Below are 56896 nucleotides of genomic sequence, written 5' to 3'. Positions count from 1 at the left end.
ATCGATGGTGTCGAGCAGCCGCCTGCTGAAATCGCTTTCTTCCGCGATCTTCTGCGCGGCGTGGTCGAGGAGCAACGCGCCATCGATCCTCAATTGGACAAGGCCCTGTCCAGCGGCTGGCCTCTGAAACGCATCGAGGCGGTCTTGCGCGCCATTCTGCGTGCCGGAGCCTACGAGCTCATGTTCCGCAAGGACGTGCCGGCACGTGCCGCGATCTCGGAATATGTCGACGTGGCTCACAGCTTCTATGCCGGCGATGAGCCAGGCATGGTCAATGCCGTCCTCGACAAGGTCGCCCGCGAGGTTCGGGGTTCGGAATTCGCTGGGCTTCCTGGTTCCGGGCGCGCTTGAAGACCAATCCCCCCGCCGCCCGCCCGACGGAGGACGGGCTGATCGCGCGCTACTTCGCGCCGTTGGCGGGGTATGGCGCGGATGGGTTGCGGGACGATGCCGCCACGCTGAGGCCGAGTCCCGGCTGCGATCTCGTCCTGACCGCCGACGCGATCGTTGAAGGCGTCCACTACCTGCCCGATGATCCCCCTGCCTCCATCGCGCGCAAGGCGCTCGGGGTGAACCTGTCCGACATCGCGGCGAAGGGGGCGATACCGCGCGGGTTCCTGCTGACTCTCGCCTTGCCCGACGACTGGACCGAAGCCTGGCTCGCCGGATTTGCCAATGGCCTCAGTGAGGCGGCGACGGCGTTCGGCTGCCCACTTCTCGGAGGCGATACCGTCCGCTCGGCCGGTCCCGCCCTCATCGGCGTGACGGCTTTCGGCGAGGTGCCGCACGGCGGTATGGTCCGGCGGATGACGGCCGAGATCGGCGATATCCTCTGCGTCAGCGGTACGATCGGCGACGCGGCCCTCGGTTTACCGCTCCTCGACGGCTCCCAGCCGAAATGGGGCGACCACCTCGGATCGGCAGCGCGCGGCGTTCTCATCGATCGCTACCACCACCCCAGGCCGCGCGTTTCCCTCGCGCCGATCCTACGCCGCCATGCACGGGCTGCGATGGACGTGTCCGATGGACTGGTCGGCGATCTAACGAAGATGCTGGCGGGCGGTGGCCGTAGCGCCGAGATTATCCTCTCCGACGTACCGCTGTCCGATTCCGCACGGGCCGCGCTCGCTCTCGATCCGGGGCTGATCCGCACCATCGTCACCGGGGGCGACGATTATGAGATCCTCTGTGCCGTGGCGCCGAACTACGTCGATGGCTTCATCGCCGAGAGCCTTGCCGTCGGCATTCCGATCGCACGGATAGGGACGGTCGTGGCCGGCGATCGAGCGCCCGTCTTCCGTCGGCCGGACGGCAGCGAACATGCCTTCACGACACGGTCGTTCAGCCACTTCTGATCGCTTGCACGCTGCTGGCGAGAGCGCTCACGAACCGGCAAAACACCTGCGTCGTCGCGTCGACCTTGCCAGCGTCTCGAAAAGAACGCCACACTCAGTCCCAAAGTGGCCGTCAGGCTAGATGCATGTGCTGCTCTGGTCCGGTCTATCGGCGAAGCGGCAAACCGGGATCGAACGCATGACTTCAGGCTCCACATCGGCCCCGGCCACCTCCCTCGACGACGGCATCGTCGCCACAGCGGAGGCGTGTCTCGGTCAGGTGGGACAGGCCCGTGACGCCATTCACAAGGTCATCTTCGGCCAGGAGAAGGTGGTCGACCTCGCCCTCATCACCATCCTGGCCGGTGGCCACGGCCTCCTCGTCGGCCTGCCGGGCCTCGCCAAGACCAAGCTGGTGGAGACGCTCGGCACCGTGCTCGGGCTCGACGCCCGGCGCGTGCAGTTCACCCCCGACCTGATGCCCTCCGACATCCTCGGTACCGAGATCCTCGACGAGGACCAGGATCGCCGCCGCTCCTTCCGCTTCGTGCGCGGCCCGGTCTTCACGCAATTGCTGATGGCCGACGAGATCAACCGGGCCAGCCCACGCACCCAATCCGCGTTGCTGCAGGCGATGCAGGAGAATTTCGTCTCGGTGGCCGGTGAGCGCCACGACCTGCCGCGCCCGTTCCACGTGCTGGCGACGCAGAACCCCATCGAGCAGGAGGGCACCTATCCGCTCCCCGAGGCGCAGCTCGACCGTTTCCTGCTCGAGATCGATGTCGGCTATCCCGACCGCGCCGCCGAACGCCGGATCCTCATCGAGACCACGGGCGTCGGAGACCATAGCCCGCAGGCGGTGATGTCCACGGAGGCGCTTCTCACGGCGCAGCGCCTCGTGCGCCGTCTGCCCGTGGGCGATGCGGTGGTCGATGCGATCCTCGACCTCGTCCGCTCGGCCCGTCCGGAGGGAGGGGATCCCTCCCTGAAGGGCAAGCTTCTGTGGGGCCCGGGGCCGCGCGCCAGTCAGGCGCTGACACTGGCCGTGCGCGCTCGCGCCTTGATCGAAGGCCGTGTCGCACCCTCGGTGGCTGACGTGAAGGCGCTGGCGGAGCCCGTGCTCAAACACCGGATGGCCTTGAGCTTTGCGGCACGCGCCGATGGCGAGACGGTGCCGGGGCTCATCGCCCAGCTGGCCGCGAAGCTCTAGCCGCATGATCGCGACCCGGGTTCTCGACGCGGCCCAGCGCGCTCCTGGGCGACACGAGACCGAAGGCGCGCTCTCCCTTGCCGAGCGGATGCCGCGTCTGATCCTCGAATCGCGCCGCGTATCCTCGACACTCGCGCACGGCCTGCACGGCCGACGCCGGGCGGGGCAGGGGGAGAGCTTCTGGCAGTTCCGGCCCTTCGTGGCGGGCGAAGCGGCGGCGCGGGTGGATTGGCGCCGCTCCGCCCGCGACGACCGGCTCTACGTGCGCGAGCGCGAATGGGAGGCGACCCACAACATCTGGTTCTGGATCGACCGTTCCGCCTCGATGGGGTTCTCGTCGAGCCTCGGGCAGGGGCCGAAAGTCGAGCGCGCCCTCGTGCTCGGCCTCGCCGTCGCCGATGCCCTGGTCGAGGGGGGCGAGCGGGCGGGGCTGCTCGGTCTCACCAGAGCCACCGCCTCACGCCGCATCGTCGAGACGATGGCGCAGGCTTTGGTGGCCGAAAAGGCCGGACTCGTGCAGGACATGCCGCCGCGCGCCACGCTGGGCCGCTTCGACGAGGCGATCCTCGTCAGCGATTTTCTCTCGCCGCTTGAACAGGTTAGAGAGGCGGTGGGCTCCCTGGCGGGCTCCGGTACGCGCGGTCATCTCGTCATGGTGGTCGACCCGGTGGAGGAGACCTTTCCCTTCGCCGGCCAGGCGGTGCTGCACGACCCCGAGACCGGGTCGAGCCTCGATATCGGTGACGCGGCGGCCTGGGGCACGGCCTATCGCACCCGCATCGCCGCGCACCGGGATGGCCTCGGCGAGATTGCACGCGCCCAGGGCTGGACCCTGACGATCCACCGCACCGACCGGCCGGCGAGCGAGGCGGCCCTGCGTCTCCTCACGCTGGTCGCCTCCGCGCGCGGGACGGGGTGAGGAGCAGCGCATGTTCGGATTGCCCCTGACCTTCGCCGCGCCACTGGCCCTCGCGGCGCTTATCACCTTGCCGGCATTGTGGTATTTGCTGCGGGTGACGCCGCCGCGACCGCAGCGGATCGAATTCCCGCCCCTGCGGATCATGGCCGATCTCGTGGCCAAGCGCGAGACGCCGGCGCGGACCCCGCCCTGGCTGCTGATCCTTCGGATGATCGCCGCGGCCTGCCTGATCCTTGCGGTGTCGGGGCCGGTCTGGAACCCGTCGGGCACCGGCGCGACCTCGGGCCGGACGCCGCTCATCGTCATGATCGATAACGGCTTTTCCGCCGCGCATGATTGGCGCGCGCGGATGCGGGCCGCCACCGACGAGATCGAGGCCGCCTCTCGGGACGGACGCCCCGTGGCGGTGATCGCCCTGGCCGACGCCCCGGCGGCTGTTGAGGCGAAGACGCCCGCCGCCGCCCTCGACCGGCTCCGGGCCGTTGCGCCGCGCTCCCATCTACCGCAACGCGACGGCCATTTGACCGCCATCGGAGCGTTCTTCGACCGCCATCCGACGGCCGCTCTGGTCTGGATCACCGATGGCGTAGCGGGCGCCGCATCCGACGCGTTCGGCAAGGGCCTGTCCGAGGTGCTGAACAAGGCCGGCGCCCGTCTGACCATCCTGCGTGCCGACCAGCCCTCGGCTCTGGCGCTCGCCGCGGCCGAGAGCGGCGGCAAGCTCACCGCCCATGTCCTGCGCGCCTCGGCCAATGGCCGCAATGCCGGCCTCGTCCGTGCCCTGGACCAGAAGGGCCTGCCCCTGGCCGAGCACGATTTCCGCTTCTCCGAGGGGGCCACCGAAACGGAGGTCACGTTCGAGCTCCCCGTAGAGCTCCGCAACGGCATCAGCCGTCTCGAGATCGCCGCCGAGCGCTCGGCCGGTGCGGTCACGCTGATGGACGAACGAGGCAAGCGCCGCCGGGTCGGCCTGGTCTTCGGCGGTACCAACGATCAGGCCCAGCCGCTCCTGGCCCCGACCTACTATCTCTCCCGCGCGCTGACCCCCTTCGCCGGCGTCCAGGAGGCACGCGGGGCCAAGGGGGTCGCCGAATCCGTCGGGCAGCTCCTCGACAATCAGGTTTCGGTTCTGGTGCTCGCCGATGTGGGCGCCCTCGACGAGGCGACCATGCGCCGGGTGGCGAGTTTCGTGGACGAGGGCGGCCTGCTGCTGCGCTTCGCCGGGCCGCGCCTGGCGGCCGGCAACGACCCCCTGGTCCCCGTGCGCCTGCGCCGGGGCGGCCGGACCCTCGGCGGCACCCTGTCCTGGGACAGCCCCAGGACGCTCGCCACCTTCGCACCGGAGAGCCCGTTTGCCGGACTGGTCCCGCCGGCGGATATCGGGGTGCGCCGCCAGATCCTCGCGGAGCCGGATGGCGACCTGCCGGGCCGGACCTGGGCCTCGCTTCAGGACGGGACGCCCATCGTCACCGCCGAGAAGCGCGGCAAGGGGCAGGTGGTCCTGTTCCACGTCACCGCCGATACGACCTGGTCGAACCTGCCGCTCTCCGGCCTCTTCATCGACATGCTGCGCCGGGTCGTCGCCCTGTCGGGCAGTGCTTCGCCGAACGGAGGGGAGGGGTCGACGCGGCCCGCCGCGGCCGTCCTGGCGCCGCGTCTCACCCTCGACGGTTTCGGGGCGCTGGGCAGCCCGCCTGCCGGTGCCACGGCGGTGCCGGACGATTACGGCGAGCGCGCCAGCCTCGAACACCCGGCCGGATTCTACGGCCCCACGGACGGTGGCGTCGCGGTGAACGCGCTCAGGCCCGACGACCGCCTGAAACCCCTCGACCTGACGGCCTTCACCGATGCCCGTACCGGGTCTCTCACCGGCGGAGACACCCTCGACTTGCGCGCCACGCTGTTTACCCTGGCGCTGATGCTCCTAATCCTCGACACCCTCGCCGGCCTCTGGCTCGGCGGCTTCTTCAACCGGTCGCGCGGGGGGCTGTTCGGCCGCTCCGCCGGACGCGCGGCGGCGGTGCTCATCGTCGCCGCCATCGGCATCGCTGGTGCGCCGAGCGGCACGCATGCGCAGGAGGCCGCGCGGCCGAACGCCTTCGACTCGGCCCTCGCCACCCGCCTCGCCTACGTCGTCACTGGCGACGAGGCGACGGATACGGCGAGCCGCGCCGGGCTCACCGGCCTGACCCAGATGCTCGCCAGCCGGACGGCCCTGGAGCCAGGCGACCCGATCGGCATCGATCCGGGCAAGGACGAGCTCGCCTTCTATCCGATCATCTACTGGCCCATCGTCGCCAGCCGCCCGCAGCCGAGCGAAGCCGCGATCCGCCGGATCGATGCGTTCATGCGCAATGGCGGGACGGTCCTGTTCGACACCCGCGACGCGCTCACCGCGCGGCCGGGCGGCCCGCCCTCGCCGGAGGGGGCATATCTGCGCAAGATGCTCTCCACGCTGGAAGTCCCGGAATTGGAGCCCGTTCCGGCCGACCACGTGCTCACCAAGGCATTCTACCTCGTGGACAATTTTCCCGGCCGCTACGCCACCGGCCAGACCTGGGTCGAGACCCTGCCGCCCGCCGGCGACGGGGCCGAACGCCGTCCCGCCCGGGCCGGCGACGGCGTCTCCCCCATCGTCATCACCGGCAACGACCTCGCCGCCGCCTGGGCAGTGGGCAAGCGCGGCGAGGCGCTCTACCCCATCGTCGGCGGCGACCAGCGCCAGCGCGAGATGTCGTTCCGCGGCGGCATCAACCTCGTCATCTACACGCTCACCGGCAACTACAAGGCGGATCAGGTCCACGTCCCGGCCCTGCTGGAGCGGTTGGGACAGTGATGATTTTTGAGACTGGCTGTTGGCTCAATGGGTTCGTCCCTACCCCCTCTGCGTGGGATGGGGTTCACACCGGCCGCACGAAGCGCGGGTCCCCTCTCCTGGAAGGAGAGGGACAGGGTGAGGTGTGTGACCTTTCCGGAGAGACCTCTCACCTCACCCCAACCCTCTTCTTCCAGGAGAGGGGGCCTGGCGCGCCTCGTATCGACGTCTCGGCGGACCTGCTCCGCGGCTTCATCCCTTCGCCCGCTGCTGGCTCCCGTTGTCAGGCAGGTCGTGGGAAGCGCGGGTTCCCTCTCCTGGAAGGAGAGGGACAGGGTGAGGTGTGTGACCTTTTCGGAGAGACCTCTCACCTCACCCCAACCCTCTCCTTCCAGGAGAGGGGGCCTGGCGCGCCTCGTATCGACGCCTCGGCGGATCTACTTCGCGGTCTCATCCCTTCCCCCGCTGCTGGCTCCCGTTCTCAGGCAGGTCGTGGGAAGCGCGGGTTCCCTCTCCTGGAAGGAGAGGGACAGGGTGAGGTGTGTGACCTTTTCGGAGAGACCTCTCACCTCACCCCAACCCTCTCCTTCCAGGAGAGGGGGCCTGGCGCGCCTCGTATCGACGCCTCGGCGGATCTACTTCGCGGTCTCATCCCTTCCCCCGCTGCTGGCTCCCGTTCTCAGGCAGGTCGTGGGAAGCGCGGGTTCCCTCTCCTGGAAGGAGAGGGACAGGGTGAGGTGTGTGACCTTTTCGGAGAGACCTCTCACCTCACCCCAACCCTCTCCTTCCAGGAGAGGGGGCCTGGCGCGCCTCGTATCGACGCCTCGGCGGATCTACTTCGCGGTCTCATCCCTTCCCCCGCTGCTGGCTCCCGTTCTCAGGCAGGTCATGGGAAGCGCGGGTTTCCTCTCCTGGAAGGAGAGGGACAGGGTGCGGTGTGCGATCTTTCCGGAGATGGACCACACCTCACCCCGACCCGCCCTTTCCAAGCGACCATGAGTGATATCCTTCCCTCCGACCTCATCCTGAGGCGCCGGAGCGCAGCGGAGGCCTCGAAGGAGACTTCCCGTCCGCTCGGCGCGTGCTGGAAGGCTCCTTCGAGGCCCGCCATGCGGGCACCTCAGGATGAGGTGGTCTGGCGGGAGAGCACTAGAATTCAAAACCTGGAGGCCGCTAGCCCATGCTGAGCCTCAGCTTCACGCCGCTCATCCCGTGGCCAGTCATCGCGGGCTTCGGTGTGCTGGTGGCGGTCTTCGTCGTTCTCGCCTTCGTGGCGCGGGGGCGCACGGCGATCCTGCGGGCGCTGGCCCTCGGGCTGGTGCTGCTGGCCATCGCCAACCCGTCCCTGGTGCGCGAGGACCGCGAGCCGGTGAAGGACATCGCGGCCGTCGTCGTCGACCGGTCGGGGTCGCAATCCCTCGGCGACCGCCCGGCCGTGACCGACACGGTCCGGGCCGAATTGCAGCGGCGCTTCGGGGCGCTCACCAACATCGAGCCGCGCTTCATCGACGTGCCCGACGCCAAGGACGGCGATGACGGCACCAAGCTGTTCACGGCGCTGTCCCAGGGCCTCGCCGACGTCCCGCCGGACCGCCTCGCCGGTGTGGTGATGCTGACGGACGGCGTGGTCCACGACATCCCGGCCTCCGTCGCGGCGCTCGGCATCAAGGCGCCGCTCCATGTCCTCGTCACCGGCCATCCCGACGAGCGCGACCGGCAGATCAAGCTGATCGAGGCGCCACGCTTCGGCATCGTCGGCCGCGATCTCACCATCCGCGCCGAGGTGATGGAGCGGGGCGGCACCGGCAGCGCCACCGTCACCGTGCGCCGCGACGGCGAGGAGATCGGGCGCCGCACCTTCCCCACCGGCCAGCCGTTCTCGCTCACCACCAAGATCGAGCATGGCGGTCCCAACGTCGTGGAGATCGAGGTCGAGCCGCTGCCCGGCGAATTGACCACGATCAACAACCGCGCCGTGCTGCCCATCGAGGGCATCCGCGAGAAGCTGCGCGTGCTCCTCGTCTCCGGCGAGCCGCACCAGGGCGAGCGCACCTGGCGCAACCTGCTGAAGTCGGACGCCAACGTCGATCTCGTCCATTTCACCATCCTTCGGCCTCCGGAGAAGCAGGACGGCACGCCGATCTCCGAACTTTCGCTCATCGCCTTCCCGACGCGCGAGCTGTTCGTCCAGAAGATCAAAGATTTCGACCTCATCATCTTCGATCGCTACGCCAACCAGAGCGTGCTGCCCTCGGCCTATTTCGACAACATCGTTCGCTATGTCCGCGACGGCGGCGCGCTCCTCATCGCGGCGGGGCCGGAATTCGCCTCGTCCGCCAGCCTCGCGCGCACCCGGCTCTCCCAGATCCTGCCGGGCGAACCCAACGGCCGTGTGGTCGAGCAGCCCTACAAGGCGACGCTGACGGGCACCGGCACCCGCCACCCGGTCACCCGTGCCCTCCCGGGATCGGAGGCATCGCCCCCCGCCTGGGGTGACTGGCTGCGCATCGTCTCGGCCCAGACCAAGGCGGGGGTGCAGCCGATCCTGCAGGGGCCGAACGCCCTGCCGCTCCTTGCTCTCTCGCGGGAGGACAAGGGGCGTGTCGCCCTGCTCCTGTCCGACCATGCCTGGCTCTGGGCGCGCGGCTACCAGGAGGGCGGTCCCTATCTCGATCTGCTGCGCCGCCTCGGCCATTGGCTGATGAAGGAGCCGGCCCTCGAAGAGGAGGCCCTGCGGGCCCAGACCACGGGCCATGGCCGCGAGGTCCGCGTCGAGCGCCAGACCATGGCCGAGACCACCGACCCCGTCACCGTGAAGGGGCCGACCGGACCGGAGCGGACGCTCACTCTCACGGCCGGGGAGCCCGGCCTGTTCAGCACGACGTTCGAAGCGGCGGAGCTCGGGCTGCATACCTTGCGCTCCGGCTCGCTCATCGCCTTCGTCAGCGTCGGGCCGCCGAACCCGCGCGAACTCACCGACGTGTTCAGCGATACCGAACGTCTGAAGGCCATGGCCGAGGGGACGGGCGGCTCGATTCGACGGATCGCGGATGCCGGCGGCGGCACGGTGGTGCCGCGCCTGCAGGCCGTGCGCAGCGGGCGGCTCGCCGGCGCCGACTGGATCGGCTTCCGTCCGAGCGACAGCGCCGTCATTCGCGGCGTCGAGGTCTATCCCCTGGCGCTGGGCCTGTGGGCGTTGGTGGCGCTGGCCGGAGCGGTGCTGGCGATGTGGCTGGTGGAAGGTCGGCGCGGGCGGGCGGCGTAACCGCCGGACGGTTTTTTCAGCCGCAGGACGCGTCCCTCATCCCCTTGTGGGCCTACCGGATTCACCCATCCGCTCGACGGCTGTTACCTCCACTAAGGTTGGACGAAAGGAGCGACGCGCTCCCTCTCCTGGAAGGAGAGGGCTGGGGTGAGGTGTGGTCCATCTCCGGAAAACTCACACACCTCACCCTGTCCCTCTCCTTTCAGGAGAGGGGACCCGTGGTGCCCGCGGGATGTGTGGATATCGTAGCCCTCACGGCGGAAGTTAAGAGTGGGGGGCCACTGGCCTTCGCACCCTGAGGGGGCACCCAACCACCCCCACCTCCAACTCCTCCCCACAGGGGAGGAGGGCCGCGTCGTGAACCGTTTGCGAACTTTACCCCACTAACCGCCCGAAAAACCGCGCGATCTCCGCTGCCGCCGCATCCGGCGCCTCCCGGTGCGGGAAATGGCCGACGCCCTCGAACGGGGCGAGGTCGAGATCCGAGAAGGTTTCGCCGAGACGATCCGTCCAGGCATAAGGGAAGAGCGGGTCGCGCGTACCCCAGCGGATGCAGGTCGGTACGGTGATCGGCGGCAGCGACGGCGCTTCGCCGCGGATCATGGCGAGCCGCCCCTCCTGTGCGCTGACGTACCAGTTGAAGCCGCCCTGCAGGTTGCCGGGGGCCATGAAGTTATCGACGAACGCCTCCAGCACGTCATCGAACGCGGCCGGGTTTCCGCCGGCCCAGTGGCGCAGGAAGTGGCCGATATAGAGCCGGCAGGCCTCGCGCGACGTGCCGATCGTGGCGGCGGCGAACGGGTTGACGTGGAAGGACTGGTACCAGATCTCGGCGAGCATCTCCGGGGCCGCGAGGCGCGGGCCGATGCCGGGATAGGGGCAATTGAAGAAGAACAAGCCCGTGAGGCGCTCCGGCACACGGCGCCCCAGCGCCTGCCCGACATAGGCGCCGACATCGTGGCCGACGAACCCGGCGCGCTCGATCCCCAGAGCGTCGAGAAGCCCGGCCACATCCGCCGCGTGGACCTCCGCCCCGGCCTTGTCCGAGGGTTCGGCATCCGGCTTCTCGCTGTCGCCGAAGCCTCTCAGATCGGGAACGATCAGCTCGAACCGGTCGGCGAGGCGCTGCATCACCGGCTCCCAGGTGAGCCAGAATTCCGGCCAGCCATGGAGCAGGACCAGGGGCGGTCCCTTGCCGGCGGAGGCCACATGCAGGCTGACGCCGTTCACCCCGATCGTCCGGTGTGTGATGGAGTGGTTCGATCCCGTCATTCGTCGCTCCCGCTGAGGCGCTCGATGCCCAACGGGTCAACGCGGACGGACGGCGCTCACGTTCCCCGACACGGTGTCGAGGGCGCCCGGTCTGAGTTCGAGCCAGAGGAAGCGCGCGGGGTCGACCGGTCCCGGGGGCAAGAGGCGGCCGGGCGGCACGGGCGTGAAGCCGAAGCGGCGGTAATAGGGCGCGTCGCCCACCAGGACCACGACCCCGTGTCCGCCGGCCCGCGCGGCGTCGAGGCTCGCCCGCATCAGCGATCCGCCGATGCCGCGCTTCTCGAAGCTCGGATCGACCGTGAGCGGTCCGAGCACCAGGAGCGGCCCGCCGGCTTCCGCCGGGCCGACGCGGACCGAGCCGACGAGGTAGGTGCCGACCAACGCGGTAAAGCAGAGATCCGCCATCGGCACGGTGCCTTCGCGCAGGCGATAGGCAGTGCGGGCGAAGCGTCCCGGCCCGAAGGCGCGGGCATGCAGGCGGTCGATGGCCTCGGCATCGCCCGGCCGCTCGGGCCGGATGACCAAGGGCAGGCTGGTCATGTCGCCCGCGCCGAGAAATCGATGCGCGGGTCGATCCAGGTGTAGATCAGGTCGGAGAGCAGGTTCACCGCCAGCCCCATCAGCGAGAAGATGTAGAGCGTGGCAAAGACGATCGGGTAGTCGCGCCCGACGATGGCGGTGAAGGACAGGAGCCCCAGCCCGTCGAGGGAGAAGATCGTTTCGATCAGCAGGGAACCGGCGAAGAAGGCCGAGATGAAGGCGCCGGGAAAGCCCGCCACCACGATCAGCATGGCGTTGCGAAAGACGTGGCCATAGAGAACGCGCCGCTCGGTGAGGCCCTTCATCCGCGCCGTCATCACGTATTGCTTGCGGATCTCGTCGAGGAACGAGTTCTTGGTGAGCAGGGTCGAGGTGGCGAAGGCGCCGAGCACCAGGGCGGTGAGCGGCAGCGTCATGTGCCAGGCGTAATCGACGATCTTGCCCCAGAGGGTGAAGCTCTCCCAGCCCTCGCTGGTGAGACCGCGGATCGGGAAGACCTGCAGGAACGAGCCGCCGGCGAACAGGATGATGAGGGCGATGCCGAACAGGAAGCTCGGGATGGCGTAGCCGACGATCACGATGCTGGAGGTCCACAGGTCGAAGCGCGAGCCGTCCTTCACCGCCTTGCGGATGCCGAGCGGGATCGAGATCGCGTAGGACAGGAGCGTCATCCACAGGCCGAGGGAGATCGAGACCGGCAGGCGCTCGCGGATCAGCTGCAGCACCGAGACATCGCGAAAATAGCTCTTGCCGAAATCGAAGGTGGCGTAGTCCCACAGCATCTTGGCGAAGCGCTCGGGCGCCGGCTTGTCGAAGCCGAATTGCTGTTCGAGTTTCTTGATGAAGGCCGGGTCGAGCCCCTGCGCGCCGCGATAGCGCGAGCTCGCCTCCGAGCCGCCGCCGGCCGAGCGCCCGCCGCCGCCGAGATCGCCGGCCCCGCCGGTGACGCGGGACAGGCTGCCCTCGTTCTGGCCCTGCAGCTGCGCCAGCACGCGCTCCACCGGGCCGCCGGGGGCGAACTGGACGATGACGAAGGTGATGAGCATGATCCCGAAGATCGTCGGGACCATAAGGGCGATGCGGCGCAGGATGTAGGCGAGCACGTGTGGTCCTCAATTCCTGCCGATGCGTCGGGCCTTGTCGGCCTCGTGCCACCAGATCGCCGGCGCGCCGAGATCGTAGGCCGGCCCAGGCGACGGGTGGCCGTAGACGTCCCACAGGGCGAGCCGGTGATCCGCCTTGTACCACATCGGGATCCAGTAGCGGCCCGCGCGCAGCACCCGGTCGAGGGCGCGGGCGGCGACCGTGAGATCGGTCCGCGTCGCGGCATCGAGCACCCGGCCAATCAGACTATCCACGGAGGGGCTCGATACCCCGGCGAGGTTGTCCGAACCCGGCGTCGCCGCACTGGCCGAGCCGTAGACCTGCCGCAATTCGGGGCCCGGCGTCGGGCCGTTGCTGTAGCGGCGCGAGGTGATGTCGAAGTCGAAATCCTTCAGCCGCGCCTGGTACTGGGAGGTATCCACCCGCCGGATCGTGGCCTTGATCCCGATCAGGCCGAGATTGCGGATGAAGGATTGGGTATGCGGTTCGAGGGCCGGGTCGGCGTCGAGGAATTCGATCTCCAAGGGCTTACCGTTCGGCAGTCTGATGGTGGCGCCGTCGCGGGTGCAGCCCGCCTCGCGCAGGAGCGCCACGGCGCGGCTGAGGAGCGCCCGGTCCTGGCCCGACCCGTCCGATTGATCCGGCTGCCAGGCCTCCCCGAAGACCTCGTCGGGCAGGTCGGCGCGCATCGGGTCGAGGAGCGCGAGTTCCTCGCGCGAGGGCTTGCCGGTGGCCTTGAGGTCGGAATTCTCGAAGAACGAGGCGGTGCGGAGATAGGCGCCGAACATCAGGTTCTTGTTGGCCCAGGGGAAGTCGAAGCACAGGCCGATCGCCTCGCGCACCCGGCGATCCTTGAAGGCTTCGCGGCGGGTGTTGATCCACCAGCCCTGCGTGCCGGAGGGGCGCGCATCGGGCACGACCTCTTTGCGGACACGTCCCTCGCGAAAGGCGGGGAAATCGTAGCCGGTCGCCCAGACGCGGGCGGTGAACTCCTCGCGGAAGGTGAAGATACCGCTCTTAAACGCCTCGAACGCCACCTGGCGATCGCGAAAATACTCGTAGCGGATCTGGTCGAAATTGTTGTGACCAACCATCACCGGCAGGTCGGCGGCCCAGTAATCGGTCACCCGCTCCAGTTCGATGAAGCGGCCTGCCTCCAGGCGCCCGACCTTGTAGGGGCCGGACCCCATCGGCGGCTCCAGGGTGGAGGCCTCGAAGTCGCGGCCGGCGTAATAGGCCTTCGAAAAGATCGGCAGGGTGGCGACGAAGAGCGGCAGGTCACGACTGCGGCCCTTCTCGAATCGCACGACCACTGCTTCGTCGCCCTCCGGCATGGCGTCAGCCATGTCGCGGATCACCTGCGAGATCTCGGGATGCCCCTTCTGCTTCAGCAGGTTCAGCGAGAAGGCGACATCTGCTGCAGTCAGACGTGAACCATCGTGGAACCGCGCCTGCGGGCGCAGGGCGAAGCGGTAGGTAAGGCCGTCCTCGCTCGCCTCGACGCCGCGGGCGACGAGGCCGTAGAGCGCGTCCGGCTCGTCCAGCGCCCGCACCATCAGCGAATCGAAAGTCAGGTTCATGCCGGCGGCGCCGTCGCCGCGCAGGACGTAGACGTTGAGGGTGTTGAACGTGTCGCCGGCCTGATTGCCGAGGGTGGAGGACAGTTGCGCCGAGAACCGACCGCCGCGCGGGGCCGCCGGGTTGACGTAAGCGAAATGCGGGAAGTCGGCCGGGTAGTTCAACTCGCCGAAACTCGACATGCCATGGCTCGCCCCGGTGGGGGCGGCCCCCGCCGGCTTCGTCAGGGCGGTGGCAATGCCGAGGGCGCCGGCCCCGGCGACGAAGTCCCGGCGGCTCGGCGCGACCCTCACCGGGGCGCCCCGGTCTTGGCGGCCAGTGCCTCGTCGTACCACCACGTGGTCGGGAAGCCGGAGGAGCCGTAGAGCGGGAGGGTGGCCGGGTGCCCGAACCGGTTCCAGCGCAGGGTCCGCGACACGTTCGAGGCCCATTGCGGCACGACGAAGTTGTGGGCGAGGAGCACCCGGTCGAGGGCATGGGTGGCGGCGAGCACGCCCGGCCGGTCCTTGGCGAAGATCACCGCCTCGATCAGCGTGTCGATGGCCGGGTCCTTGATCCCGATCAGGTTGCGCGAGCCCTGCTTGTCGGCGGCGGCCGAGCCCCAATATTCGCGCTGCTCGTTGCCGGGCGAGAGCGACTGGCCCCAGGAACTCGTGGTCACGTCGAAGTCGAAGGCGCGCAGCCGGTTCTGGTACTGCGCCTGGTCGATGACGCGCAGCGAGGTCTGGATCCCGATGAGCTTCAGCTGAGCCGAGAAGGGCAGGACCACCCGCTCGAACACGCTCTGGAACTCCAGGAACTCGACCGTGAGCGGCTCAGCCGTCTTCACGTTGGTCATGCGCCCGTCGCGCAACTCGTAGCCGGCCTCCTTGAGGAGACGCACCGCCTCGCGCAGGTTGCCGCGCACGGCATCGGGCGTGCCGTTCACCGGGTTGGTATAGGGCGTCGTGAAGACGGAGGGCGGGACCTTGTCCTTCACGCCGTCGAGGATCGCCAGTTCGGCGCCCTGCGGCAGGCCGGAGGAGGCGAGTTCCGAGCCAAAATAATAGGAATCGATGCGCTTGTAGAGGCCGAAGAACAGCGCCCGGTTCATCTCCTCGAAATTCATGGCGAGGTTGAAGGCGCGCCGCACCCGCTCGTCCGCGAACTTGGCCTTGCGGGTGTTGAAGACGAAGGCCTGCATGATGCCGTTGCCGCGGTCGGGGAATTCCTCCTTGATCAGGCGGCCCTCCTTCACGGCGGGGAATTCGTCATAGGCAGTCGCCCAGTTGCGGGCGACGTTCTCGGCGCGGAAGTCGAACAGGTCGCCCTTCAGCGCCTCGATCAGCACGGTGGCGTCGCGAAAATACTCGTTGCGCATCGTGCCGAAATTGTTGCGGCCGACATTCACCGGCAGGTCGGCGCCCCAATAATCGGGCACACGCTCGTAGGTGACGCTGCGGCCGGCCTCGAACTTGGCGATGCGGTAGGGGCCGGAGCCGAGGGGGATCTCGAGGGTGGTCTGGGTGGCGTCGCGCTGCCGCCCCTCCGCGTCCTTGCCCGTCCACCAGTGCTTGGGCAGCACGCGGAGCTGGCCGAGCACCTGCGGTAATTCGCGGTTGCCCTTCTCGGTGAAGGTGAAGGTGACCTCGCGCGGGCCGGTGACCTCGCCCTTCGCCACGGTCTGGTAATAGGCCGCGTAGAACGGGCTGTTGGCCTTCAACGTCTCGTAGGACCAGACCACGTCCTCGGGGGTGATCGGCTTCCCGTCGTGCCAGCGGGCGTTCTCGCGCAGGCGGTAGCTGACGGAGGAGAGGTCGTCGGCGATGCGGACCCCCTCGGCGAGGAGCCCGTAGGAGGTGAACGGCTCGTCGAGCGACTCCGTCATCAGCGTATCGTAGATCTGCGCGACCCCGCCTTCGAGATCGCCCTTCAGGCCGGCCACGACGAGGTTGAAATTGTCGAAGCCGCCCTGGGCGCCGAGGCGCACGAGCCCGCCCTTCGGGGCTTTCGGGTCGGCATAGTCGAACTGCTTGAACCCGGCCGGGTATTTCGGCTCGCCCATCAGCGTGAAGGCGTGGGCCCATTGGCCGCCGTCGGGGGCGGCCCTGGCACCGCCGACGAAGGCGACGACCGCGAGGGAGGCGGCGAGAAGGCGTCCGATCAGGGCTGTTCGCATCACGAGGCGGCTGTCTCCCGAATTCCGTTGCCCGAGCCGTCGAGGGCGCGGGCGGGATGTCCTTCTAGGACGTCGGGACAGGCCACGCCAAGCGGGCACGTCTCCGGCGCGTCGGTCCAACGCGCCGGAGGAACGGCGATGCGAGGGGCGTCAGACGATCTGAACGCTCTTCGGCGTGATCTCGGAGAGCTTGGTGGCGCCGACCTGGCGCATGATCGTTTCGAACTCGCGCTGCATCAGGGTGAGCACCATCTCGACGCCGGGCTGGCCGAAGGCGGCGAGGCCCCAGACATAGGGGCGGCCGACGCAGACGGCGGTGGCGCCGAGCGCCAGGGCCTTCAGCACGTCGGTGCCGCGACGGAAGCCGCCATCGATGAGGACCGGCACCTTGCCGTTCACGGCGGCGACCACTTCCGGCAGGGCGCCGATGGTCGATTGCAGGCTCTCCTCGGCGCGGCCGCCGTGGTTGGAGACGATGATCGCGTCGACGCCGTGGGTCAGGGCGATCTTGGCATCCTCCTGGGTCACGATGCCCTTGAGGACGAGCTTGCCCTTCACGATGCCGCGCAGACGCTTCACGTAGTCCCAGGTCATGCCGGTGCCGTAGAGGTTGGTCACCTTCGACACGTCGATCTCGTCGAACATCGGCTTGCGGCTGACTTCGTTCTTGAAGCCCGGCGTGTGGCAATCGGTGCAGGTACGGGTGTCGGCGCGGCGCTCGCGGAACAGCGTCTCGGTGTTGCGGCCGCCCTGGCGGTCGACGGTGAGCACGATGGCCGGGGCGCCGGCCGCCTCGGCGCGCTTCACCAGCTTCTCGGTCACGGACCAATCGTCGGTGGGGTAGAGCATGTACCAGACGGGGGCACCGCGCTCCTTGATGACGTCCTCGATCGAGGTGCTGCCCACCGTCGACAGGATCATCTGGTGACCCTTCACCTTGCAGGCGCGGGCGGCGGCCGCCTCGGCCTCGGGGTGGAAGGCACCCACGCTGCTGACGGGCGCCAGCGCGATCGGGCTCGCCCAGGTCTCTCCGAAGATCTTCACGGTCGTGTCGATCTTGCGCACGTCGATCAGGCGGCGGACGCGGATATGGATCTTGTCGAAATCGTCGCGGTTGGCCTTCAGCGTCTTGTCGGCATCGACGCCGCTGGCGAGGTAGCCGTAATGCGCCGGGGGCAATTCCTTCTTCGCCACGGGCTCGAAATCGAACACGTTGAGGGCCTGCGCCGGATTGGCGATGAGGTCGCCGTTCATCACGGGCGCGGCGCGCAGCACATCGTAGCTCTGAGCCACCGCTTCCGTCGTTCCAAGGGCGGCGATTCCCGCCAGGGCGCGGGCGGCGCTCGGCGCGAAGAGGGGGCTGGAGGAGAAGTAGGCCAACAGTTTCCGGCGGTGGATCGATGCGCTCTCACCCATGGCAGACTGTCCCTCGACACCGTTCGACATCCGTCTCGCTCTCGCTTGCTTCGTTTTGCCGGACCTTCCTGCACCAGTTCTATTGTGCAACGCAATAACTGATATAATTCTAAATTGTAGCGCGCAGACCTGCAGCCGCCTACGCGGCTGGGTAGTCCGATGCAGTATTTTGATGGAATTTCGGCTCAGAATCCTCGATCGGCGACGTTTCCGGGCGATTCCCGCCCTACGCGACGCCTTCACGATGGCGCGATCCGTTCGATTTCCGAACCAATTCGGCGACGTGATTCGCGGGATGCTACCGCACTGCAACAGGAGAATGGGCCGATCGACGGGTCGTTCGGAACAGGAAAGGCGCGGACATGCCGCGCCTTTTCGTCGTGCCGATGAAGAGAGTGTCGCCGAAGAATGACGCTTACTGAGCCGGCTTCTCCTCCGGCGCCTTCGGATCCGCCGGCTTGTCCTCGGCGGCGGCCTTCTCCACGGCGGGGAGGGGCGCCGGGGTGTCGGCGAGCGAGCGCAGATAGGCGATCACGTCGGCACGCTCCTGCGGGGCCTGAATGCCGGCAAAGGCCATCTTGGTGCCCGGAACGTAGGTCTTCGGGTTGGCGAGGAAGTGGTCGAGCTCGTCATAGGTCCAGGTGCCGCCCTTCTCCTTCAGCGCGGCGGAATACTCGAAGCCACCTTCATGGGCGCGCTGGCGGTCGACCACGCCCCAGAGATGCGGACCGACCTTGTTCGGGCCGCCCTTCTCGAAGCTGTGGCAGGCCGCGCATTTCTTGGCGGCGCCGGTGCCCTTCTCGACGCTGGCGCTGGCGAGGCGGACCGGAAGGGGCTCGGCCTTGACTGCGGCCGCGGCGGCACCGCCACCGGCCGCCTCGGGCTGAGGCTCGGGCAGAGCGTAGCCGGCGCTCCCCGCAGGCTTGGCGGTGTAGATCAATTCGGCGACGAAACCGGAGCCCATGGCGAGAAGGAGAGTGCCGAGTACGGCGCCCGCGACCTTGTTCAGCTCGAAAGAGTCCATTCTCGACAACTCCGGGGGCGTCCGCCGGTTGCGGCGGCAGGCGTGGCCCGGTGAGCGGATGCCCCGGACTCTGGAAATGTTCGAGGGTGAATAGCGGTTAAGGGCCGACCTTGACAATGGCGCAGAGCACGGCCGTGTAGTCGCAGAGCGCCGGATGTCATTCCGGGGGCGTCGTGACCGCGCGCCGATGACAACGCGCCGATGACAACGCGCCGATGACAACGCGCCGATGACAACGCGCCGATGACAATGCGCACCGCCCCTGCTACTCCCCCGGCTCGCTGCAGAGATACGCCGGTCGATGTCGGATCCCCTCGTTCTCATTCCCGCCCGCATGGCCGCCACCCGGCTGCCGAACAAGCCGATGGCCGATATCGCCGGTGAGCCGATGATCGTCCATGTCTGGCGCCGCGCCGTGGAGGCCGGGATCGGGCCGGTGGTGGTGGCCACGGATGCCGTCGAGATCGTCGAGGCGATCGAGCGGGTCGGCGGCCTCGCGACCCTCACCCGGGCCGATCATCCCTCCGGCTCGGACCGGCTCGCCGAGGCCCTCGACATCATCGATCCGCAGGGACACCACGACGTGGTGGTCAACGTGCAGGGCGACCTGCCGACGATCGACCCGGCGGTCATCGGCGCGGCGATCCTACCGCTGGCGGACCGCGCCGTGGACATCGCCACCCTTTGCGCGATCATCACCCGCGACGAGGAGCGGCACGATCCCAACGTGGTGAAGCTCGTCGGCCACCATGTGGGGCCGAACCGGCTGCGCGCGCTCTATTTCACGAGGGCGCAGGCGCCCTGGGGGGAGGGGCCGCTGTTCCACCATATCGGCCTCTACGCCTATCGCCGCCGGGCGCTCACGCGCTTCATGGCCATACCCCCCGGCGAACTCGAGACCCGCGAGAAACTGGAGCAGTTGCGGGCGCTGGAGGCGGGCATGCGCATCGACGCCACCATCGTCGACGACCTGCCGCTGGGCGTCGACACCCCCGCCGATCTCGAACGGGCGCGGGCGGTGCTCCTGGCCCGGCGCCTCAACTGACGAACCGAGTCATCACCTCCATGTCCGATACGACCGAATCCCGCACCACGATCTCCTACCAGGGCGAGCCGGGCGCGAATTCGCATATCATCTGCGCCCAGGCCTATCCCGACTGGACGCCGCTGCCCTGCGCCTCGTTCGAGGAGGCCTTCGCGGCGGTGAATGACGGCCGCGCCGCCCTGGCGATGATCCCCATCGAGAATTCCATCGCCGGTCGTGTCGCCGACATCCACCACCTGATCCCGAGCTCGAACCTGCACATCGTGGCCGAGCACTTCCTGCCGATCCATTTTCAGCTGATGGCGCTTCCCGGAACGCCAATCGAGGCGATCCGGACGGTGCACAGCCACGTCCATGCCCTGGGACAGTGCCGCAAGATCATCCGGCGGCTCGGACTGAAGGCCATCGTCGCCGGCGACACGGCGGGCGCGGCGCGGGAGGTCGCCGAAGCCGGCGATCCGAGCCGCGGCGCGCTGGCCCCGGCCATGGCGGCCGGCGTCTACGGGCTCGACATCCTCGCCCGCGACGTGGAGGACGAGAGCCACAACACCACACGCTTCGTGGTGTTCTCGCCCGAGGCGGTGGAGGTGCCGGCCGCATCGGGGCCGACGGTGACGAGCTTCATCTTCCGCGTCCGCAACATTCCGGCGGCGCTCTACAAGGCGCTCGGGGGATTTGCCACCAACGGCGTCAACATGTCGAAGCTCGAGAGCTACATGGTCGAGGGCCAGTTCTCGGCAACGCAGTTCTATGCCGAGGTGGACGGCCATCCGGAAGATCCGGGCCTCGCCCGCGCGCTCGACGAACTCGCCTATTTCTCGCGGGAATTGCGCATCATTGGGACCTACCCGGCCCATCCGTTCCGCGAGACCACGCGCCTGGCGGCGGAGTAGCGCGCGGAACGCGCACTATTCCCGCTTGATCACCCGGTCGACCACGAGGTCGGACCAGAAGCCCGGCCGGAACTCGCGCTTCAGGGCCTCGGGGTCGTAGACGGTCTCGACCCAGGTCAGGAAATCCAGTCCCTTCGCTTCGCCCTCGCGCAGGTAGAGGTCGAAGAACGCGTCGAGGATCCCGGTCTTGGCGAAGCGGAAATGGCCGTACCGGGCCGAGAGCTGCCCCATCGCCTCCGAGACCGGCACGCCTTCGTGCAGGATGAGGAACAGGGCGGCGCCGAGACCGGCCCGGTCCGCCCCGGACTTGCAATGCATCACGGCGGGATACTGGACCCCGTCGAAAAAGGCTTTCGCGCCGAGGATTGTCTCCTTCGACGGTGCCTCGCGCGAGCGCAGGACGAACTCGACGAGGTCCAGCCCCTGCTGCGCGCAGGCCTCGCGCTGGAGCGGCCAGGAGCCGTGCTCGCGGCCGCCGCGCAGGGAGATCACCGTCCGCACGCCCTGCCGCCGGAACCAGGCGAGCTGGTGCGGCGTCGGCTGGGCCGAGCGCCAGACCTTCCCGGTGCCGATCTTGTGGCGGTTGAGATAGGCCAGCCGGAAGACGCCGTGATCCACGAGCAGCATGTTGGCCCAGGCCCGCATGCGCGCCCCCCGGCCGGCGATCGGCTGCTCGAAGCGGGCGATCCGCGCCATGCGCCGGGCATAGCGGATCTCGGGCTTGATGAATCTGTTGAACACGGGTGGCGGCGGGCACCTGTCGAGAGGAACGTCTGGCGGCTCTAACAGCCGGGGCAGCGTCCGGCAAACGGATGTCGTCGAATCGCGCCATCCGAGCCTCAAGTAGCGCGCTTTTCGGAACTCGGCATCCGGCTTGCCTTCATCATGCCCGTATCGTGGATTTCGATGCGCGATCGTTCCCGTTTCCACCAAGCGTAGGGACAGTCATGAAGACGAGCACCACCAGCATCCGCCGCGCCCGTCCGGGAGACGCCGATCGGTTGAGCGACGTCTTCGACGAAACCTGGCGGGAGGCCTATCGCGGCATCATCCCCGGCGTGTCCCTGGAGCGGATGATCTCCCAGCGCCCCTCCCAATGGTGGCTCGGCGCGGCCCAGCGGAATCGGCCCTTGGTGGTGGTCGAGATCGGCGACGAGGTCGTCGGATACGCGATCTACGGGCAGGCGCGGGGCGGCGCCCTCAAGGCCTCGGGGGAGGTGGACGAACTCTACATCCTGCCGGCCTATCAGGGTCTGGGCCTCGGCCGGCGCCTGTTCCGCGCTATCCGCAACGACCTCGCCGACCATGGGCTGACGCGGATCGGGGTCTGGACCCTGGCGGGCAACGAGCGTGCCTGCGGCTTCTATGCGGGTCTCGGGGGCATGAAGGTGGCCGAGGCCGTCGACCGCATGGCCGGCGCCGTTCTCTCCAAAGTGGCCTACCGCTTCGACTGAGACCCGATCCCGTCTTCGGGGAACCCTGAAGGCGGGGCGGCACGTTGATCCTGTGCCCGGACGAAGCCGTTCCCATCGGCCGGGAACGCGTCGCGACGCCCCCGCGCCGGATCAAGGACCACGATGACCGCCAGCCAGCAGAATCTGCCACGCCGGGATTGCACGGCGCAGGATTGGGACGACCGCGTCACCCGCCTCACCGAGAAACTGCCCGATCGGTTGCGGCGTGCCATCGAATGGCTGCGCGAGCCGTCTCGCCGCTGGGTGAGAATCGGTGCGGCGATCCTGTTCATCCTCGGTGGCATCTTCTCGATCCTGCCGGTGCTCGGGCTCTGGATGCTGCCCGTGGGCCTCGCCCTCCTCAGCCAGGATATTCCCGCACTCAAGGTCCCGCTCGAACGCTCGGCCCGCTGGATCGAGGGGGTCTGGCGGCGCTGGTTCGGATCGGATCGGAAGTAATCCTGATCCGTGGGCTCGGCCCCCGATCGCTGGCGGATCATATAGCCTTGACGGGTACAGCCACGATTGGGACGAGTATGATCGAAGTCATCCACGGGGGAACGCGAGGCACACCCCAGCTCTTTCACCTGGATGGTTTTCGGATTCACCCATCTGGTCTCGCGGAGCAGAGCGCGTCCCTTTCCCCCTTGTATATCGGATTCGCACATCTGCTGCACGGCTGTGCCCCTACGCCAGAGCGTTCGACATGAAGCGCAACGAGCTCCCTCTCCTGGAAGGAGAGGGCTGGGGTGAGGTGTGGTCCATCTCCGGAGAGGTCGCACACCTCACCCTGTCCCTCTCCTTCTAGGAGAGGGGACCCGAGCCGCCCGCGAGGTGAGAGAACATCGTAGCCCCCTTGTGGGGAGAGGTTACGCGTGGGTGTGGCTCTGCAGCCTCCCCGCATGGGGGAGGAGGGCAGGGCTTCCCGCGAACTTCGTGAATGCCGTCGCCCCCGACCGTATGGGTGGGGCATGCGGGGCCGAAAGGGCGCGCGGCGGTTACGATAAGCCGCAAAAGCCCCGCGCATCGGGCCAAGGTCGATTTCCTTTATCGCGGAAGGGATTTAAGAGACGCCGAAACAGCGCCTTGAATTGCTGCAGGCTCGAGCGAGGACCCCATGATCATCGACTCCATCTCGATCGGAAAGAACCCGCCGGACGACGTTAACGTCATCATCGAAGTGCCGATCGGCGGCGATCCGATCAAGTACGAGATGGACAAGGAATCGGGTGCGCTTGTGGTCGACCGGTTTCTCTATACCGCGATGCATTACCCGGGGAATTACGGCTTCATCCCGCACACCCTCTCGGGCGACGGCGATCCCTGCGACGTACTCGTGGCCAATACGCGCGCCATCGCGCCCGGCGCGGTCATCAGCGTCCGCCCGGTGGGCGTCCTCGTGATGGAGGACAATGCCGGTGAGGACGAGAAGATCATCGCCGTGCCGTCCCGCCACCTGACGATGCGCTACAACCGGATCGAGAACTACACCGACCTGCCGGAGATCACGATCCAGCAGATCCAGCACTTCTTCGAGCACTACAAGGATCTGGAGCCCGGCAAGTGGGTGAAGATCAAGCGCTGGGGCGACAAGGCCGAAGCCCATCGCCTCATCCTCGAGGGTATCGAGCGCGCCAAGACCGAGAAGGCCTGAGAGCCTTTTCGATCGGATCTCTCAGCGGTGCTGATGCCGAAGCGGATTATCTGCAAAAGTCGATCATCCAAGCCGACGACCTCATCCTGAGGTGCCCTTTGCTCGAGCAAAGGGCCTCGAAGGAGCTTCCAGTCGTCACGCGATCCCTGGAAGCCTCCTTCGAGGCCGCTACGCGGCGCCTCAGGATGAGGCAATGCCTTGGAACGACGACACAAACAGGCGGTGAGACCGTCTCACAACGCCTCGCCCCGCATCAGCCGGGGCGAGGCCGCCCGCGAAGCCGACGCCTCGCCGATGAACACCGACTTCAAGCCCGGCATCCGGTCGACGAGGCCGAGCCCGAGATCGCGCATGAGGCGAACCGGCAGGAAGTCGTTGGAGAACAGGCGGTTCAGCCCGTCCGTGGCGGCCGCCATGGCGAAGGTGGCAAAGCGCCGGCTTCGCTCATAGCGCTGCAGCACATCCTTCGCTCCCGGATCGAGGCCGAGGCGCAGGGCTTCCGTGATCTCCTCCGCCAGGGACGCGGCGTCGGCGAGGCCAAGATTCAGCCCCTGGCCGGCGATCGGGTGGATGACGTGGGCGGCATCGCCGAGCAGGGCGAGCCGCTCGCCCCGAAAGCTTCGCGCCATGCCGAGGGACAGCGGATGGGCGCTCGGCCCATCCTCGATGACGAGACAGCCGAGATTGAGCCCGAAGCGGCGTTCGATCTCCGCGAGGGTGTCCTCCGGGCTTCCGCCGATCAGCGCGTCCACATCCGCTGCCCGCTCCGTCCAGACGATGGAGGAGCGGTGGCCGAGCGCACCGCCATCGACCAGGGGCAGGATGGCGAAGGGACCGCTCGGCAGGAAATGCTCGAAGGCCCGGCCGCCATGGGGGCGTTCATGCCCGATCGTGGCGACGATGCCCCTCTGCGGATAGGACCGGCCGACCCAACCGATGCCGGCCGCTTCGCGCAGCCTCGAGCGCGCTCCGTCCGCGGCGACCAGCAAGGTCGCGCCCGCCTCGCGCCCGTCGGACAACGCGAGGGCGATGCTCCGGCCGTCCGCCTGCGCGTGGCGGATGCCGACCGGCTCGAAGCCGACGCCAACAGCTCTCGATGCCGCCAGCAGGGCATCGGCGAGGAATTCGGCCTCGACCATATGGGCGAAGGGCTCCCCTGCGAGTGGCGCTTCGCCCGTGCCGTCCCGGCCGAAGGTCAGGAAGACCGGTCTCACCGGATCGGTCAGCCGGCTGTCGCTGATCGCCATGTCGAGAATCGGTTCGGCCGCATGGGCGATGTCGGCCCAGATTCCCAACCGCGTCAGCATGCGCCGGCCGCCGGCCGCCACGGCGAAGGCACGCCCCCGATGCCGGAGCGCCGCACGATCCAGTCCCGGATCGAAGACGGTGACGTCCAGGGCATCGCCGTGAGCCTGGCGCAGGGCCAGGGCCAGACTGAGACCGGGAATGCCGCCGCCGGCGATGGCCACCTTGCGGGGCGCGCCGCCTTGCATCGATCCACTCATCCCCGTCCCGCCCATCCCCGTTCCGCTCATGCCCTTTGCCTCGTCCCCATTCCCACGGCCTGCGATCAGAGACATGGGGAGTGGCACCCCGCCGCGCCGGAGGCAACGCGCGAGAACGAAGCATGATGCGTCATGGGAGGGTCCGCGTCGTCGGAATGGACGAGTGAGCCTTGCATTCCGGGCGAGCTGTGGCGATTCCCTCTCCGGCAGAGCCGTGATGCACGGCCGCATCGATGACCTCAGCCCGGCGAAAGGCCCGCATGACCGGATCCGTCGACGAACTCCTCGCTTGCCTCGACCTCGCACGCCTCGACGAGAACCTCTTCCGAGGCCAGAGCATCGAGACCGGCTGGTTCCGGGTGTTTGGCGGCCAAGTTCTGGGGCAAGCCCTCGTCGCCGCATCGCGCACGGTGGAGGCAAGCCGGCCGCCGCATTCCCTCCATGCCTATTTCATCCTCGCCGGCGACCCGGCCGCGCCGATCGACTACGCGGTGGAACGCATCCGCGACGGGCGCAGCTTCGCCACGCGGCGGGTCGTGGCCCATCAGCACGGCCGCGCGATCTTCACCCTGTCGGCCTCGTTCCACACCGAAGAGGACGGGCTCGTCCATCAGATCGTGATGCCGGACGTGCCGGGGCCCGAGGCGCTGCTCGACGCCCCCGCTTTGGCCGCGCAGGCAGGGCCGTCGATCCCGGCGACGAAGCGCGCCTATCTCGGGCGTGCCACCCCGATCGCGCTGAGGCCGGTGGAGGTGGAGCGGTACATGTCGCGCGAACCGCGCGAGCCCCGCTTCCATGTCTGGCTCCGGGCCGGGGCGCGCCTGCCGGACGACCCGGCCATCCACAGGGCCGTCCTCGCCTATGCCTCCGACCTGATGCTGCTGGACGCGACGCTGATCCCCCACGGCCAGACGGTGTTCGATGCGACCATCCAATCCGCGAGCCTCGATCACGCCCTCTGGTTTCACCGTCCCTTCCGCGCCGACGAATGGCTGCTTTACGCTCAGGAGAGCCCCACCGCCTCGGGCGCGCGCGGTTTCGCCAGGGGATCGATCTTCACGAGGGCAGGAGAGCTCGTGGCGTCGGTCGCCCAGGAGGGCTTGATCCGGCCGACCGGGGACGGCTCCTAAACGCCGCGAGCTTTGCTTTACGGGCTGCCAATCTGCTCACGATATCGTCTGAATGGTCATTATTTAGGCGATTACAGCAAAAGAATCGCACGATCACGCGTCAGTGATCGATCATTTTGTGTGCAGAACAGCAAAGGGGGGAAAAGTTCCTTTTGGCATAGTCCTTGAATGATGGGCGCCGATCGCTTGGCCATTCCGGCTGGTGCGAAATGCCGGATTGCCAGGCCGCGACGCAGATCGGGCCGGCGGCCGGGGGCATCCAGAACAAAAGGGGGCGCCGCCCATGAAGATCGTGATGGCTATCATCAAGCCGTTCAAGCTCGAGGAGGTCAGGGATGCGCTGACCGGAATCGGCGTCCACGGCCTCACGGTGACCGAGGTCAAGGGTTATGGCCGCCAGAAGGGCCACACCGAAATCTACCGCGGCGCCGAATATGCCGTGAGCTTCCTGCCGAAGCTGAAGATCGAGGTCGCGGTCGCGTCCGATCTCACCAGCAGCGTCATCGACGCCATCGCCGCCGCCGCCCGCACCGGCCAGATCGGCGACGGGAAGATCTTCGTCGTGCCCCTCGAGAAGGCCGTCCGCATCCGCACCGGCGAGACCGACGTCGACGCGCTCTGAGCCACCGCCCCGGCCGGACAACGCTCCGGCCCGCTTCCTCCTCCTTCCTTCACGTCATCATCGCACCGCGACCGGGAGTTCCGTTTCCATGAAACTTCGCAATGCCCTTGCGCTCGGGATGGGAGGCGCCGCGCTGGCCCTCCTGTTCGTCGAGCCATCCCTCGCACAGTCGCCGACCCCAGAAGTCGTCGCGGCGCCGGCCGCCGCCGCGCCCGTTCCCAACAAGGGCGATACCGCCTGGATGATGGTCTCGGCCGTCCTCGTGCTCCTGATGACCGTGCCCGGCCTCGCGCTGTTCTACGGTGGCCTCGTGCGCACCAAGAACATGCTCTCGGTGCTGACGCAGGTCTTCGCCATCGCCTCCATCGTCTGCCTTCTGTGGGTCGCTTTCGGCTACAGCATGGCCTTCACCAACGGCGGCGGTCTCAACGATTTCGTCGGCGGCTTCTCCAAGGTCTTCCTGAAGGGCGTCGACCCGTCCACCACCGTGGCGACCTTCTCCAACGGTGTCGTCATTCCCGAATACGTCTACATCTGCTTCCAGATGACGTTCGCGATGATCACGCCCGGCCTCATCGTCGGCGCCTTCGCCGAGCGCATGAAGTTCTCCGCCCTGCTCGTGTTCTCGGTGCTGTGGGTCACGCTGATCTACTTCCCGATGGCACACATGGTCTGGTACTGGGGTGGTCCCGACCTCGTCGGCGACGCCGCCAAGGCCCTGGCCGCTGCTACCGACGACGCTTCCAAGGCGACGGCGCAGGCCGCTCTCGACGCGGTCAACGCCGATGCCGGCATGATCTTCAAGTGGGGCGCCCTCGACTTCGCCGGCGGCACCGTCGTGCACATCAATGCGGGTATCGCCGGCTTCGTCGGCTGCCTGATGCTCGGCAAGCGCATCGGCTACGGCCGTGACCTGCTCGCCCCGCACTCGCTAACCATGACCACCATCGGCGCCTCGCTCCTCTGGGTCGGCTGGTTCGGCTTCAACGCCGGTTCGAACCTCGAAGCCAACGGCTCCGCGGGTCTGGCCATGATCAACACCTTCGTCGCCACCGCCGCCGCCGCCGTCTCCTGGCTGTTCGTGGAGTGGATGCTCAAGGGCAAGCCCTCGCTCCTGGGCATGCTGTCGGGGGCCATCGCCGGCCTCGTCGCCGTCACGCCCGCCGCCGGCTTTGCCGGTCCGATGGGCTCGATCGTCCTCGGCCTCGTCGCCGGTGGCGCCTGCTTCATCATGTGCTCCACGGTGAAGAACGCCCTCGGCTACGACGACTCCCTCGACGTCTTCGGCGTCCACTGCATCGGCGGCATCCTCGGCGCCCTGGCCACCGGCATCCTGGTGAGCCCGGACCTCGGCGGCGTCGGCATCCCCGACTACACCAGCAAGCCCGGCGAACTGGCTGTCGGCGCCTACGACATGGCGGCGCAACTCCTGGCCCAGGGTAAGGCCGTCGGCTTCACCATCCTGTGGTCCGGCATCGGCTCCGCCATCCTGTACAAGCTCGTCGACCTGACCATCGGTCTGCGCGTGACCCAGGACGAAGAGCGCGAAGGCCTCGACATCGCCGACCACGGCGAGCGCGCCTACAACTACTGATCTCGCCGAACCGCGAAATCCATCGAACCACGAGGCCCCGGTCGCCAGACGACCGGGGCCTTTTTCATGCCTGCGGGGATCGTGGCACGAGCGCTTCTCGGGCCGTCCGCCTGCGACATCGCTCCACCTTGCCGGAGTGCGGCAAGAATGTGATCAAAAAACAACATCCCCACGGCAAGTCTTGGAACGGATTGAATTTGCCTATTTGCTAGGCAATTGCATGAAAGTTAGTTTTGCGATGGTCGGCCGAATTGGGCAACCTGCAAATCACAGACTAACTGGGGCTTAAATGAAATGACACTCAAGCTGACCGCACTGGGGACTGCTGCCTCCCTCGCCGCTTTCCTGAGCGTTGGCACCGTCAACGCCGCCGACCTTGCCGCCCCGAAGGTCATGCCGGTGGAGGCGAAGGTCTCCGAACCGCTGATCGGCTTCTCGTTCGGCTCGCGCTACCAGACGGATTATAACTTCCGCGGTGTGTCGCAGTCGAACCGCCAGGGCAGCTACCAGTCCTTCTTCGAGGCTCAGTATTTCGGCGGCTTCGCCTATACCGGCCTCGCCACCTACCAGACCCGCCTGCCCACGCAGCCGGACATGGAGTTCGATCTCGCCGCCGGTATCCGTCCGACCTACGGCAAGTTCGCCCTCGATCTCGGCGTGCTCTACTACTTCTACCCCAACGAGAAGCGCCTGCTGGGACCGGGCGGTGCGTTCCTGACCACCGCCAACACCGACTTCATGGAATATGCCGCCAAGGGCACCTGGACCGCGACGGATTCGCTGACCCTCGGCCTCAACGTGTTCTTCTCGCCGAATTTCCTCGGCCAGCACGCCAACGGCACCTACACTTCGGGTACCGCCGCCTACACCCTGCCGGCCGACTGGTTCTCGTTCCTGCCGGAGGCCTATTCCGGCGGCTTCTCGATCTCGTCCGAGCTCGGCTACTACTTCCTGACCGCGGCCAAGACCTCGGCGACCGGGCAGACCGCCTTCAACCTCCCGAGCTACCTCTACGGGAACGTCGGCCTGTCCTACACCTACAAGAACATCGTTCTCGATGTGCGCTACCACAACACCGACCTGAGCAAGACCGACTGCTTCAACTTCACCGGCGACTACCGCGGCTTCAACAACGGCGGAACCTCGAAGTGGTGCAGCGATGCCGTCATCGGCTCGATCACCTTCCAGACCTCCACCGCGGCTCCGGGCATCTATGCCGAGCCGGGCGGCCTCCTGAACCTCTTCCGCTAAGCGCGAAGCTCAGCGACGGACGAAGAAAGGCCCCGGAGCGATCCGGGGCCTTTCTTCGTTGGCGGTATGGATGAGAATTGCCCGAGCAGGGCATGCATATGACCGAGAAAGCAGACATTCGCGCGGGCCGCGCTAACGATCTCTAAGCCTTAAACAGCCGTTAACTCGGTCGACATAGCGTTAGCGGATCGTTTCTCCCTGCGTCTGGTCCCGTATGCGCTCGCTCCGCCGTTCCGCATCGCCCTACGACACTTTCGTCGACAGCTTCAGACCGTTCCTGGCGAAGCGAATGACGGAGATGGGCGGTCTCATCCTGTTCGCGGGCGCGACCGCGCTCACGGTCGCCCTGGCGACCTGGTCCATCGACGATCCGAGCATCAACCACGCCACCGATCGTGCCGCGCACAACGTGCTCGGCACCGGCGGCGCGGTGGTGTCGGACCTGGCGATGCAGCTCCTCGGCCTCGGCTCCCTGGCCTTCGCCCTGCCGCCCGCCTTCTGGGGCGTCCAACTCATGCGGTCCCGGGAGCTGCCCCGGGGCGGCCTGCGGATCACCCTCTGGATCATCGGATTCTTTGCCGCGAGCGCGGTGGCGAGCGCGCTTCCGCCCACCGCCCGCTGGCCCCTACCCACCGGGCTCGGGGGCGTGGCCGGCGATGCCCTCATCCACACCGCGCGCCTCCTCATCGGCGCCATCGCGTCCCCGGCCACGCCCCTCGTCGGCTTCGCCTTCGCGGCGGTGGCGATCCTCTGCCTCACCGGCGCCTGCCGCGCCGGAGCCGAGCCGGAGGAAGAATCCTACGATCAGCCCGCTCCCTCCGCGTCCAACCAGCGACCGCAACCCTCCGCGAGGCATGACGGCCGTTACGAAGAGGACGAGCCGAGCCTCGGCATCGTCTCCCTCGGCACCCTGGCGCATCTCTTGATGGGCGGCCGGATCGCGATCGCGCGACGCATCGCCGAATGGCGTGCCGACCGGGCGGCGGCGGCCACCGAACTCGCCTATGCCGGTGCCTCGCCGGCCCTGGCCGCACGCCGTGCCTTCTCCGACGGCGACGATGCGCCATGGTCGGCCCATGCGCCGCTGGATACGGGAAGCCCGGCCAGGGGCGGTGCCGGTCAGGCTGCACCGGGGCAGGGTGGGGCGGATCCCGCCTCGACTCGCCGCGAGCCGGTCTTCGAGCCGCAGCCCATGGCAGAGCCGCGGCCGGTCGCGCGCCGTCCCCTCCCTGAGCCGATCCTGCACGACGACGAGCCGGACGATGGCGGCGAAGAATTCTACGCTCCCGAAGAACCGGTCGCATCGGCGCCGGCCCCGCGCTCCCGTGTCGCCCCGGTGGCACCGTCCCCCACTCCGGCACCGATCCGGCGCGCATCTCCCGCCCCGGCCTATGGTGCAGAGAGCTATTCCCATCCCCCCCTCGAACTGCTCGGCGAGGCGCCGGGCCTGTCCCTGGCGAGCCAGGTCTCGACGGAAGCTCTTGAGCAGAATGCAACCCTGCTCGAGGCGACGCTTAGTGATTTCGGCGTGCGCGGCGACATCCTCGCCGTCCGCCCCGGCCCGGTGGTGACCCTTTACGAACTGGAGCCGGCTCCCGGCACCAAGTCGAGCCGCGTGATCTCCCTCTCCGACGATATTGCTCGCTCGATGTCGGCGGTCTCGGCCCGTGTCGCCGTGGTCCCCGGTCGCAACGCCATCGGCATCGAATTGCCGAATGCCAAGCGCGAGACCGTGTATCTGCGCGAGCTTCTCGCCTCGGCGGATTTCGTCGAGACGAAGCAGAGCCTCGCTCTCTGCCTCGGCAAGAACATCGGCGGCGAGCCGATCATCGCCGATCTCGCCAAGATGCCCCACCTGCTGGTGGCCGGCACCACCGGCTCGGGCAAGTCGGTGGCGATCAACACGATGATCCTGTCGCTGCTCTACCGGATGAAGCCGGAAGAATGCCGCCTGATCATGGTCGACCCCAAGATGCTGGAACTCTCCGTCTATGACGGCATCCCGCACCTGCTCTCCCCCGTCGTCACCGACCCGAAGAAGGCGGTCATCGCCCTCAAATGGGCCGTGCGCGAGATGGAGGAGCGCTACAAGAAGATGTCGAAGGTCGGCGTACGCAACATCGACGGGTTCAACGCGCGCCTCGCCGAGGCGCGCGGCCGGGGTGAGATCCTGACCCGCACGGTCCAGACCGGGTTCGACCGCGAGACGGGCGAGGCGGTCTACGAGACCGAGGAGATGGATCTCAATCCGCTCCCCTACATCGTGATCGTGGTCGACGAGATGGCCGACCTGATGATGGTGGCGGGCAAGGACATCGAGGGCGCGATCCAGCGCCTCGCGCAGATGGCGCGCGCGGCGGGCATCCACCTGATCATGGCGACGCAGCGGCCGTCGGTGGACGTCATCACCGGCACGATCAAGGCGAACTTCCCGACCCGGATCTCCTTCCAGGTCACGTCCAAGATCGACAGCCGCACGATTCTCGGCGAGATGGGCGCCGAGCAGCTGCTCGGCCAGGGCGACATGCTGTTCATGGCCGGCGGCGGACGCACCACCCGCGTCCATGGCCCGTTCTGCTCGGATTCGGAAGTCGAGAGCGTGGTCGCCCATCTCAAGCGCCAGGGCCGGCCGTCCTACCTCGAAGCCGTCACCGCCGACGATGGCGAGGACGACGACAAGGGGGCCAAGGGCGGCGGGAAATCGGCCAAGGGCTCGATCGACGAGATCGAGGTCGACGGTGCGGTCTTCGACCAGGGCAGCTTCGGCGAGAGCGGCGGCGACCTCTACGCCCAGGCGGTACAGGTGGTGATGCGGGACAAGAAGGCCTCCACCAGCTACATCCAGCGCCGCCTGCAGATCGGCTATAACCGCGCCGCCTCGCTCATGGAGCGGATGGAGGTGGAGGGGATCGTCGGCTCGGCCAACCATGCGGGCAAACGCGAGATCCTGGTGGAGCCCGATCCGCACGAGATGTGACGCGCCCCGTCAGGCGCGCGGCGCGAACAGGATGATCCCGGTGCCGACGAGGCAGATCGCGGCACCGGTCATATCCCACCGGTCCGGCCTCTGGCTCTCGGCGAGCCAGAGCCAGAGGATCGAGGCGGCGATGTAGACGCCGCCATAGGCCGCATAGGCCCGCCCCGCCGCGTCGCTCTCCACCCTGGTGAGCAGAACGGCGAAGAGGACGAGGGACACTATGCCCGGCAGCGCCCACCAGGCCGAGCGGCCGAGCCGCAGCCAGGCCCAGAAGGCGAAGCATCCGGCGATTTCGGCCAGCGCGGCGCCGGTATAGACGAGGGCGGTGATCAAGAATTCGCTCCATCACGAAAGGGGCCGCGCGACGCAGTCCCATGCCGGTTCTTCGCCCGCAGGGACGATGGCCCCCGGGAAAAGCCGTTTGAGACGCTTTTCCCAGGCCTTACCTCATCCTGCGGTGCCGCGGAGCGGCCTCGAAGGAGGGCTCCTTCAAAGCCCCTCGCCGAGGCGAAGGGCACCTGAGGATGAGGTGGTCTGCTCGGATGATCGCCTTTGGCAGACGATCGACTCGGGCATGAGCCTCCGCTGAGAATTCCGAGTGAACCTGCTCAGTCCAGGCTGAACCGATAGGTCGTCGTCGCCGCAAAAAGCTCGCCGGGCCGAAGCTCCGTGGAGGGGAAGTCCGCCCGGTTCGGCGCATCGGGAAACCCCTGCGCCTCGAAACAGACCGCATCGCCGGATCGGTACAGCCGCCCGCCGGACCCGATCACCGTGCCGTCGAGCATGTTGGCGGTGTAGAGTTGCAGGCCCGGCTGGGTGGTGGCGACGTCGAGCCGGCGCCCGCTCGACGGATCGAGGGCGGAGGCCGCGTGCCGCAAGCGGCCGGGGTCGCGCAGGATGCCAGGGTCGCGCAGGATGAAGGTGTGGTCGTAGCCATGCGCCAGAGCGAGTTGCGGATCGGCGTCGCGGATGCGGGTGCCCAGGGCTTCGGGCTTGCGGAAATCGAAGGCCGTGCCCGCCACGGGTCTGATCTCTCCCGTGGGGATCTGCCCGGCATCGGTGGGGAGGTAATGGTCCGCCGCGATGGCGACCCGGTGCTGCATCACGTCGCCAGAGCCCTCGCCGGAGAGGTTGAAATAGCTGTGGTTGGTGAGGTTGACGATGGTCGGCCGGTCGGTCCGGGCGGTGTAGTCGATCCGCAGGGTCTCGTCGTCCCTGAGCGTATAGGCGACCTCGACATTGAGATTGCCGGGAAAGCCCTCCTCGCCGTCGACCGAGCGGTAGCCGAGGACCAGGGAGGTATTGTCCGCCCGGATCACCCGCCAGATACGCCGGTCGAAGCCGTTCTCCCCGCCATGCATGGTGTTGCCACCGGCATTGAGCGGCAGTTGATGATCGCGTCCGTCGAGGCTGAAGCGTCCCCCGGCGATGCGGTTGGCGTAGCGGCCGATGATGGCGCCGAAATGCGCGTCGCTCGCCTCGTAGCCCGCAACGTCACCGGCGCCGAGGACGACGTTCGCCCAATTGCCCTCGCGGTCGGGCGTCTCGACCCGGCTGACCACGCCACCGTAATTGAGGATGTCGACACGTAGGCGGGACCGGGCGAGCCGGTATCGCGAGACGGGGCTTCCGTCCTTCGTCCGTCCGAAGGGCTGTGCTGCCATGCCGGCCTCCGTTTCGCGTGCGAGGATTTTGTCGGACCCTAACGCGCGGGATGCGGATCAGGGGGCGAAGGCCGGTTCGTCCGCATCGCCGGAGAGCTGCATGCGATGCAGGCGCGCATAGCCGCCCTGCGAGGTCATGAGGGCGTCGTGCGTTCCGGTCTCGATGATGCGGCCGGCTTCCATGACCACGATCAAGCCGGCATCGCGCACGGTGGAGAGGCGGTGCGCGATGACGAGGGTGGTCCGCCCCTGCATTAGGCGCAGCAGCGCGCCCTGGACCAGCCGCTCGGATTCGGAATCGAGGGCGCTCGTGGCCTCGTCGAGGAGCAGGATCGGCGCGTCCTTCAGGAAGGCGCGGGCCAGGGAGATGCGCTGGCGCTCGCCTCCCGACAGGCGCCCGCCGGAGGGGCCGACGCGGAACTCGTAGCCCTCGTTCAGCCGGCTGATGAAGCCGTGCGCGGCGGCGGCCTCCGCGGCGGCCTCGATCTCGGCGCGGGTCGCGCCGGGGCGGCCGAACCCGATATTGGCGGCGACCGTGTCGTCGAACAGCACCACGTCCTGGGAGACCACCGCTACGGCCGCGCGCAGGGACGGGATCGTCACGTCGCGCAGATCCGCGCCGTCGATGAGCACGCGGCCTCCGGTCACGTCGTAGAGCCGCGGAACGAGGTTGAGCAGGGAGGACTTGCCGGAGCCCGAGCGTCCGACCAGGGCGACGGTGGTGCCGGCGGGGACGGTGAGGTCGATGCCCTCCAGGGCCGGCGCGTCCTCGCGATAACGGAAGCGGACGCCTTCGAACCGGATCTCTCCGCCCGTGACGACCAGCGGCACGGCATCGGGCTTTTCGCGGATGCGCGGTGCCTCGTCCATCAGGGCGAAGTAGCGCTGCAAGGCCGCGCCGGCTTCCTGGAGAATGGCGTTGAGGGTGCCCAGCGCGCGGGCGGGCTGCGCCGCCAGGAGCAGGGCGGCGACGTAACCGGTGAAATCGCCCACCGTGCGGTCGCCGGACATGACGCGCTGGCCCACCAGAACCAGCACCGCCGCCACCGCGACCCCCCCGCCGATCTCCATCAGCGGATCGAGGCGTCCACGGGCATTGGCCGCCTTCATCTTGAGGCGGCGGACATTGTCGAACGCGCCGGAAGCCCGGCCCTTCAGGTAGGATTCCAGCGCGTAGGTCTTGGCGATGCGCGCGCCCTGCAGGCTCTCGGTGATGAGACTCGCCGTGAGACCCATCTGCTCCTGCGTCGTGGTGGAGACCTGGCGCAGCTTCCTTCCGATGCGGCCGATCGGGCCGGCGACGAAGGGCACGACCACCGCTGCCACCAGGGTGAGCACCGGGTCCATCCACAGCAGCGCGACGACGAGGGCGATCAGCATGGCGAGATCGCGCAGGAGCACGGTGGAGATGCGGGTCAGCGCCTCCTTGATGAAGGTGAAGTCCGTGGTGAAGCGCTGGGTGAAGGCCGCGGGGCTTTCCCGGCCGAGCTGGGCGAGGTCGGAGTCGATGAGGTGGCCATAGAGCGCCGCCTGCATGTCGGCTTCGACCCGGGTCACCACCCGGTTGGTCAGCACGGTCTGGCCGAACAGGGCAAAGCCCCGGATCGAGGTGATGGCGATGACGATGATCGGCCCATAGGTGAGGGCGGAGGGGTCCTTGTGATCGAACGCATCGAACGCGCCCTTGATCAGGGCGGGATACAGCCCCGTCGCGACCCCGATGATGGCGATCAGCACCAGGACGACGGCGAGGGTCACCCGGTGGGGCCGCAGCCAGTCGCGCCAGACCCGTCCGATGAGGGGTAGGGTGTCACCCCTGAGAAGCGGCCTACGGCCCATGGTCATCCGTTGTCTGGCGCGCGGGCAGGCGCCCGACATTCAGGCGGGGGTTTGCCGGGCGACGAGGGGAAGATCAAGCGACGCTCTCCACCTTGGCAATGTGATACTGTTACACTAGAGAGGGCGGCCAGAGATCGGGTACCGTCTGACCACCTCGTCCCGTCGCCTTCGATCGTGTGACGCATCGCACGGCGAGCCTCGCCCTCAATGCCGGGCGACGGCCCATCGGGGTAGGGGAGAGATGGCACAGAACCGGTATCCGGCGTTGGCGTGGTCAAGGAGCGGGACGAATGCAATCGAGACGCCACATCGTCAGATCGGCGGCAGCGGCCTGTGCCGCTCTCATCCTGGCCCTCGCCCCGTTCGGAGAAAAAGCGGACGCCGCCGAACCGCTGAAGGCAGTGGCCACGTTCTCCATCCTCGGCGATCTCGTGAAGCAGGTGGGCGGCGACCGGGTCGAAGTGTCGACGCTAGTCGGCCCCGATGCCGACGCTCATGGCTACAACCCGGCCCCCGGGGATGCGCGCAAACTCACTGCCGCCAATCTGGTCGTGGTCAACGGCCTCGGTCTGGAGGGCTGGCTCGACAGGCTGATCAAGGCGTCCGGAACGAAGGCCCCCGTCATCGTCGCCACCAAGGGCGTGAAGCCCATCGAAGGTGACGACGACCATGGCGGAGGGCATGCGGGACACGCCCATCACGACGATCCCCATGCCTGGCAGAGCATCGCCAATGTGAGGATCTACATCGCCAATATCAGCGACGGGCTCTCGAAGATCGATCCCGATCATGCCGCCGACTATGCGGCCAACGCGAAGGCTTATCTCGCCACCCTCGCGGGCCTGGAATCCGATATCCGCGCGACCATCGCGGCAATTCCCCCCGAGCACCGCAAGATCATCACCACGCATGATGCGTTCGGCTATTTCACCGCCGCCTACGGCCTCGACTTCATCGCCCCCCAGGGCGTCTCCACCGACAGCGAGGCGAGCCCGAAGGACGTGGCCCGCATCATCCGGCAGATCCGTCGCGACAAGATCCCGGCGGTCTTCTTGGAAAACGTGGCCGATCCGCGCCTGATGCAGCAGATTTCGCGGGAGAGCGGTGCCACGGTGGGCGGAAAGGTCTATTCCGACGCCCTGTCGGGTCCCGATGGCCCGGCGGCCACCTACGCGGCGATGATGCGCAGCAACCTCGCCGCCTTCAGCGCGGCGCTCGGCAAGAAGTGAGCGGGCGGCGCGGCTTGGTGAGCCTCGGCCCGCTCAGCCCGCATTCTCGCCGATGATCTTCTGCAGGCAGATCGTCCGGGTGTCGCGGTAGCCGAGATGTTCGTAGAAATGGCGGGTCGCGCCATTCTCCTCGCGCACGAGGAGCTGGACCTTCCAGACGCCGCGCGCGGACAGCCATTGCTCGGCCGCCTCCATGATCGCCCTGCCCAGGCCGAGGTCGCGAAGCCGCGGGTCGACGGCAACGTAATAGACCCAGCCCCGATGCCCGTCCTCGCCCACCATGGCAGTGGCGGCGATGGCCCCTTCGCGCTCGATCACCAGGATTGTCGAATGCGGATCGCGCCGGGCGAAGGCAATGTCCCTGGCCGGGTCGTTCCACGGCCGCGAGACTCCGGCGGCGAGCCAGAGGGCCACCACCGCGTCGGCATCGCCGTCCTGAAACGCGCGGATCACGGTGGTCATCGATAGGCACGCCCTCGCGAGAGATCCGGCGAGCGGTCGCTCAGCCGCCGGTCATCGGCGGGAAGAACGCGATCTCGGTGGCACCCGCGATGGCGGCATCCGGCTTGGCATGGATGCGGTCGATGGCCGCCCGCACGATGCCGGCATTCTCGAACGCATAGGCGTATTCCTCGCCGCGACCGCGCAGCCAGCCGACGAGATCGGCCACCGTCTCGGTCCCGGCCGGCAGGTCCACGGTCTCTTCGGCCTTGCCGATGCGTTCGCGCACCCAGGCGAAATACACGAGCTTCATAGTCTGCCCTTCCGGCTTCGGCATCGGCGGGTCAGCGCGGATCGTCGATCACGTGCCGGATGCCGGCTCTCATATAATCGTAGCCGGTGTACAGCGTCAGGGCCGCGGCGATCCACAGCAGGGTCTCCCCGGCGAGGACGGTATGGGGCAGGATCGTCTCTCCCGCCTTACCAGCCACGAGGAAGCCGATCGCCACGAGCTGTAGGGTGGTCTTCCACTTGGCGACGCGACTGACGGGGAGACTGACCTTCAGCTCCGCCAGATACTCGCGCAGGCCCGAGACGAGGATCTCGCGGCACAGGATGACGATGGCCGCCCACAGGCTCCAGTCATGGATCGTCTTGTCGGCCACCAGCATCAGCAGGCAGGCGGCGACGAGAAGCTTGTCGGCGATCGGATCGAGCATGCGCCCCAGGGCGGAGCTCTGATCGTAGGTCCGGGCGACGTAGCCGTCGAGATAATCGGTGATGGCCGCAGCGATGAAGACGCCCAGAGCCGTGAACCGCGCCACATGCTCGTCCGGCCAGTACAACAGCGCCACGACCACGGGGACGGCGACCAGCCGCCCGTAGGTCAGGCAATTCGCCAGCGTCCAGGCCGGTGACCGGCGTCGGAGGGGGAGGACAGTCATCGACGCGGTGAAACCATGGGCGGGGGGAGGGGTCAACCGCGATGATGGTGAGACGGTAATCCCGGGGGCGGTAGTTTCCGCGCGACGTGGCCGAGCCTCACCCTCCGGCCTGGAAAAAATCATACACCGCCCGCGCCGTGGCCGCGTTGACGCCGGGCGTGGTTGCCAGATCCTCCAGCGAGGCGCGCTGAATCGCCTTCACCGTCCCGAAATGGTGGAGGAGGGCGCGTTTGCGGGTCGGGCCGATGCCGGCGATCTCGTCGAGGGGGTTCTTAATCATCTCGCGTTTGCGCTTGGCCCTATGCGTACCGATGGCGAAGCGATGGGCCTCGTCCCGCAGGCGCTGGACGAAGTAGAGGGTCGGGTCGCGCGGCGGCAGCTTGAACGGGGCTTTGCCGGGCACGAAGAAAGTCTCGCGCCCCGCATCGCGGTCGCGGCCCTTGGCGATGCCCACGAGGGCGACATCGGTGACCCCGAGCTGTTCGAGGGCCGTGCGGGCGGCTTCGAGCTGGCCCTTGCCGCCGTCGATGAGCACGAGGTCGGGCCAGGCCGGCATCGTCTCGCCATCCGGTTCGGGGACCGGCTCGGACACGCCGCCTTCGCTGGCCGCCAACGCCGCCTCGTTCGGCGTGCGCGGGTTCTCCTTGACGAGACGCTTGAAGCGGCGCTGCAGCACCTCCTTCATCATCCCGAAATCGTCACCCGGCGTCAGCTCTTCCGACTTGATGTTGAAGGTGCGGTAATGCGTCTTGGCAAAGCCCGAGGGGCCGGCGACGATCATGCCCCCCACGGCGTTCGTGCCCATGATGTGGGAATTGTCGTAGACCTCGATGCGGCGGGGTGCGGCGGGCAGGCCGAACGATTGGCCCAGCGCCACCAGCAACTTGCCCTGCGAGGCGGTGTCGGCGAGCCTGCGCGCCAGGGCCTCCTTGGCGTTGCGCTGGGCGTATTCCACCAGGGCCTTGCGTTCGCCCCGCTGGGGCTGGTGGACCTCCACCCGGTTCTCGGCGCGGCTCGACAGGGCGGCCGCCATCAGCTCCGCATCCTCGATGGCGTGGGAGACGAGGACGATCCGGGGAGCCGGCTTGTCGTCGTAGAACTGGCTGATGAAGGAGGCGAGCACCTCGTCCGGCGTCATGGAGCGGTCGGCCTTCGGGAAATAGGCGCGGTTGCCCCAGTTCTGGAAGTTGCGGAAGAAGAAGACCTCGATGCAGAACTGGCCGGCCTGCTCGTCGAGGGCGAACACATCCGCCTCCTCGATACCCTGAGTGTTGACCCCTTGCGTCCCCTGGATCGCCGAGAGCGCGGAAATCCTGTCGCGAAAGCGGGCGGCGCGCTCGAATTCGAGTTTCTCCGAGGCGTCCTGCATCTCCTCGCGCATGCGGTCCTTCACCGCGTTGGATTTGCCCGACAGGAAGCCCTTCGCATTCTCGGCGAGCGCCTGATATTCCGGTAGGGCGATCTCGCCGGTGCAAGGACCGGCGCAGCGCTTGATCTGGTAGAGCAGGCAGGGCCGGGTTCGGTTCTCGTAATAGCTGTCAGTGCAGGTGCGCAGCAGGAAGGCGCGCTGAAGCGCATTGACGGTGCGGTTCACCGCCCAGACGGTGGCGAAGGGGCCGTAATAGCTGCCCTTGCGCCGTCTCGCACCACGATGCTTGACGATCTGTGGCGCTTCCGAATCCGCCGTGACCAGGATGTAGGGGAACGACTTGTCGTCCCGCATCAGCACGTTGAAGCGGGGCTTCAGCTGCTTGATGAGGTTGGCCTCCAGCAGCAGCGCTTCGGTCTCGGTGGCGGTGGTGACGAATTCCATCGCCGCCGTCTGCGAGATCATCCGGGCGATGCGGTTGGAATGGGCCTGGCCCCGCGCATAGGAGCCGACCCGGGCCTTCAGGTTCTTGGCCTTGCCGACGTAGAGGACGTCGCCCTTCTCATCGAACATCCGGTAGACGCCCGGTCCCGATGGCAGCGTACTCCAGAACCGGCGGATGATCTCCGTGCCGGCCTTGACCGCGCCTTCCTCGAAATCGAAGTCGATCTCGGGGCCGTCGTCGATGCGTTCGGGGGTCTCGTCCGCATCCTCGCGTTCGTCGAACGCATCCGGCGGCAGGTCGCGCTGGGAAGACGGGTCTTTCGCGGGCTGGCGGCTCATCCGCGAGACTTAAGCGCCGCGGATTCGAGAGGGAAGGGGCTCCCCGCTCTCCTCGGATCGTCGCGACCGGATTTCGACGGACCGCGACGGAAAGCGGTGGTCGATGCGGTCGGATCTCAATCGAACAGCGCGTCGATATCGCCCTGGTCGACATGGCCCGGATCGCTATCGAGCTTCGGTCCGTTGAGGAGCGAGCTTTCGTAGTCGATGCTGGGGGCCTGCGGCACGACGCCGAGGATCTCGCTGAACGAATCGAGGCCGCCCCAGGCGTCGATCATGCGATCGAGATGCTCCTCGATGAACTTGAGCACGCCGACGATCTTGTTGATGCGCTGGCCGGTGAGATCCTGGAAGTTGCAGGCTTCGTAGGCGACGATCACGCGCTCGAGGATCATGTCGACATTCTCGGCGCCGGCGGCATTGCGCATGGCCCGCAAGGCGCTGGCATTAATCTCGATCTCTTCCAGGGCGCCGAGGATCGTGCTCGTGGCGAGCTCGGTGGATTCCACCACCGCATCGAGTTCGCCGGCGACCCGCTTCATCCCCTTCCCGGTATTCTCCGAGTGATAGAGCGTCGCGATCTCCTGCTTGGTCCGGGTGATCGCGCCCTTCATTACGTCGAGCTCGGAGCGCATGGCGAAGGCTTCGTTGAGCTCCTTCCGGCAGGCTTCGATCGTCTCGACCGTGCTCGTCTGCGTGATGCGGCGGAGATCCTGGATCGCCGAGAGGATCTCATCGAGCTTCACGTCATCGGCGCCGGGACGCTCGACGGCGTGCACGACCTCCGCGACGGGTCGGAGGCTTGCCAAACCGAGGCTGTCTTCGATGCGGTAGCGCTTCATGTTCATCGGGGATGATCAGCCGGCAGGAGTAACTGGGTCGAATGGCGGGGCAGGCGTGGCTCGGGCGTCGTCATCCTCACGAACGACGCGAATCCCGAGACGAGACGCCTTCGAGCCACCATGCGACAAAGTCGTTGCCATTTCTTCAACAGACAAAAGGTCGTGCGCACTTTTACGGTCGATTCATGCTGTTCTTGAAAGCTACCAATGGAGCCGCAATGGACTGAACGATTCACCACGTTCTTTCACGCGATTCTCGTCCCGTCGGGCCAGCCTGGAGATCAGGTTCGTGATGGCCCGGAGTAGTCGCGTGTTGAAGCGTATCGAGTTGTGCGTCGCCATGGCCGGCCTGGCGGCGGCGGTGACGGGGGGAGCCGCACAGGCTCAGACATCCCCCGGCCAGTACGGTGGCGGCTTCATCGAATTCCTGGTGACGGGCAATGGAACGCCGCCGCGCGCCAGACGTCCCGGCCTCGCGGATGACGGCGTGCTCCCGCGCCACCCCGCCGCGCAGGGCTATGGCGGCGAGCCGATGCCGCGCGCGCTCTACTCGGGCGACCGCGTGCCCGACGTCGATCCTTATCTCGCTCCCGCGCGCACGCGGCTCGCGGCCCTGCCGTCGCAGGCGCTGCCCGAGACGCAGGCCGCCATGATCGAGCGCACACCCGACCCGCGCTATGCCCGACAGGTCGTTTCCTTCGATGGGCGGCAGAAGCCCGGCTCCATCGTCATCGATACCCGGACGAAGTTCCTCTATCTCGTCCAGCCCGCTGGTCAGGCCATCCGTTACGGCATCGGTGTCGGTCGTCCGGGCTTTGCCTGGTCGGGGATGAAGACGGTCAGCCAGAAGCGCGAATGGCCGGATTGGACGCCTCCGGCGGAGATGCTCCAGCGCCGCCCCGACCTGCCGCGCCACATGGCGGGCGGCCCGGCCAATCCGCTTGGAGCGCGGGCGCTCTATCTCGGCTCGTCCCTCTACCGCATCCACGGCACCAACGAGCCGCACACGATCGGGCAATCCGTCTCGTCGGGCTGCATCCGGATGATGAACGAGGACGTCATCGACCTGTATGAACGCACGCCCGTGGGGACGCGGGTCGACGTTTTGTGAGCGACGGCCGGCAACTCAAAAAAAAAGGCCCGGCGCGTGGGGACACGCGCCGGGCCTCTCTCGTTAATGAACCATCACGCACGATAAGGTGCGCAACCTTCGCTCACACCCAATCGTCGTCGCCGCCACCGCCCAGGTCGCCGCCGAAATCGCTGCCCGGATCGCTGTCGAACGAAGCGTCCTGAAAGTCGTTGCCGCCGCCGAGGGCCGAGCCGAGATCTTCGTTGCCCGCCGCGGCACCGGCCGAGGGAAGGCCCGCTGCCGCGGCGCTACCAAGCGCCGAATGCCCGCCGGCAAAGGCATTGGACAGGGCGCTGCCGAGCAGCATGCCGCCGGCGGCACCCGCCGCCATCGGAAGCGCGGTCGCCATGAAGCCGCCGCCGCGTGCGGGTGCCGCCTGCTGGCCGGCCCATGGGCCACCCTGCTGCGGTCCGCCGTAACCGGGCTGCTGGCCGTAACCCGGCTGCTGCCCATAACCGGGCTGCTGACCGTATCCCTGCTGCGGCCCACCCTGGCCGCCCCAAGGCTGGCCGGACGGACGCTGGGGTTCCGGCTGACGCGATCCACCGCCGAAGATGCTGGACAGGAAGCCGCCGCCGCCGCCCTGGGGCTGCTGCTGGGCCGCCTGGCGAGCCTGTTCGAGCTGCTCGTTGAGGCTCTTGATCGCCTCTTCCTGGACATAGATCAGCTGCGCCATCGCGTAAGGCGCGTAGGGCTGGGCGCGGAGCTTGTCCGCGATGAAGCGCTCGGCATCGGCGTCGCGGGGCTGGCTCGCGGCCTGCTCCAGACGCTGGAAAATGCCGCCGATGACCTCGCGTTCTTCGCTGTTCATGGGGTCGTCCTCCTGAGAGAAGCCTGCGGGCCAATGCCGCCCCGGCGCCTCCGAGATGGGGAGGCGCCTCAGGCTTTGTCAGGGGGTCAACGCGAACTTCGCCGTTGCGGATGCACCGGGAATCCGCTTCCCAGCATGAAATTTCTGACAGGTTTCGGGGTCGATCGCGGCAAGTCCCTGTCACGCAACAAAAAAGAGCCCGACCTTTCGGCCGGGCTCTTTCTTGGAAACGGAGGTCGCCGCCCTGAGGCGGTGACCGGATCCGCTAAGGCCTAGTACGAGCCGAACTTGTAGTTCAGGCCGGCGCGGACGACGGCGAACTCGGACTCACGCGCAGCGACAGCCGGGCTGATGGTGAGCAGACCCGACGGGGCGACGGCGGAGTTGAACACCGAGCGACCGCCGCGGTTGTTCTTGTCGTTCTCGAGGTTCACGTACAGGCCTTCGACCTTCAGCGTCACGGCCGACGACTTGAAGAAGTTGAAGAACGAGTCGGTGGGCAGAGCGTACTCGATACCACCACCAGCGGTGTAGCCGGTGCGGAAATCGTCGCCGCCCGTGGCGCCGTCGCCGTAGGCGAAGCCGCCGGTGCCGTACACGAGGGTGCGGTCGAAGGCGTAACCGATACGGCCGCGAACGGTACCGAAGAAGTTCATCTCGTTGCCCGGGATACGGACCGAGGTCGGGCTGACGAGAGCGCCGGCGGCGGGGCTGATGGTGCCGGCCACGGTGCGGCTCTTGTTGCCGAAATCGGTGTACTGGGCGTCAGCTTCGATACCGACGACCACGCCCGAACCCGGGGTGAACTGGTAGTTGTAGCCGACCTGGCCACCGCCGACGAAGCCTTCGAGGTCGTTGCCGCCGTTGGTGGACACGACCACCGGGGTGCGGGTGAAGGAGTTCAGCACCGAACCGCCCGGAAGGGTGTAGCGGTCGCTGTTGCTGCCGGCGTCGAAGCCGTAACCGGCGTTGATACCGAAGTAGGCGCCCGTCCAGGTGAACACCGGCACCGGCACGAACACCGGCGGAGCGGCACGGCGCGGAAGGTCGGCGGCGAAAGCGGAACCGGCGATGACGATGCCGGCGAGGGCGGTCGTGCCGCGAAGGAAGGATTTCATGGTCTGGTCCTCTACTCGTTAGCGCGGCCGCCTTTTTGGGAGCGGTCCTGCGCAATTCCCCGTCTATATCTCAGCATCCCTCAGGAAGCTGTTGCATCGCAACCACGCCGCGTGTGTCGAACACGGCCCCTTTGTGGCAGCGACCACCTCACGAGAGGCAACGCATAGCCAGAACACCGCCGAACGGCCAAGGTTCACCTGCGGCCACGCTTTTCCCACGCTCAGCCGAATGACAAATTGTCGCAGTTCCTGGCCGTCATCGTCTCTGCCGCTAGCCGGCGAGAACGATCGCCGAAATCAGTCGGCCGTAATCGGCCTCTCCCCGGTGGGTCGTGCGCCGATAGCTATAGAAGCGGTCGGGATCGGCGTAGGTGCAAAGGCCCAGTGTCGAGGCGTTCTCGATGCCGGCTTCGCGCAAGCGGCGCACGATGAAGCCGGGCAGATTGAACTGGGCGTGCCCGGCGCGCTCGCCCGGCGCGAAATGGGCGTCCGATTCCGGAACCTCATCGGCGAAGCGGGCGCGGAAATCGTCCCCGACCTCGTAGCCGGCTTGCGAGATCGTCGGGCCGAGTACGGCGACGATGTCGGCCCGCGCCGAGCCGAGCCGCTCCATGGCCTCCACCGTGGCGGCGATCACACCGGACAGGGCTCCCTTCCATCCCGCATGGGCGGCACCGACGACGCGGCCGACGGGATCGGCGAATAGGATGGGGCCGCAATCGGCAGTGGCGATGCCCAGAGCGAGGTTCGGAACGCGCGTGACCATGGCGTCGGCGCGGGGGCGGTCGGCGAGGGCCATGGGGCCTTCGATGATCGCGACTTCGGCGGAGTGGACCTGGTACAGGCTGACGAGATGGCTCGGCGGGACGCCGAGATGCCCGGCCATCCGGCTCCGGTTCTCCGCCACGCGCGCGGGCTCGTCCTGCGAGCCGAGGCCGCCGTTCAGACTGGCATAAAGGCCTTCGGAGACGCCGCCGGCACGGGTGAAGAAGGCGTGTCCGATGCCGGGCTGTCCCACGAGGCTGGGCGCTTCGATATACATATGAGCCGTGTCCGTCCTTTGGCGATTGCGCACCGAGCTATAGCATCAGCCCGGTCCGCGGGTTGGTCGCGCGCGGCCTTTCCATGACCACAAATCGGGACGGGGAAATTTTCTTAACCTTTACGGTTCGTTAAGCATGGTTTGATCGAATGCGTCTGCACACGAGGACGCGAGCGATGTCGGAACCAGCCCGTCACTACCAGGCACAGGATTCAAACGGACGTCCGACACCCGGACCGTTGCGGGATTGGCTGGCGGCCATGAAGGCGGCGACCACGTCCGCCGAGCAGGCCCCGGCCGTCGAAAATGTCGCGGCGTTCGAGAGACCGGCATCGCCGGAGAAGGCCGAGCCGCAGGCCTCGTCATGGTCGCCCCGGGTGGTGCCGCCGCCGGCCCGGACCGAGTCCGCCGAGGACAGCGACGTCTCCGAGCTGATGGCCGAGAACCTGATGCTCAAGGCCAAGCTCAAGGTCGAGAGCGACCGCTACGACCAGCTCCAGGGGCTTCTCGCCCAGGAACTGCGCCGCCTGCGGTCGCATGTGGAGAAGGAGATGGCCGAGCTCCACGACCTGCGCGCCGAGCGCGACCGCCTCACCGAACTCCAGACGATCTTCGTCGAAAAGCTCGACGAGGCCCGCGCGCGCTCCGAGAGCGATGCCGAGGCGTTGGCTCAGGCCAGTTCCGACCGCGACCTCTGGATGGCTCGGGCCGAGGCGCTCGCCCAGCCCCTGTTCCAGAAGCGCTGAAGCGCTCATTTTCTAGAACCCAAACGACGAAGGGCCGCCCCATGAGGGCGGCCCTTCCATTGCCGAACCGCTTGTCCGTTCGGCCGAACCCGGTGAGGGGTCCTCTAACGCGCTAGGCGTGCGCGCCGGAGGCGACGTTCCAGGTCCGGTAAGCCGAGGTAAGCGGCTGATTTAGGCAATGAGACACTGGATCACCTCCTTTCGTTCGTTGCGAGAACCCCAAGCTAGTCACGGATTCGCGGCTTGAAAAGCCCCGATGCGGCAGGCGCGGCGCCTCGCCGCTGGGGGCCTCCTTTTCGCTCTCCCGTGCTCGATGCGGGGAACCTGCGAGGGATGGCCGTGGGCCGTCCGCGCATAGCGCGGCGCCGTTAACGTTGGGCGTTCAAATGTCACACCGGATTGCGCATCCGCGTTACGATGGAGCCTTCTGACGACGGGCTTACCATGGTGGAGGCGGCTGCGTCGCATGCCGTGGACTTTCGGGCAATGCCGTCTATCGACGTTAAAATGGCGAAGGCCTCCGGCTACACGTCGGGCTTCGATTACCTGCGCATCGGCCTGTCCCTCTCCGTGCTACTCTGGCACTCCTATTCCGTGGCGAATTTCGACGAGTCGGTGCGGGTGTTCTGGGGCGGTCCCGCCCGCGCACTTCCCGCCGCCATCCTACCGATGTTCTTCGCCTTGTCTGGCTTCTTGGTGGCCGGAAGCCTCGCACGGACCCGCCTGCATTAATTCGCACTGCTGCGAATCCTGCGCATCGTCCCCGCCTTGGCCTTCGAGACGGTGCTGGTGGCGCTAGTGCTCGGGCCGATCTTCACCGTCTTGCCGTTGGGGGTCTACTTCACCTCACCGGAATTCCTGTCGTACTTCCTGAATATCGTGGGATACATCCACTACACCCTGCCGGGGGTCATCGGCGGCCAGATGCTAAACGCTCAGCTCTGGACCATCCCGACCGAACTCGAATGCTACCTCGCCCTGATCCTCCTGGCTCTGGTGGGGGCGACCCGGCGGCGAGCCCTGTTCGGCGCCGGTCTCGGCGTTCTCGCCCTCGGGCTCACGGTCTTCTCCGTGGGGGCGGGCGATCAAAGCCCTTACGCTCAGCTCGGAGGGCGGGTGCTGATCTTCTCGTTCCTTGCGGGCGTCCTCATCCATCTCTACCGCGACCGCATCCCGCATGACGGCGGCCTGTTCCTGGCGAGCCTCCTCCTGGCCGCCGGGCTTCTCACCTATCGCGAGACGTCCTATCTCGCCGCTTTTCCCGTGGCCTACGTCACCGTCTGGCTCGGCGCGACCGACCCGCGCAAGGTGCCGTTCGGGGACCTGTCCTACGGCGTGTTCCTGTTCCACTTCCCCATCATCAAGCTGTCCTACGACATTTTCGGCGCGAGCCTGACCTTCCCGGCCTATTTCGCGATCGCCCTGCCTTTGTCGCTCGCCTGCGCCTGGATGTCCTGGACCTTCATCGAGAAGCCCATTCTGGTTCACAAGAAGCAGATCATCGCGTGGATCGAGTCGGTGGCTTTGCTGCGCCGGAAGGTGGCACCAAGCGCCGGATAGATCTCGGGGAGATCACGGTCTCGACCGGTCCCTTTGACGCTTATGGCCACCGCCGCCACCGAGGCGTAAGACGGTGCGCTCTCCGCCATGCATCGTCCGGCACTCGACCGGCCGGGCATCGCCGGAGACGAGATCGCATCAGGACAGTCGCGGCCCATCATGCTTTCATCCCCGCCGACCCAGGCAAAGGCCGATACGGCGAAGAACCCGGCGACCGACGAAGCGGCCCTCGACCCGGATGCCATGCGCCAGCCCCTGCCGGATGCGTTCTACTGCGTCGGCCGATCCGACACGCTGAAGCCTGGCAGCCTGCGTGCCGTCGAACTCAATGGCGAGCAGATCGTCCTCGGCCGCGACAAGGCCGGAGCCGCCTTCGCCATGCGCGACCGCTGCCCGCACCGGGGCATGGCCCTGTCAAAGGGGCGCTTCGACGGCGATGCCGTGACCTGTCCCTTCCATGGCTGGCGCTTCGGCACCGACGGGCGCTGCCGCGACGTGCCCACCTTGTCCTCCGCGGATGCGGCGGATTTCACCCGGATCACGGTCCAGCGCTTTCCCATTCGCGAGAGCGCCGGTTTCGTCTGGGTCAACCCCTATCTCGGGGCGCCGGGCGGTGACCTGCCGCCCCTGCCGGAACTCGGGTTCGAGGCGGCGGGCTCCCTCGTGGTCGAGCTCGTGGTGGAGGCGTCCTTCGACCTCACCACATTGAGCCTCGTCGATCCCGGCCATGTGGCCTTCGTCCACGATTCCTGGTGGTTCCGCCCGTCGAAGGAGTTGCGCGAGAAGGTGAAGACCTTCACCCCGACGCCGCACGGCTTCACCATGTCGAGCCATGCCACCACGACGAGTTCGCCGGTCTACAAGCTGCTCGGCGGCGTACCGGAGGTGGAGATCGAGTTCCGCCTGCCCGGCGTGCGCCTGGAGCGGATCGAGGCCGGGCCGAAACGCGTGGCGAACTACACTTTCGCGACGCCGCTCACGCATAACCGGACCCTGCTGACGAACGCGCTCTACTGGAATATGCCGGTCCTGAACCTGCTGAAGCCCCTGGCGCGGCCGCTCATGCGGCAGTTCCTGACCCAGGACCAGCAGGTGCTCCAGCACGCCCAGGCCGGCCTCGACCGCAAGCCCACGATGGTGCTGTTCGGCCAGAGCGATCTCCCCTCGCAATGGTATTTCCGCCTCAAGCGCGAAGCTCTTCAGGCGGCGCGCGAGGCGCGGCCCTTCCGCAACCCGCTGGTGCTGCAGGAATTGCGCTGGCGGTCCTGAAACTTTCCGGCTCTCCGCCCCGTAGCTCGTCCTTTCAGACCGATGCTTTCGGGAAGGAGCGAGACCGTTGCCGCATTACGTCGTTCGCCGCAGCCGCATGGGGCGATTCAATTTCACGCTCATCGGTGCGCATGGGCGGATCACCGGCGTCGTCGCCATTCCGACCGAGAACAAGACCCGCGAGGAAGTCGAGGTCGAGGCTCATCGAAAGATCCGCGCGCTCGCCGGAGAACTGGTGGCCGTGATGCCCAAGGACTGCGAAGCCTGACGGAGGGCGTCTTGATTGCGCGGCGGCCACCGCCATCTCGGAACGATGAAACGGCAAAGCCTTCTCGCGACCCTCTCCGCGATCACCGTCATGACCCTCGGTGGTGTCGGCTACGCGGCGCACCGGCGCAGCAAGGGCCGAAACCCGTATTATAGCGGGCCCGTGACCGACCATTTCGACGGGCTGCAGTTCCACGGCGTCGATCAGCCGGCGGACAAGGTGCTCGCCGACATCCTGCGCTGGAAGCGTGAGCGGGCCGGCGTTGCGTGGCCGGCCTCGTTTCCGAGCCCCTTCAGCGATACGCCCCCCGAACGGGTGGAGGGCTTACGCGTGTCGCTCATCGGCCATGCGAGTTATCTGTTCCAGGTCGGCCGCCGCAACATCCTCGTCGACCCGGTCTACGCCCAGCGCGCCAGCCCCATCTCCGTGGCGGGTCCGAAACGGGTCAATCCGCCGGGCATCGCCTTCGATGCGCTTCCGCCCATCGACGTCGTGCTGATCACCCACAACCATTACGACCATCTCGACGGGCCGACCGTGGCCCGGCTCTGGCAGGACCATCAGCCCCTGATCGTGGCGCCGCTGGGCAACGACAGCATCCTGCGGTCCTTCGACGATACGATGCATGTGGAGACGTGCGATTGGGGCCAGTCCGTCGATCTCGGCGGCGGGCTCACCGTACACATGACTCCCGCCAATCACTGGTCGGCCCGGGGCCTGAACGACAAGCGCATGGCGCTGTGGTGCTCCTACGTCCTGACGAGCCCGTCCGGCGTCCTCTATCATTCCGGGGATACCGGTCTCGCCGATGGTGCGATCTTCCGCGATGCCCGCGACCGCTTCGGTCCCCCGCGCCTCGCCACCCTGCCGATCGGGGCCTACGAGCCGCGCTGGTTCATGAAGGGCCAGCACATGAACCCAGCCGACGCTGTCGTAGCGGCCAAGCTGCTCGGGGCCGAGCAGATGCTCGGCCACCATTGGGGCACGTTCCGCCTCACCGACGAGGGCATCGAGGAGCCGGTGGAGGCACTGCTGGCGGCCTGCGAAGCGGACGGGATCGATCCCGCCCGCTTCATTCCCCTGCGGCCCGGCCAGGTCTGGTCGGTCTGACGGACCGACGTCACCTCGGGCTACAGGATGAATCGGCTCAGATCGGCATTGGCCGCAAGGCTCTCGACGCGCTCGCGGACATAGGCCGCATCGATCGGCACGGTCTCACCGGACCGGTCGGTGGCGGTGAAGGAGATGTCGTCGATCACCCGCTCCAGCACGGTCTGGAGCCGGCGCGCCCCGATATTCTCCACCGAATTGTTCACCTCGACGGCGACCCGTGCCAGTGCGTCCACGGCGTCGTCGGTGAAATCGAGGGTCACGCCTTCCGTCGCCATCAGCGCCACGGTCTGTTTGAGCAGGCTCGCCTCGGTGGTGGTGAGGATCTGCTTGAAATCCTCCACGGTGAGCGGCTGCAACTCGACACGGATCGGCAGGCGCCCCTGCAGTTCCGGTAGGAGATCCGACGGCTTCGAGACGTGGAAGGCGCCGCTGGCGATGAACAGGATGTGGTCGGTCTTCACCGGACCGTGCTTCGTCGCCACCGTGGTTCCCTCGATCAGCGGCAGCAGATCGCGCTGCACGCCCTCGCGGGACACATCGGCCGACGAGCGGCCTTCCTTGGCGCAGATCTTGTCGATCTCGTCGAGGAAGACGATGCCGTTGTTCTCGACCTCGCGGATCGCCTCCTGCGTGAGGGATTCCGTATCCACCAGCTTGTCGGATTCCTCGGCGAGCAGGGGCGCATAGGCCTCGCGCACGGTCATCCGCTTCGGCTTGCCCTTCTGGCCGCCGAGCGCCTTACCGAGCATATCGCCGAGGTTGACCGCCCCCATGGACGCGCCCGGCATCCCCGGGATCTCGAACATCGGCAGGCCGGAGGGCGATCCGCCCGACAGCTCGATCTCGACCTCCTTGTCGTCGAGCTCGCTGGCCCTGAGCTTCTTGCGGAAACTGTCGCGGGTGGCCTGGCCCGATGTCGGCCCGACCAGGGCATCGAGGATACGCGATTCCGCCGCCGCCTCGGCCTTGGCCTGGACCGAGCGGCGCTTCTCCTCGCGCTTGAGGCCGATGCCGACCTCCACGAGGTCGCGGATGATCTGCTCTACGTCGCGGCCGACATAGCCGACCTCCGTGAACTTCGTCGCCTCGATCTTGAGAAACGGTGCGCCGGCGAGCTTGGCCAATCGGCGGGCGATCTCGGTCTTGCCGCAGCCCGTGGGGCCGATCATCAGAATGTTCTTGGGCGCCACTTCCTCCCGCAAGGGACCGACGAGCTGCTGACGACGCCAGCGGTTGCGCAGGGCAATGGCGACGGCGCGCTTGGCATCGTGCTGGCCGACGATGAACCGGTCGAGCTCGGAGACGATTTCGCGGGGGGAGAAGGTTGTCATCACGCTCCGGTCGGATGCGGCAGCTGCGCTGCCCGAGAAGAGGGGAGGGCGCGCAGTCGATCCGTACGGACGCGCCGCCCGCCGGTACGCGGACGGGGCGAGCCAAAGGCGGAACCCTGTGGGCGGGTCGGCACGGGATCGAGATCTGACACGATCCCGATCTAAGCGTCGGCGGCCGTCCTTTCCAGATGCTTCGGGGCAGCGCTCAGGCGGCCCGGATGCCGCCGACGAAACCCTCGACCTCGTGCCCGAGGCTCAGTGACTGGCGCGTCAGCTGCTCGGCCGCCGCCAGCACCTGGGATGCGCCGGCTCCGGTCTGAACCGCCGCGACCTGCACGTCCGCGATGGTGTCGGTGACCGCCTGGGTTCCGCGCGCCGCGTCGCTGACGCTACGGGCGATCTCCTGGGTCGCCACCTGCTGTTCCTCCACCGCCGCCGCGACACCCATCGCGATCGTGTGGACGCTGCCGATGGTGGAGCCGATCTCCTCGATGGCACCCACCGTATCGCGGGTCGCCTCCTGGATCGTCGCGATCTGCGCGGTGATCTCGTCCGTCGCCTTCGCGGTCTGAGCGGCGAGCCCCTTCACCTCGGCGGCGACCACCGCAAATCCGCGGCCGGCCTCACCGGCGCGAGCTGCCTCGATCGTGGCGTTGAGGGCGAGCAGGTTGGTCTGGCTGGCGATGCTGGAGATCAGGGCGACCACGTCGCCGATGCGGGAGGCGCTGTCGGCGAGGACCCGGACCCGCTCCGTGGTACGGCGCGCGCTTTCCACCGCACCGGCTGCGGCGGTGGACGTGTGGGTGACCTGTGCGCCGATCTCGTTGGCGGTGGCGGCGAGTTCCTCGGTGGCCGCCGCGACGGCCTGAACGTTCATGGCCGTCTCGTAGGCCGCATTCATCACCGCGGTGGATTGCCGGTTGGTCTGGTCGGCATTGGCCGCCATCGCGCGGGCGGTGAGTTCCATCTCGGCCGCCGAGCCGGCCAGCGTCTCGACGAGGTTTCCGACGCTGCCCTGGAAGCGATCCGCAAGCTCGTTTCTCTCGCCACGGCGACGCTGGGACGCGATGCCGGCGGCCTGGTCCTGAGTGGTACGCAGGTCCGCCGCCTCTTTCATCGTCGCCGAAAAGACCCGCATGCTGGTCCAGATCTCGCCGATCTCGTCGCGGCGGACCCTCGACTCGGGCAGGGTGAGATCACCCTCCGACAGGCGGCGGATCGCAGCAGAGACGCCTGACAGGGGCCGGGCGATCTCCCGCGTTCCGACGAAGCCGCCGATGAGGAGGCTGCCGAGGGTTCCGGCGATGGCCAGGGCGAGGAGCAGGTTCAGGCGCTCCCCGTAGAGATCGTTGGTCCATCGATCGATGGCCTCCACCTCGGCGGAGCTATGCGCCACGAGCTTTTCGATACTGTCCTGAAAAGCCTGACGGTTGGCGCGGTTGGCTTCGTTGAAGCCCTGTTCGGCGGCCGCCATCGGCGAAACCTGCGTGCCGAGCCGTACGGTCTCGGTGCGAAGGATGGTGAAGCTCGCAGCCTCGGCCACGATCTTGTCGAAGAGCGGACGCTCGCTCGCAGGCACTCTCGGGGCCCAGGCGGTGAGGAGGGCGTTCATAGCCTCCAAGTTCTTCTTCAGACGGACCGCGTATTTCTCTGCATCCCGGGTATCTTTGGCCGCGTAGATGCCGCGCGACTCGACCACGACGCTGGTGACGATCCGGTTCATGTTCGCGGCGTCGAGGGCACGCTGAGACGCCAGTTTCGCATCCGTCAGCGCCATGTTGAAGGTTTGCAACGACACGACACTAATCGTGGCAATGACGAGCGTCACCATCGAGCAGAGACCGACGAAACCGAGAATTTTTGCCCTGATGCGCATCGCAATCGACCGGATTCCTGAAGAAAGTCAGGCCTCAGCGCTAGGGGAATATCGACAAGTTTACGTTAATCGGGCCTTCGACCCGGCATTAAGATGCAGAAATCTCCAATTGCTCGATGACGAGATTGCCGTTCGTGTAGACACAGATCTCCGCCGCGATGCCGAGTGCTCGCCGCACGATCGCCTCCGCATCGTGCTCGCCATCCTCAAGCGCGCGGGCGGCGGCCAGGGCGTAGTTCCCGCCCGATCCGATCGCCATGACCCCGCCTTCCGGCTCCAGCACGTCGCCGGCGCCGGACAGGAGCAGGCTGACATCCTTGTCCGCCACCAGCATCATCGCTTCGAGGCGCCGAAGGTAGCGGTCGGTGCGCCAATCCTTGGTGAGTTCGACACAGGCGCGGGTCAGCTGACCGGGATACTGATCGAGCTTGGCTTCGAGCCGTTCGAACAGAGTGAAGGCATCGGCGGTGGCGCCGGCGAAGCCGCCGATGACGGAGCCCTTGGCGAGGCGGCGCACCTTGCGGGCATTGCCCTTCACGATGGTCTGACCGAGGCTGACCTGCCCGTCACCGCCGATGACCACCTTGCCGCCCTTGCGGACCATCAGGATCGTGGTGGCGTGCATTTGCGGCGGGCCGGATCGGTCGTGGGACAAGGCGTCTCTCCAAAGGGTTTCTGCGCTCAGGTGGGTGGCGGGTCGCCCGGATGCCACTCCCTCCGCAAGCAGACGCGGTGCTACACCACCACGGTGATGGCGCGGGCGGCGCGGGTCAGCCCGGTATAGAGCCAGCGCGCCCGGTGCTCGCGGAAGGCGAAGGATTCGTCGAACAGGACGACGTTGTCCCATTGCGAACCCTGAGCCTTATGGACGGTGAGGGCGTAGCCATAGGTGAACTCGTCGGTCTCACGCTTGAGGAAGGCCGGGATCTCCTCCTCGGAGCCCGACATCACCGCCCGCAGGACCTTGATGTCGATGGGCCGGCGGCGCAGGGCCGGGTCGTCGTCGGGCACGACATCGAGGCGGACCGTGTCGGCGCGGGGCGCGGCGCGAAGGGCATGGACCGTCCAGGTCGATCCGTTGAGCAGGCCCTTCGTCCGGTCGTTGCGCAGGCAGACCAGCTTCTCGCCCACCGCCGGCATCGGATCGGTATGACCCGCGAGTTCCCGCAGGCGGTTGTTGTAGAGCCGCCGCGTCTTGTTCATCCCGACCAGGACCTGGTCGCATTCGAGCACGCTCGACGGGTCGAGGGAGCGGCGCGAGACCACACGGCTCTCGCCGTACTCGCCGATGCTGAGCCGGCCGCCTTCGCGGATCGTCATGGCCATGCGCACGATCGGGTCGTCGGCGGCCTGCCGGTGCACGTCGGTGAGCATCACGTCGGGCTCGGCCTCGGTGAAGAACCCGCCGCCGCGCACCGGGGGCAATTGGGCGGGATCGCCGAGGACCAGCACCGGCTTGTCGAAGGAGAGGAGGTCGTTGCCGAGATCCGAATCGACCATGGAGCACTCGTCGATGACGACGAGTTCCGCCTTGGAGACCGGCCCGGTGCGGTTGAGGGTGAAGGCCGGCCCTCCCTCCTCGGTCTCCTTGCTGCGATAGATCAGGCTGTGGATCGTCGCGGCATCGTGGCAGCCCTTCGACCGCATCACCGAGGCGGCCTTGCCCGTGAAGGCGCCGAAGACGACCGTGCCCTCCACATCGTCGGCGATGCGACGCGCCAGGGTGGTCTTGCCGGTGCCGGCATAGCCGAACAGGCGGAACACCTGCGGGCCACCGGCCTTGCGCCATTCGGCGATGGCTTTCAGCGCCGCGTCCTGCTGCGGCGCGTAGCGGGTCGGTAGGTCGTCGCTCACGGCCAGCGCACGGTGGGCGGCAGCGAGGACAGGATCGAGGCGACGTTGCCGCCGGTCTTCAAGCCGAAGATGGTGCCCCGGTCGTAGAGCAGGTTGAATTCCACGTAGCGCCCGCGCCGCACCTGCTGCTCGAGCCGATCCGCCTCGGTCCAGGCGCTCGCGAGATTTGCGCGCACGATGGCCGGATAGGCGTCGAGGAAGGCGAGGCCGACATCCCTGGTGAAGGCGAGATCGGCCTTCGGATCGCCGGTCCAATGATAATCGTAGAAGATTCCGCCAATTCCGCGGGGCTCGTTGCGGTGCTTGAGGAAGAAGTATTCCTCGCACCACGCCTTGTAGCGGGTGTAATCCGCCGCCGGCGCGTGAGCGTCGCAGGCCGCCTTCATCGCCGCGTGGAATCGCAGCGTGTCGGGATCGTCCTGGGTCCGCCGCCGGTCAAGGACGGGGGTCAGATCGGCGCCGCCGCCGAACCAGGTCTTCGTCGTGGAGACGAAGCGGGTGTTCATGTGAACCGTCGGCACGTTCGGGTTCCAGGGGTGGACGATGAGCGAGATGCCCGTGGCGTAGAAGCGCGGGTCTTCCGCCGCGCCCGGCATCTGAGCGCGAAATTCCGGGGCGAACTCGCCGAAGACCTGCGAGACGTGGACGCCGGCCTTCTCGAACACACGGCCATGCAGCATCGCCATGGTGCCGCCGCCGCCGGGCGTGCCGCTATGGTCGGTGCGCTGCCAGGGTGTCTTCACGAAGCGACCGGCCTCGGCCGGGGCATCGGGATGGAACGGCCCTTCGGCCTCCGCCTCGATGGCTTCCAGTTCCGCCACGATCCGGTCGCGCAGGCTTGCGAACCACGTGGTGACCTCGTCCTTCAGGAGGGCGAGCTCGGCGGCCGGGGGCGGTGGCGGGGT

Annotated in this window: 48 protein-coding genes and 1 pseudogene (1 of these 49 cut by a window edge); 24 read left to right on the top strand and 25 right to left on the bottom strand. The window is 67.5% G+C overall.

Going from position 1 to position 56896, the window contains the following annotated elements:
• The 6 genes from nusB to FPV16_RS12675 all read left to right on the top strand — a co-directional run.
• Positions 1-351 carry the 3' portion of a transcription antitermination factor NusB gene (gene nusB / locus FPV16_RS12700; RefSeq protein ID WP_027172503.1) on the top strand. The gene continues 129 nt to the left of window position 1, outside the view, so the window shows 351 of its 480 coding nt (coding positions 130-480); the start codon falls outside the window, past its left edge; the stop codon is at positions 349-351.
• A complete protein-coding gene (thiL, locus tag FPV16_RS12695) occupies positions 348-1355 on the top strand; it encodes a thiamine-phosphate kinase (protein WP_227438559.1) in 1008 nt (335 codons plus the stop codon). Before nusB ends, thiL begins: the two co-directional genes overlap by 4 nt.
• Before the next feature lie 178 nt (positions 1356-1533).
• Positions 1534-2544 (top strand): AAA family ATPase, encoded by a 1011-nt coding sequence (locus FPV16_RS12690; RefSeq protein WP_227438557.1) that lies wholly within the window; start codon positions 1534-1536, stop codon positions 2542-2544.
• A 4-nt stretch (positions 2545-2548) separates the two neighbouring features.
• Entirely contained in the window at positions 2549-3463 is a 915-nt protein-coding gene (locus FPV16_RS12685; RefSeq protein WP_227438555.1) for a DUF58 domain-containing protein, read from the top strand.
• A gap of 10 nt (positions 3464-3473) precedes the next feature.
• The gene (locus tag FPV16_RS12680; RefSeq protein WP_227438552.1) at positions 3474-6299 is read left to right on the top strand and encodes a DUF4159 domain-containing protein; all 2826 of its coding nucleotides are present in this window, start codon (positions 3474-3476) and stop codon (positions 6297-6299) included.
• A gap of 1159 nt (positions 6300-7458) precedes the next feature.
• Complete coding sequence (locus FPV16_RS12675; protein WP_227438551.1) at positions 7459-9543, top strand: hypothetical protein; 2085 nt, start codon at positions 7459-7461, stop codon at positions 9541-9543.
• Positions 9544-9918: 375 nt separating this feature from the next.
• Here the strand turns inward: FPV16_RS12675 and FPV16_RS12670 are convergent, their stop codons facing one another.
• The 7 genes and pseudogenes from FPV16_RS12670 to FPV16_RS12640 form a co-directional block, all read right to left on the bottom strand.
• Positions 9919-10815, bottom strand: a complete 897-nt coding sequence (locus tag FPV16_RS12670) for an alpha/beta fold hydrolase (RefSeq protein ID WP_227438549.1) — start codon at positions 10813-10815, stop codon at positions 9919-9921.
• Positions 10816-10851: 36 nt separating this feature from the next.
• Positions 10852-11355, bottom strand: coding sequence for a GNAT family N-acetyltransferase (locus tag FPV16_RS12665; RefSeq protein WP_227438547.1), 504 nt, complete (start codon positions 11353-11355; stop codon positions 10852-10854).
• Complete coding sequence (locus FPV16_RS12660) at positions 11352-12458, bottom strand: microcin C ABC transporter permease YejB (protein WP_227438546.1); 1107 nt, start codon at positions 12456-12458, stop codon at positions 11352-11354. Before FPV16_RS12660 ends, FPV16_RS12665 begins: the two co-directional genes overlap by 4 nt.
• Positions 12459-12467: 9 nt before the next feature.
• Positions 12468-14330, bottom strand: coding sequence for an extracellular solute-binding protein (locus FPV16_RS12655; RefSeq protein WP_227438544.1), 1863 nt, complete (start codon positions 14328-14330; stop codon positions 12468-12470).
• On the bottom strand, positions 14327-16195 hold the full coding sequence (locus FPV16_RS12650) for an extracellular solute-binding protein (protein ID WP_227438629.1): 1869 nt from the start codon (positions 16193-16195) through the stop codon (positions 14327-14329). Before FPV16_RS12650 ends, FPV16_RS12655 begins: the two co-directional genes overlap by 4 nt.
• A 150-nt stretch (positions 16196-16345) precedes the next feature.
• Positions 16346-17611 carry an alpha-hydroxy acid oxidase gene (locus tag FPV16_RS12645; RefSeq protein ID WP_227438542.1) on the bottom strand — a complete coding sequence of 422 codons (1266 nt, stop codon included), beginning with the start codon at positions 17609-17611 and terminating at the stop codon, positions 16346-16348.
• Positions 17612-18029: 418 nt separating this feature from the next.
• Positions 18030-18635: pseudogene (locus FPV16_RS12640) on the bottom strand (c-type cytochrome); the annotation flags it as partial.
• 301 nt (positions 18636-18936) lie between these two features.
• Here FPV16_RS12640 and FPV16_RS12635 point away from each other — a divergent pair.
• Positions 18937-19680 carry a 3-deoxy-manno-octulosonate cytidylyltransferase gene (locus tag FPV16_RS12635; protein WP_227438538.1) on the top strand — a complete coding sequence of 248 codons (744 nt, stop codon included), beginning with the start codon at positions 18937-18939 and terminating at the stop codon, positions 19678-19680.
• A 20-nt stretch (positions 19681-19700) separates the two neighbouring features.
• Positions 19701-20573, top strand: a complete 873-nt coding sequence (locus FPV16_RS12630) for a prephenate dehydratase (protein ID WP_227438536.1) — start codon at positions 19701-19703, stop codon at positions 20571-20573.
• A gap of 15 nt (positions 20574-20588) precedes the next feature.
• Here FPV16_RS12630 and FPV16_RS12625 read toward each other — a convergent pair whose 3' ends face one another.
• A complete protein-coding gene (locus tag FPV16_RS12625; RefSeq protein ID WP_227438535.1) occupies positions 20589-21314 on the bottom strand; it encodes a fused DSP-PTPase phosphatase/NAD kinase-like protein in 726 nt (241 codons plus the stop codon).
• Positions 21315-21520: 206 nt separating this feature from the next.
• Between FPV16_RS12625 and FPV16_RS12620 the strand changes: the two genes are divergently transcribed.
• From FPV16_RS12620 to ppa, 3 genes are all read left to right on the top strand, one after another.
• Positions 21521-22027 carry a GNAT family N-acetyltransferase gene (locus FPV16_RS12620; RefSeq protein WP_227438533.1) on the top strand — a complete coding sequence of 169 codons (507 nt, stop codon included), beginning with the start codon at positions 21521-21523 and terminating at the stop codon, positions 22025-22027.
• 123 nt (positions 22028-22150) lie between these two features.
• Positions 22151-22486 carry a hypothetical protein gene (locus FPV16_RS12615; RefSeq protein WP_227438531.1) on the top strand — a complete coding sequence of 112 codons (336 nt, stop codon included), beginning with the start codon at positions 22151-22153 and terminating at the stop codon, positions 22484-22486.
• Between the two features lie 658 nt (positions 22487-23144).
• Positions 23145-23681 carry an inorganic diphosphatase gene (gene ppa / locus FPV16_RS12610; RefSeq protein WP_227438530.1) on the top strand — a complete coding sequence of 179 codons (537 nt, stop codon included), beginning with the start codon at positions 23145-23147 and terminating at the stop codon, positions 23679-23681.
• A gap of 233 nt (positions 23682-23914) precedes the next feature.
• Here ppa and FPV16_RS12605 read toward each other — a convergent pair whose 3' ends face one another.
• The gene (locus FPV16_RS12605) at positions 23915-25201 is read right to left on the bottom strand and encodes an FAD-dependent monooxygenase (RefSeq protein ID WP_413629282.1); all 1287 of its coding nucleotides are present in this window, start codon (positions 25199-25201) and stop codon (positions 23915-23917) included.
• A 245-nt stretch (positions 25202-25446) separates the two neighbouring features.
• Between FPV16_RS12605 and tesB the strand changes: the two genes are divergently transcribed.
• The 5 genes from tesB (at position 25447) to FPV16_RS12580 (ending at position 32760) form a co-directional block, all read left to right on the top strand.
• Positions 25447-26316 carry an acyl-CoA thioesterase II gene (gene tesB, locus FPV16_RS12600; protein ID WP_227438526.1) on the top strand — a complete coding sequence of 290 codons (870 nt, stop codon included), beginning with the start codon at positions 25447-25449 and terminating at the stop codon, positions 26314-26316.
• A 283-nt stretch (positions 26317-26599) separates the two neighbouring features.
• Complete coding sequence (locus FPV16_RS12595; RefSeq protein ID WP_018044676.1) at positions 26600-26938, top strand: P-II family nitrogen regulator; 339 nt, start codon at positions 26600-26602, stop codon at positions 26936-26938.
• An 88-nt stretch (positions 26939-27026) separates the two neighbouring features.
• Entirely contained in the window at positions 27027-28532 is a 1506-nt protein-coding gene (locus tag FPV16_RS12590) for an ammonium transporter (RefSeq protein ID WP_027172524.1), read from the top strand.
• Between the two features lie 294 nt (positions 28533-28826).
• A complete protein-coding gene (locus FPV16_RS12585; RefSeq protein WP_227438524.1) occupies positions 28827-29783 on the top strand; it encodes a TorF family putative porin in 957 nt (318 codons plus the stop codon).
• 214 nt (positions 29784-29997) lie between these two features.
• On the top strand, positions 29998-32760 hold the full coding sequence (locus tag FPV16_RS12580) for a DNA translocase FtsK (protein WP_227438522.1): 2763 nt from the start codon (positions 29998-30000) through the stop codon (positions 32758-32760).
• A gap of 9 nt (positions 32761-32769) precedes the next feature.
• Here the strand turns inward: FPV16_RS12580 and FPV16_RS12575 are convergent, their stop codons facing one another.
• The 3 genes from FPV16_RS12575 to FPV16_RS12565 form a co-directional block, all read right to left on the bottom strand.
• Positions 32770-33093 carry a YnfA family protein gene (locus FPV16_RS12575; RefSeq protein WP_227438521.1) on the bottom strand — a complete coding sequence of 108 codons (324 nt, stop codon included), beginning with the start codon at positions 33091-33093 and terminating at the stop codon, positions 32770-32772.
• Positions 33094-33368: 275 nt separating this feature from the next.
• Positions 33369-34424, bottom strand: a complete 1056-nt coding sequence (locus FPV16_RS12570; protein WP_227438519.1) for an aldose epimerase family protein — start codon at positions 34422-34424, stop codon at positions 33369-33371.
• Positions 34425-34481: 57 nt separating this feature from the next.
• The gene (locus tag FPV16_RS12565) at positions 34482-36269 is read right to left on the bottom strand and encodes an ABC transporter ATP-binding protein (RefSeq protein WP_413629281.1); all 1788 of its coding nucleotides are present in this window, start codon (positions 36267-36269) and stop codon (positions 34482-34484) included.
• Positions 36270-36553: 284 nt separating this feature from the next.
• On the opposite strand from FPV16_RS12565, the gene FPV16_RS12560 reads away from it, so the two are divergent.
• A complete protein-coding gene (locus FPV16_RS12560) occupies positions 36554-37492 on the top strand; it encodes a metal ABC transporter substrate-binding protein (protein ID WP_227438514.1) in 939 nt (312 codons plus the stop codon).
• Positions 37493-37525: 33 nt separating this feature from the next.
• Here the strand turns inward: FPV16_RS12560 and FPV16_RS12555 are convergent, their stop codons facing one another.
• The 5 genes from FPV16_RS12555 to FPV16_RS12535 all read right to left on the bottom strand — a co-directional run bounded on the left by FPV16_RS12555 (position 37526) and on the right by FPV16_RS12535 (position 41877).
• A complete protein-coding gene (locus FPV16_RS12555; protein WP_227438512.1) occupies positions 37526-37954 on the bottom strand; it encodes a GNAT family acetyltransferase in 429 nt (142 codons plus the stop codon).
• 40 nt (positions 37955-37994) lie between these two features.
• Positions 37995-38246 (bottom strand): molybdopterin converting factor subunit 1, encoded by a 252-nt coding sequence (moaD, locus tag FPV16_RS12550; RefSeq protein ID WP_227438510.1) that lies wholly within the window; start codon positions 38244-38246, stop codon positions 37995-37997.
• A gap of 31 nt (positions 38247-38277) precedes the next feature.
• A complete protein-coding gene (gene pgsA / locus FPV16_RS12545; RefSeq protein ID WP_227438508.1) occupies positions 38278-38877 on the bottom strand; it encodes a CDP-diacylglycerol--glycerol-3-phosphate 3-phosphatidyltransferase in 600 nt (199 codons plus the stop codon).
• Positions 38878-38974: 97 nt separating this feature from the next.
• A complete protein-coding gene (uvrC, locus tag FPV16_RS12540) occupies positions 38975-41029 on the bottom strand; it encodes an excinuclease ABC subunit UvrC (protein WP_227438507.1) in 2055 nt (684 codons plus the stop codon).
• A gap of 116 nt (positions 41030-41145) precedes the next feature.
• Positions 41146-41877 (bottom strand): chemotaxis protein, encoded by a 732-nt coding sequence (locus FPV16_RS12535; RefSeq protein WP_227438505.1) that lies wholly within the window; start codon positions 41875-41877, stop codon positions 41146-41148.
• A 334-nt stretch (positions 41878-42211) separates the two neighbouring features.
• Between FPV16_RS12535 and FPV16_RS12530 the strand changes: the two genes are divergently transcribed.
• The gene (locus tag FPV16_RS12530) at positions 42212-42982 is read left to right on the top strand and encodes a L,D-transpeptidase (RefSeq protein ID WP_227438626.1); all 771 of its coding nucleotides are present in this window, start codon (positions 42212-42214) and stop codon (positions 42980-42982) included.
• Positions 42983-43085: 103 nt separating this feature from the next.
• On the opposite strand, the gene FPV16_RS12525 is transcribed toward FPV16_RS12530, so the two are convergent.
• The 3 genes from FPV16_RS12525 to pgeF all read right to left on the bottom strand — a co-directional run bounded on the left by FPV16_RS12525 (position 43086) and on the right by pgeF (position 45974).
• The gene (locus FPV16_RS12525) at positions 43086-43814 is read right to left on the bottom strand and encodes a DUF2076 domain-containing protein (RefSeq protein WP_227438503.1); all 729 of its coding nucleotides are present in this window, start codon (positions 43812-43814) and stop codon (positions 43086-43088) included.
• A gap of 272 nt (positions 43815-44086) precedes the next feature.
• Positions 44087-44932, bottom strand: coding sequence for an outer membrane protein (locus tag FPV16_RS12520; protein ID WP_227438501.1), 846 nt, complete (start codon positions 44930-44932; stop codon positions 44087-44089).
• Between the two features lie 271 nt (positions 44933-45203).
• The gene (pgeF, locus tag FPV16_RS12515) at positions 45204-45974 is read right to left on the bottom strand and encodes a peptidoglycan editing factor PgeF (protein WP_227438500.1); all 771 of its coding nucleotides are present in this window, start codon (positions 45972-45974) and stop codon (positions 45204-45206) included.
• A gap of 176 nt (positions 45975-46150) precedes the next feature.
• Between pgeF and FPV16_RS12510 the strand changes: the two genes are divergently transcribed.
• From FPV16_RS12510 to FPV16_RS12485, 6 genes are all read left to right on the top strand, one after another.
• Entirely contained in the window at positions 46151-46720 is a 570-nt protein-coding gene (locus tag FPV16_RS12510; RefSeq protein WP_227438498.1) for a hypothetical protein, read from the top strand.
• A gap of 507 nt (positions 46721-47227) precedes the next feature.
• A complete protein-coding gene (locus tag FPV16_RS12505; RefSeq protein WP_227438497.1) occupies positions 47228-47452 on the top strand; it encodes a hypothetical protein in 225 nt (74 codons plus the stop codon).
• Positions 47453-47458: 6 nt separating this feature from the next.
• Positions 47459-48280: an acyltransferase gene (locus FPV16_RS12500; RefSeq protein WP_319802241.1), complete on the top strand. Its 822-nt coding sequence runs from the start codon at positions 47459-47461 to the stop codon at positions 48278-48280.
• A 159-nt stretch (positions 48281-48439) separates the two neighbouring features.
• Entirely contained in the window at positions 48440-49549 is a 1110-nt protein-coding gene (locus FPV16_RS12495; protein WP_227438496.1) for an aromatic ring-hydroxylating oxygenase subunit alpha, read from the top strand.
• A gap of 67 nt (positions 49550-49616) precedes the next feature.
• Positions 49617-49817: a hypothetical protein gene (locus tag FPV16_RS12490; RefSeq protein ID WP_227438495.1), complete on the top strand. Its 201-nt coding sequence runs from the start codon at positions 49617-49619 to the stop codon at positions 49815-49817.
• Between the two features lie 45 nt (positions 49818-49862).
• Positions 49863-50927, top strand: a complete 1065-nt coding sequence (locus tag FPV16_RS12485) for an MBL fold metallo-hydrolase (protein ID WP_227438622.1) — start codon at positions 49863-49865, stop codon at positions 50925-50927.
• Positions 50928-50947: 20 nt separating this feature from the next.
• Here FPV16_RS12485 and hslU read toward each other — a convergent pair whose 3' ends face one another.
• The 5 genes from hslU to hemF form a co-directional block, all read right to left on the bottom strand.
• Positions 50948-52261, bottom strand: coding sequence for an ATP-dependent protease ATPase subunit HslU (hslU, locus tag FPV16_RS12480; RefSeq protein WP_227438494.1), 1314 nt, complete (start codon positions 52259-52261; stop codon positions 50948-50950).
• Between the two features lie 205 nt (positions 52262-52466).
• Entirely contained in the window at positions 52467-54137 is a 1671-nt protein-coding gene (locus FPV16_RS12475; protein ID WP_227438493.1) for a methyl-accepting chemotaxis protein, read from the bottom strand.
• 88 nt (positions 54138-54225) lie between these two features.
• Positions 54226-54762, bottom strand: coding sequence for an ATP-dependent protease subunit HslV (hslV, locus tag FPV16_RS12470; protein ID WP_227438620.1), 537 nt, complete (start codon positions 54760-54762; stop codon positions 54226-54228).
• A gap of 110 nt (positions 54763-54872) precedes the next feature.
• On the bottom strand, positions 54873-55991 hold the full coding sequence (locus tag FPV16_RS12465; RefSeq protein WP_018042306.1) for an ATP-dependent DNA helicase: 1119 nt from the start codon (positions 55989-55991) through the stop codon (positions 54873-54875).
• Positions 55988-56860 carry an oxygen-dependent coproporphyrinogen oxidase gene (hemF, locus tag FPV16_RS12460; protein ID WP_227438618.1) on the bottom strand — a complete coding sequence of 291 codons (873 nt, stop codon included), beginning with the start codon at positions 56858-56860 and terminating at the stop codon, positions 55988-55990. The genes FPV16_RS12465 and hemF overlap by 4 nt, the downstream gene beginning before the upstream one ends.
• Positions 56861-56896 lie beyond the last annotated feature (36 nt).

It is taken from the genome of Methylobacterium sp. W2 (assembly GCF_020662345.1).
Lineage (GTDB): Bacteria > Pseudomonadota > Alphaproteobacteria > Rhizobiales > Beijerinckiaceae > Methylobacterium.
This window is presented reverse-complemented; position numbering and strand designations above follow the sequence as displayed.

What these genes read in the sequence shown, in the direction of transcription:
- FPV16_RS12690 (WP_227438557.1), top strand. Translation starts at nt 1,534, where the DNA reads ATGACTTCAGGCTCCACATCGGCCCCGGCCACCTCCCTCGACGACGGC.
- FPV16_RS12685 (WP_227438555.1), top strand. Translation starts at nt 2,549, where the DNA reads ATGATCGCGACCCGGGTTCTCGACGCGGCCCAGCGCGCTCCTGGGCGA.
- FPV16_RS12680 (WP_227438552.1), top strand. Translation starts at nt 3,474, where the DNA reads ATGTTCGGATTGCCCCTGACCTTCGCCGCGCCACTGGCCCTCGCGGCG.
- FPV16_RS12675 (WP_227438551.1), top strand. Translation starts at nt 7,459, where the DNA reads ATGCTGAGCCTCAGCTTCACGCCGCTCATCCCGTGGCCAGTCATCGCG.
- FPV16_RS12670 (WP_227438549.1), bottom strand. Translation starts at nt 10,815, where the DNA reads ATGACGGGATCGAACCACTCCATCACACACCGGACGATCGGGGTGAAC.
- FPV16_RS12665 (WP_227438547.1), bottom strand. Translation starts at nt 11,355, where the DNA reads ATGACCAGCCTGCCCTTGGTCATCCGGCCCGAGCGGCCGGGCGATGCC.
- FPV16_RS12650 (WP_227438629.1), bottom strand. Translation starts at nt 16,195, where the DNA reads ATGCGAACAGCCCTGATCGGACGCCTTCTCGCCGCCTCCCTCGCGGTC.
- FPV16_RS12645 (WP_227438542.1), bottom strand. Translation starts at nt 17,611, where the DNA reads ATGGGTGAGAGCGCATCGATCCACCGCCGGAAACTGTTGGCCTACTTC.
- FPV16_RS12635 (WP_227438538.1), top strand. Translation starts at nt 18,937, where the DNA reads ATGTCGGATCCCCTCGTTCTCATTCCCGCCCGCATGGCCGCCACCCGG.
- FPV16_RS12630 (WP_227438536.1), top strand. Translation starts at nt 19,701, where the DNA reads ATGTCCGATACGACCGAATCCCGCACCACGATCTCCTACCAGGGCGAG.
- FPV16_RS12620 (WP_227438533.1), top strand. Translation starts at nt 21,521, where the DNA reads ATGAAGACGAGCACCACCAGCATCCGCCGCGCCCGTCCGGGAGACGCC.
- FPV16_RS12615 (WP_227438531.1), top strand. Translation starts at nt 22,151, where the DNA reads ATGACCGCCAGCCAGCAGAATCTGCCACGCCGGGATTGCACGGCGCAG.
- ppa (WP_227438530.1), top strand. Translation starts at nt 23,145, where the DNA reads ATGATCATCGACTCCATCTCGATCGGAAAGAACCCGCCGGACGACGTT.
- FPV16_RS12605 (WP_413629282.1), bottom strand. Translation starts at nt 25,201, where the DNA reads ATGGGCGGGACGGGGATGAGTGGATCGATGCAAGGCGGCGCGCCCCGC.
- tesB (WP_227438526.1), top strand. Translation starts at nt 25,447, where the DNA reads ATGACCGGATCCGTCGACGAACTCCTCGCTTGCCTCGACCTCGCACGC.
- FPV16_RS12595 (WP_018044676.1), top strand. Translation starts at nt 26,600, where the DNA reads ATGAAGATCGTGATGGCTATCATCAAGCCGTTCAAGCTCGAGGAGGTC.
- FPV16_RS12590 (WP_027172524.1), top strand. Translation starts at nt 27,027, where the DNA reads ATGAAACTTCGCAATGCCCTTGCGCTCGGGATGGGAGGCGCCGCGCTG.
- FPV16_RS12585 (WP_227438524.1), top strand. Translation starts at nt 28,827, where the DNA reads ATGACACTCAAGCTGACCGCACTGGGGACTGCTGCCTCCCTCGCCGCT.
- FPV16_RS12580 (WP_227438522.1), top strand. Translation starts at nt 29,998, where the DNA reads ATGCGCTCGCTCCGCCGTTCCGCATCGCCCTACGACACTTTCGTCGAC.
- FPV16_RS12570 (WP_227438519.1), bottom strand. Translation starts at nt 34,424, where the DNA reads ATGGCAGCACAGCCCTTCGGACGGACGAAGGACGGAAGCCCCGTCTCG.
- FPV16_RS12565 (WP_413629281.1), bottom strand. Translation starts at nt 36,269, where the DNA reads ATGACCATGGGCCGTAGGCCGCTTCTCAGGGGTGACACCCTACCCCTC.
- FPV16_RS12560 (WP_227438514.1), top strand. Translation starts at nt 36,554, where the DNA reads ATGCAATCGAGACGCCACATCGTCAGATCGGCGGCAGCGGCCTGTGCC.
- FPV16_RS12555 (WP_227438512.1), bottom strand. Translation starts at nt 37,954, where the DNA reads ATGACCACCGTGATCCGCGCGTTTCAGGACGGCGATGCCGACGCGGTG.
- moaD (WP_227438510.1), bottom strand. Translation starts at nt 38,246, where the DNA reads ATGAAGCTCGTGTATTTCGCCTGGGTGCGCGAACGCATCGGCAAGGCC.
- pgsA (WP_227438508.1), bottom strand. Translation starts at nt 38,877, where the DNA reads ATGACTGTCCTCCCCCTCCGACGCCGGTCACCGGCCTGGACGCTGGCG.
- uvrC (WP_227438507.1), bottom strand. Translation starts at nt 41,029, where the DNA reads ATGAGCCGCCAGCCCGCGAAAGACCCGTCTTCCCAGCGCGACCTGCCG.
- FPV16_RS12535 (WP_227438505.1), bottom strand. Translation starts at nt 41,877, where the DNA reads ATGAACATGAAGCGCTACCGCATCGAAGACAGCCTCGGTTTGGCAAGC.
- FPV16_RS12530 (WP_227438626.1), top strand. Translation starts at nt 42,212, where the DNA reads ATGGCCGGCCTGGCGGCGGCGGTGACGGGGGGAGCCGCACAGGCTCAG.
- FPV16_RS12525 (WP_227438503.1), bottom strand. Translation starts at nt 43,814, where the DNA reads ATGAACAGCGAAGAACGCGAGGTCATCGGCGGCATTTTCCAGCGTCTG.
- FPV16_RS12520 (WP_227438501.1), bottom strand. Translation starts at nt 44,932, where the DNA reads ATGAAATCCTTCCTTCGCGGCACGACCGCCCTCGCCGGCATCGTCATC.
- pgeF (WP_227438500.1), bottom strand. Translation starts at nt 45,974, where the DNA reads ATGTATATCGAAGCGCCCAGCCTCGTGGGACAGCCCGGCATCGGACAC.
- FPV16_RS12510 (WP_227438498.1), top strand. Translation starts at nt 46,151, where the DNA reads ATGTCGGAACCAGCCCGTCACTACCAGGCACAGGATTCAAACGGACGT.
- FPV16_RS12505 (WP_227438497.1), top strand. Translation starts at nt 47,228, where the DNA reads ATGGCGAAGGCCTCCGGCTACACGTCGGGCTTCGATTACCTGCGCATC.
- FPV16_RS12495 (WP_227438496.1), top strand. Translation starts at nt 48,440, where the DNA reads ATGCTTTCATCCCCGCCGACCCAGGCAAAGGCCGATACGGCGAAGAAC.
- FPV16_RS12485 (WP_227438622.1), top strand. Translation starts at nt 49,863, where the DNA reads ATGAAACGGCAAAGCCTTCTCGCGACCCTCTCCGCGATCACCGTCATG.
- hslU (WP_227438494.1), bottom strand. Translation starts at nt 52,261, where the DNA reads ATGACAACCTTCTCCCCCCGCGAAATCGTCTCCGAGCTCGACCGGTTC.
- FPV16_RS12475 (WP_227438493.1), bottom strand. Translation starts at nt 54,137, where the DNA reads ATGCGCATCAGGGCAAAAATTCTCGGTTTCGTCGGTCTCTGCTCGATG.
- hslV (WP_227438620.1), bottom strand. Translation starts at nt 54,762, where the DNA reads ATGCACGCCACCACGATCCTGATGGTCCGCAAGGGCGGCAAGGTGGTC.